The following is a 57,671-nucleotide window of genomic DNA, read 5'->3' as shown; positions in this document are numbered from 1 at the left end:
TCTCGCGACGGGGGTTCAGCCGCGACAACGGTGGCTACGCGGGCTTTGACGCGCAGCCGCAGCAGGCCGGGACCAACCCGTACGCGACGAACCCGTACGCGGCCGACCCGACCACCGGCATGCCCCAGGCCCCGGCCCGCGCCAACGTGATGACCATGGACGACGTCGTGAGCCGTTCGGCCATGACGCTCGGCACGCTCATCGTGACGGCGACCCTCGCCTGGGTGGCGCTTCCGGTCGACCCGGACAACCTCGGCATGTCCTACGGCATCGCCATCGGCGCGGGCCTCATCGCCTTCGTCTTCGCGATGATCCAGTCCTTCAAGAGCAAGCCCGTCCCGGGCCTGGTCCTGGCCTACGCGGCGTTCGAGGGTGTCTTCCTCGGCGTCATCAGCGCGGCCGTCAGCACGTACCTCGGCCCCGGCGTGGTCATGCAGGCCGTGATGGGCACGATGTGCGTCTTCGCCGCCGTGCTCTTCGCGTACAAGATGCGCTGGATCCGCGTCACCCGCCGCTTCTACGGCTTCGTGATGGCGGCGACGCTGGGCTTCATCCTGCTGATGGTCGTGAACTCGCTGTTCGCGGTCTTCGGCGGCGGTGACGGCCTCGGCTTCCGCAGCGGCGGCCTCGGTCTGCTGTTCGGCGCCATCGGCGTCATCCTCGGCGCCTGCTTCCTCGCCCTCGACTTCAAGCAGGTCGAGGACGGCATCGCCTACGGTGCCCCGCGCGAGGAGGCCTGGCTGGCGGCCTTCGCCCTCACCATGACCCTGGTATGGATCTACGTCGAGATGCTGCGCATCTTCTCGATCCTCTCGGGCGACGACTAGCAGGACCCGCGGGCCGGCCACCGGCCCGCGCACGGCACAGGGAAGGCCCCGCGAGCACACCGCTCGCGGGGCCTTCCCGCATCCAGGGTGCGGGAACGGTCGGATATCGGGGGAGAGGGGGGGGGCTCAGCCGAACCGGCGTGCGGCTCTGCGCAGGTCGTACTCGTGGATGATCGCCTTGGCCTGGCCGTACGACAGCTCGTGCGCGCCGCGCAGCCAGCTGACCTTCTCCTCGAACCGGACGAGTGAGGGGCCTTCGTCCACGGTGCGGAGCCAGTCGGAGACTTCACGACCGGTGGTCTGGGGGATTCTGTCGATCATGTTGCGGTGTGTCTGCTCGGAGAACTCTACGGACATGGGCGCCTCCGGAGGTATCGCCGTGCTGTTCTCTTCACGCCACCGTGCCGGAGAGTTCGCCCGTTGGCAATGGTGCCCGGGCGGCGCGTAAGGTCGGCCGGGTGCTTGATACTTCGCCCCTGACCGCCGTCGTGGAACGTTTCGCCGACCGGCTGCGGGCCGCGCCGCAGAGCCGGCTGCAGCAGGGCGCCGCCGCCGCGGCGCTGGACCTGGCCCGCGAACTCTCCGTACGGGCCCAGCGGATCGAGACGCCCGGGCAGGAGCCGCAGGAGGTGCCGGACGCCGGCATCTTCGTGGTCGGCGATCAGGTGGCGGTGACCGGCCTGGACCTCGCCGAAGCACTGCGCGCCGCGGCCCCGGACAGCGCGAAGGCCCCGTCCGAGATGCTGGACGAGGCCGTGCGGCTGGTGGAGCAGGCGGAGATCAGAGCGATGCGATGACGCGGTCCGCGAGGATGTAGACGTTGCTGTCGGGGTCCTCGGCGTCACCGCAGGAGAAGGTCAGCGCGTAGGCGCCGGAGATGCCCGAGCCGCCCAGCAGGACCGGCGCGGTGCCCGAGCGCAGGGCCTCGGCGAGGCGCTCCGCGGTCTCCCGGTGTCCCGGGGTCATGCACAGCGTCGTGCCGTCGGTGAAGACGTACACGTCGAGCGTGCCGAGCGGGCCCGGGCGGACGTCCGCGAGGGCCGTACGGGCCTCCGCGAGCTCCTCCAGGCGGTTCACCGTGCGCTCGTGGTCGGCGCCGGGGTGCGAGGCCTGGACCGGTACGAAGTCGGGGTGCGAGGGGTGGCGCCGGCGCGCGGCGGCCAGCTCGGCCGAATCCTCGGGGTAGCCGGGGAGCTCGTCGAGGATCTCCTCGCCGAGTACGGGCTCCAGCCCCACCAGGTCGGCCTGCCGGGGCAGGAAGACCGGGCTGTCCTCGCCGAGCCCCGGCAGACCGCCCAGCAGCGAAGGGGCGTCGGCGGCGTCACGGGCCTCCTGCGCGGCCCAGAAGGCCCGCGCCTCGGCGAGCTCGCGCTCGCGCTCCTCGGCGAGGGCTTCGGCCACGGCGGCTCGTATCTCCGCGGCGGGGGACTCCACGGCGCTGCGGGCGTGCGGGACGGTCGCACCGCGGGGGTGGACCGGCACCGCCAGCTCGGTGCGCAGGGCGGTGACCTGCTTGCGCAGACCGTGGACGGCGTGCAGCGCAGCAGCGCCCACGGCGGTGGCAGCGGCCGTGGTCAGCAGCAGGGCAAGAGACATGGCGCTCACTGACTAACTCCTGAGGTGATTCGATCCCCCGACTTCCTACATCAGAGTGTCCCGACCTGGGAATGGCGTGCAGTGCATTACGTCACGAAATGGACAGGGCTTTGGTCACACGCGCCGCACCCGTATCAGCCCTGACCTGCGCAGACACCGATCCCCCAGGAGATAGGTCACATCCTGGGGGAAATTTGGTCACAGGTCGGCCGCGACCGGGTTGGATCCGGCGTCAGTACGCCGCAAGGGATCCGGCCGGATCCCTTGCGGCGTCTGGGGCCCGCTCTTGATCCAATTAGCTCAGACGCTCGATCTCCCGGTCGCGCTGATCTTCGCCACCGCTGCGGGCAGGTGCCGCCCCTCGCCACGCGGCGGAGCCGCACGTCGACACGGTCGGGGCAGCCCCTACCCTCCGCTACGGCTCAGCTCAGCCGCTCGATCACCATGGCCATGCCCTGGCCGCCGCCCACACACATGGTCTCGAGACCGAACTGCTTGTCGTGGAACTGCAGGCTGTTGATCAGAGTGCCGGTGATGCGCGCACCGGTCATCCCGAAGGGGTGACCGACGGCGATGGCTCCGCCGTTGACGTTCAGCTTCTCCAGCGGGATCTCCAGGTCCCGGTACGACGGGATGACCTGCGCCGCGAAGGCCTCGTTGATCTCGAAGAGGTCGATGTCGCCGACCGTGAGGCCGGCCCGCTTCAGGGCCTGCTTCGACGCCTCGACCGGGCCCAGGCCCATGATCTCGGGGGAGAGGCCGGTGACACCGGTGGAGACGATCCGGGCCAGCGGGGTCAGGCCCAGCTCGCGGGCCTTGGTGTCGCTCATGATGACCAGCGCCGCGGCGCCGTCGTTCAGCGGGCAGCAGTTGGCGGCCGTGACCAGGCCGTCGGGGCGGAAGACGGGCTTGAGGCCCTGCACGCCCTCCAGGGTCACGCCGGCGCGCGGGCCGTCGTCCCCGGAGACGACCGTGCCGTCCGGGGTGGTGACCGGCGTGATCTCACGGGCCCAGAAGCCGTTCTTGACGGCCTCTTCCGCGAGGTTCTGCGAGCGGACGCCGAACTCGTCCATGTCCTGGCGGGTCACGCCCTTGATGCGGGCCAGGTTCTCGGCGGTCTGGCCCATCGCGATGTACGCGTCCGGGACCAGGCCGTCCTCGCGCGGGTCGTGCCAGCCGGAGCCGGTCGACTCGGCGACGGCCGCCGTACGGGCCTCGGCCTCGGCGAAGAGCGGGTTGTGGGTGTCGGGCCAGGAGTCCGAGTTGCCCTTGGCGAACCGCGACACCATCTCGACGCCGGCCGAGATGAAGACGTCGCCCTCGCCCGCCTTGATGGCGTGCAGGGCCATGCGGGAGGTCTGCAGCGAGGAGGAGCAGTAGCGGGTGATGGTGGTGCCGGGCAGGAAGTCCATGCCCATCTGCACGGCCACGATGCGGGCCAGGTTGTTGCCCTGCTCGCCGCCCGGCAGGCCGCAGCCCAGCATCAGGTCGTCGATCTCGCGCGGGTCCAGGCCGGGGACCTTGGCCAGGGCCGCCTGGATGATCGTCGCGGTCAGGTCGTCCGGCCGCACGTCCTTGAGGGACCCCTTGAAGGCGCGCCCGATGGGGGAGCGGGCGGTGGAAACGATGACGGCTTCGGGCATCGGGACTCCAAGGGTGTGTTGCGGCTCTGAGCGGGACCGCAAGCGAAGTTACCGCCCCGTACGGTCCAGGTCACCGGCCGGGGCGTGTGACACGGGCCGCACTCGGCCCGCGGGGCGCCGTCCGCAGGGGCTCTCAGGGCACCACGGGCTCGGCCGGGTCCGTGGCAGGCACCCGCCGCCGGCGGCGGTGCTTGAGCAGCACCCAGGGGCCGCGGGCGGCCGTGACCTCCGTGCCCGCCTGGCCCGCCGCGGCCGACGCGGCCTTCGCCACCGGCAGCATGTCCTCGTCCCGGGACACGTCCAGCCGGTCCGACTCCGGCCACAGGCCCAGTGTCGCGCACAGGGTCGGCAGCACGGCCATGGCGGCGGTCGCGTACCCCTCGGCCGACGGGTGGTAGGAGTCCGGGCCGAACATCTCGCGCGGGTTCGCGGCGAACTCCGGGCCCAGCAGGTCCCCCATGGAGACCGTACGGGCACCCAGCGCGACCACTCCTATGGTCTGCGCGGCGGCCAGCTGGCGCGAGACCCGGCGCGCCAGCCAGCGCAGCGGCTGGTAGACCGGCTCGATCGTGCCCAGGTCCGGGCAGGTGCCCACGACGACCTCCGAGCCGGCCAGGCGCAGCCTGCGCACGGCCGCGGTGAGCAGCCGCACCGACTGGGTCGGCGGCATCCGGCGGGTCACGTCGTTCGCGCCGATCATGATCACGCACACGTCCGGGGTCGGCCGGTCCCCGTCCAGCAGCAGGCCCACCTGCCGGTCCAGGTCGTCCGACATGGCCCCCGAAAGAGCCACGTTGCGCAGCTCCACCGGCCGCTCGGCGACCGCCGCCAGCCCGGAGGCCATCAGGGCCGCCGGGGTCTGCCGGGCCCGCCGTACGCCCAGTCCCGCGGCCGTGGAATCACCCAGCATGCCCAGGCGCAGCGGACCCGGGCTCTGCTCCGGCCCGCCGAATTCGCTCCCGTACAGCCCGTCGGCCCGCGGTGGCTCCGGCAGCCCGGATCCCACAGCTCGCCTGGCGAACTGCATCTCGGCCACCACCAGCCCGACCGCGGCGGCCCCGACCAGTCCGAGTCCGCCTCCGCCGTACGCTGCCCCCGCCGCGATCCGGCGGGCTGTTCTCGCCCTGGACATCCTTCAGGCCACCTCCTCGGTCCTCATTGACCCCTACCTGCCCCGTACGGACGGTCGGCCAATCCCTTTCCGCATACTCTGGCCGGACCTCCCGGAGAACCCGTGGAGTCCCCTCCTTGGAGAACATGGTGCAATTCCACGACTCGATGATCAGCCTCGTCGGCAACACCCCGCTGGTGAAGCTCAACCGTGTGACCGAAGGCCTGCAGGCCACCGTCCTTGCGAAGGTCGAGTACTTCAATCCCGGTGGATCCGTGAAGGACCGGATCGCCGTACGGATGATCGAGGCCGCCGAGCAGAGCGGAGCCCTCAAGCCCGGCGGCACCATCGTGGAGCCGACCAGCGGCAACACGGGTGTAGGACTCGCCATCGTGGCCCAGCAGAAGGGCTACAAGTGCATCTTCGTCTGCCCTGACAAGGTGTCGATGGACAAGATCAACGTGATGCGCGCGTACGGCGCCGAGGTCGTGGTCTGCCCGACCGCCGTCGACCCCGAGCACCCGGACTCGTACTACAACGTGTCCGACCGCCTCGCGCGCGAGCCCGGCGCTTGGAAGCCCGACCAGTACAGCAACCCGAACAACCCCCGTTCGCACTACGAGACCACCGGCCCCGAGCTGTGGGACCAGACGGACGGGAAGATCACCCACTTCGTTGCGGGCGTGGGCACGGGCGGCACGATCTCCGGTACCGGCAACTACCTCAAGGAGGTCAGCGGCGGGAAGGTCAAGGTCATCGGCGCCGACCCCGAGGGCTCGGTCTACTCCGGCGGCTCGGGCCGTCCGTACCTCGTCGAGGGCGTCGGTGAGGACTTCTGGCCGACCGCCTACGACCCGAACGTCACCGACGAGATCATCGCGGTGTCCGACAAGGACTCCTTCCAGATGACCCGCCGCCTCGCCAAGGAGGAGGGCCTCCTCGTCGGCGGCTCCTGCGGCATGGCGGTCGTCGCCGCGCTGAAGGCGGCCGAGGGCCTGGGCCCGGACGACGTGGTCGTCGTCCTGCTGCCGGACAGCGGCCGCGGCTACCTCAGCAAGATCTTCAGCGACGAGTGGATGGCGGGACACGGCTTCCTGGAGGAGGCCGGCCCCGCCGCGCGCATCGGCGACGTGCTGAACGACAAGGAGGGCGGTATCCCCTCCCTCGTCCACATGCACCCCGAGGAGACCGTCGGCGAGGCCATCGAGGTCCTGCGCGAGTACGGCGTCTCGCAGATGCCGATCGTCAAGCCCGGCGCCGGTCACCCGGACGTGATGGCCGCCGAGGTCATCGGCTCCGTGGTCGAGAAGGAGCTCCTGGCGGCGCTGTTCGCCCAGCGGGCCTCCCTGACCGACCCGCTGGAGAAGCACATGAGCTCCCCGCTGCCGCAGGTCGGCTCCGGCGAGCCGGTGTCCGAGCTGATGGCGGTGCTCGGCGAGGCGGACGCGGCGATCGTGCTGGTCGAGGGCAAGCCCACCGGTGTGGTGAGCCGTCAGGACCTGCTGGCCTTCCTGGCCAAGTCCGCGAAGTAGCCTGCGGCCCGCCCGGGGGACGGGGCGCGGGCCCACGGCCCGCCTCCCGCCCCGGGCACCCGGCTCGTGGCACGGCCTTCGCGCAATCGGTACGGGCATGACACGTGACGGCAGCACCCGCTTAACACGGCTCCGGCACAGTGGTGGTTGTCGGCAGGGGACACCGGGAGACCGGAACCCGGCCGGCACCACGGAACGGCGTGTGCGTACCTCCGGAGCGGCTCCCGGACCGCGCGTACGCCACGGACGCGGACGGCCCTGACCCGGCCGTGTCCTTCGCGGGGACCGCCGTCGTCCCGCCCCTCGGGCGACCGAGGGTGCGGCGGTCCCCGCGCAATCCCTTTTCCGGGCTCGGTTCGCCTCCGGGGCGCCTTGTGCGGCTCGTGACGGCGTACGTGCTCGAAAACCGCTCGTGCCTCACGGTTTCCTCCGCGCGTTCGCCCTCACTCCCCGGCGCGCCCCTTCGGCTCACTCGCCCGTGCGGCGGGGCGGTGGCTGCGGGCCCGGGGTCAGCCCCGGGGATCCTGCGTACCGCGCCGGAGGCGACGGGCGTGGATGAAGTTCACGCCCACGATCCCCGCCCAGGCGACGATCAGCCCCGGCAGCCGCGCCTGCGCGACGGCGATCGCCGACAGCGGGATCGCCAGGACCAGGGTGACGATCGCGAAGCCGAAGCGTTCGCCGAAGTTCCCGTCCCCCGGGGCGGCGGAAGGGGCCCGGCCGTCACCGCGGGCCGCGGACAGGCGCTCCTCCGCGAGCCGGCGCCGGACCTGTGTGTCGACCTTCTCGACGAACGAGTCCACGAGCGCGGCCTCGTACTCCGGACCCAGCTCGCGCCGGGCGTCCATCGTCGCGTCGAATTCCTTCTTCAGCTCTTGGGCATGCGCGTCCATGCCCCCACCGTAGGAACCCCGGCGGGCCCCGGCACTGGGGTTAGCCCCCCTATCCGGATCGCGGGCACGGCTTGCCCCGCTGCATAACCGCATGCAGAGTGCTCCGTGACTGAATATTTCACCGGGACGGAGGGGACGGGATGAGTGACAGCCCGGCCGCGCGGCTGCAGAAGCTGTTCGAGGGGCACCGGCTGACGCCGACCCAGCGGCGGATCGCGCACTGCATGGTGCGCGGGGCGGCGGAGGTGCCCTTCCTGTCGAGCGTCGAGCTCGCCGAACTGGCCGGGGTGAGCCAGCCCTCGGTGACCCGGTTCGCCGTGGCGCTGGGCTTCGACGGATATCCGGCGCTCCGCCGCCACCTGCGCGAGGTGGCCCCCGCCGAGCGGCCCGAGGCCGCGCACGAGGACTCGTACAACGAGTACCAGCAGGCCGTCCTGGGCGAGATCGAGAACCTGCGGCAGCTGGCGGCGATGCTCGCCGATCCCGCGCCCGTCCAGGAGGCGGGGCGGCTGCTCGCGGCCTCGACCCCGCTGCTGGTGCTCGGGCTGCGGGCGGCTTCCTCCCAGGCGCGCGGGTTCGCGTACTTCGCGTCGAAGGTCCACCCGGACGTACGGCTCCTCGACGAGGGCGGCTCGATGATGGAGGACCGCATCGACGCGGCGCGCTACGAGGGGGCCTCGGCGCTGCTCTGCTTCGCGCTGCCCCGCCACCCGCGGGAGGTCGTGGACACGCTGGAACGCTCCCGGCGGGCCGGCCTCACCGTGGTCACGGTCGCCGACTCGGCCTTCGCCCCCGTGGCCCGCCACTCGGACCTGCTGATTCCGGCGCAGGTCGGCACCGGGCTGGCCTTCGACACGGCGTGTGCGCCGATGCTGCTGGGCCGGGTGCTGCTGGAGTCGATGGCGGACGCCCTCCCGGACGCACAGGCCCGCCTGGAGGCCTTCGACGCGCGGGCCGCGGCGCGCGGCCTCTTCGTGGAATAGCCGGCGCGGCCGAAGGAGCCGGGGCTCCGCCCCAGGTGTTGGGCCGGGCCGGGCGAATTCAGCCTCGCCGGCGATTGAGGCGCGGGTCTCGGCGGAGCCCAGGAGGCCCCGCGCAGCGGCTACAGCAGGGCGTCGCCGTGGGCGGCGCCCGCCTCGGCCACGATCTCGGCGAGGCGCTGCGCCGGCCTGGCAAGGCGGAAGCGGACCTGGCCCTCCGGGCCCACCGTGAAGCCGTGCACCGCCGGGCGGGGCAGGCTGTTGTAGCCGTAGTGGGCCGTGAAGAAGTACGCGCCGGTGTCCGGTACGCCGATCAGGTCGCCGGGGGCGAGCCGGGGCAGCTCGCGGGCGGCCGCGAGCAGGTCCCCGGCGAAGCAGGCCGGGCCCGCGATGTCCTGGGCCACCGGGTCGCCGGTCTTCGGGGCGCCCTTGGCGTCGTAGGGCAGGATCCGCACCGGCCAGGCCGCCGGGGCGTACGCGGTGCGGGTCGCCACCTGGACCCCGGCGTGGGTGAGCGCGATCGGCCGGGACCCGCTGGTCTTGGTGTACTCGACCCGCGCCAGGACCAAGCCGTGCTTGGCCAGCAGGGACCGGCCGAACTCCGTGACCAGGCCGTACGAGCCGTCGAACAGGGCGGGGACCGCCTCGCGCAGGGCGGCCACGTACTCCGCGTGGGTGGGCGTCTCCTCGTCCGAGGCGAAGTTCACCGGCAGGCCGCCGCCGATGTCGAGGGTGTCGACCTGGCGCCGCCCGGCCGCCTCGTTGATCTCCTCGGCGAGGGCGTGGAGGTCCCGTACGCCTTCCGCGATCAGGGTCAGGGGAACGCCCTGCGAGCCCGAGTGGATGTGCAGCCGGGTGAGCCACGGCCGGTCCAGGTAGGCCCGTACGAGCCAGGCGCGGGCGCCGGGGTCGCGCAGGGCGATGCCGAACTTCGAGGTCGCGGTGGCCGTGGACAGGGCGTCGATGGCCCCGGCGCCGGTCTGCGGGTTGATCCGCAGGCCGATCGGGGCCGTCGTGGGCGTGGCCGCCCGGCCGACGAGCGCGTCGAGGCGTTCCAGCTCCTGGGGGTTGTCGGCGTTGACGGCGATGCCCAGGGCCAGGGCCTCGCGCAGCTCGGCCGCCGTCTTGGCGGGGGAGTCCAGGACGGTCCGGCCGGCGGGGACGCCCGCCGCCCGGGCCAGCGCCAGCTCCCCGGGGCTGGCCACCTCGCAGCCGAGCCCGGCGTCGGCGAGCAGCCGCAGGACCGGGACGAGCGGGGCGGCCTTGACGGCGAAGGCGTGCAGGACGGGCGTGCCGGGCGCGAGGGCGGCCGCGAAGGCGCCGGTCAGGGCGGCGGCGGAGGCCCGGATCCCGGCGACGTCCAGCAGGCAGGCCAGGGGCTCCGCGCCGTCGCCCCCGCCCACGAGGCCCTGCTCGACGGCGGCCCGTACGGCCAGGTCCCGGCGCTCGGCGGCGCTCTTGGCGCCGCCCCCGCCCTCCGCGTGTACAGCCATGCCGGCCATCCCATCATCCGACAGGGCCGACCGCAGCTGTTGACTGAATCTATTCAGGGCGCGAGGATGTGAATAGATTGACCAACATCGGAGGAGGCACCGCCATGTCAGGACCCCGCCCCGTACGTGCCGCGCGAGGCACCGACCTCAGCACCCTGGGATGGCAGCAGGAGGCCGCCCTGCGGATGCTGCAGAACAACCTCGACCCCGAGGTTGCCGAGCACCCCGACAAGCTCGTCGTCTACGGCGGCACCGGCAAGGCCGCCCGCGACTGGCGCTCGTACGACGCGATGGTCCGCACCCTGCAGACCCTCAAGCAGGACGAGACGATGCTCGTCCAGTCCGGCCGCCCGGTCGGCGTGATGCAGACCCACGAGTGGGCGCCGCGCGTCCTGCTCGCCAACTCCAACCTCGTCGGCGACTGGGCCAACTGGGAGGAGTTCCGCCGCCTGGAGCACCTGGGCCTGACCATGTACGGCCAGATGACCGCCGGGTCCTGGATCTACATCGGCACCCAGGGCATCCTCCAGGGCACCTACGAGACCTTCGCCGCCGTCGCCGCCAAGAAGTTCGGCGGCACCCTGGCCGGCACCATCACCCTGACCGCCGGCCTCGGCGGCATGGGCGGCGCCCAGCCGCTGGCCGTGACGATGAACGACGGCGTCGCGATCTGTATCGACGTCGACCCGCGCGCCATCGACCGCCGCATCGAGCACCGCTACCTGGACGTCAAGGCCGACAACCTGCGCCACGCCCTCCAGCTGGCCGTCGAGGCCCGCGACGCCCGCAAGCCCCTCTCCATCGGCCTCCTCGGCAACGCCGCCGAGCTGCTCCCGCAGATGCTGGCCGAGGGCGCGCCCATCGACATCGTGACCGACCAGACCTCGGCCCACGACCCGCTCGCGTACCTGCCCGTCGGTGTCGACTTCGACGACATGGCCGACTACGCCGCCAAGGACCCGGCCGGCTTCACCACCCGCGCCCGCGAGTCCATGGCCAAGCACGTCGAGGCCATGGTCGGCTTCATGGACGCCGGCGCCGAGGTCTTCGACTACGGCAACTCCATCCGCGGCGAGGCCCAGCTGGCCGGCTACGACCGCGCCTTCGCCTTCCCCGGCTTCGTCCCCGCCTACATCCGCCCGCTCTTCTGCGAGGGCAAGGGCCCCTTCCGCTGGGCCGCCCTGTCCGGCGAGGCCTCGGACATCCACAAGACCGACAAGGCCATGCTGGAGCTCTTCCCGGAGAACGAGTCCCTGCACCGCTGGATCAAGATGGCCGGCGAGCGCGTCCACTTCCAGGGCCTGCCCGCGCGCATCTGCTGGCTCGGCTACGGCGAGCGCGACAAGGCCGGCGAGCGCTTCAACGAGATGGTCGCCGACGGCACCCTCGCCGCGCCGCTGGTCATCGGCCGCGACCACCTCGACTGCGGCTCGGTGGCCTCCCCGTACCGCGAGACCGAGGCCATGCTCGACGGCTCCGACGCGATCGCCGACTGGCCGCTGCTCAACGCCATGGTCAACGTGGCCTCCGGCGCCTCCTGGGTCTCCATCCACCACGGCGGCGGTGTCGGCATGGGCCGCTCCATCCACGCGGGCCAGGTCACGGTCGCCGACGGCACCCCGCTCGCCGGCGAGAAGATCCGCCGCGTCCTCACCAACGACCCGGGCATGGGCGTCATCCGTCACGTCGACGCCGGCTACGACATCGCCGAGTCGGTCGCCGACGAGCGCGGCGTGCGCGTCCCCATGCGTGAGGGCGACGACGCGTGACCTTCCACGACATGTGGGCCGAGCTCGCGCCCGTCGGCCGCGACGCCGGCACCGGCGGATACCGCCGGTACGCCTGGAGCGGGGCCGACGCCGACTGCCGGACCTGGTTCCAGGAGCAGGCCGAGGCGCGCGGGCTGACGTACGAGACCGACCGCAACGGCAACCAGTGGGCCTGGCTCGGCGACCCCCTCGCGGGGGACGCCGTGGTCACCGGCTCGCACCTGGACTCCGTCCCCGACGGCGGGGCCTTCGACGGCCCCCTCGGGGTGGTGTCCTCCTTCGCGGCCCTGGACGAGCTCCGCAGCAGGGGCGCGGAGTTCTCCAGGCCGCTCGCCATCACCAACTTCGGCGACGAGGAGGGCGCCCGCTTCGGGCTGGCCTGCGTCGGCTCCCGGCTCGCGGCCGGGCAGCTGACCAAGGAGAAGGCGTACGAGCTGCGGGACGCCGAGGGCATCTCCCTGCCCCAGGCCATGGAGGCCGCCGGATACGACCCCGAGGCCATCGGGGCCGACCCCGAACGCCTCGGCCGCATCGGCGCCTTCGTCGAGCTGCACGTGGAACAGGGCCGCGCCCTGGACCTGTCCGGGGACCGGGTCGGCATCGCCTCCGCGATCTGGCCGCACGGCCGCTGGCGGTTCGACTTCCGCGGCGAGGCCAACCACGCCGGCACCACCCGGCTGGTCGACCGCCGCGACCCGATGCTCACCTACGCGGCGACCGTGCTCGCGGCCCGTACGGAGGCGGCCCTCGCCGGCGCCGTCGCCACCTTCGGGAAGATCTCGGTCGAGCCGAACGGGGTCAACGCCATCCCCTCGCTCGTGCGCGGCTGGCTCGACTCCCGGGCCGCCGACCAGGCCACCCTCGACACGGTCGTCACGGGCATCGAGAAGGCCGCGCGCGAGCGCGCCGACCAGGACGGCATCGACCTCGGCATCGTCCGGGAGTCCTTCACCCCGGTCGTCGAGTTCGAGCACGCCCTGCGCGACGAGATGAACCGGATCCTGGGCGGTTCGGTCCCCGTCCTCGGGACCGGGGCGGGACACGACGCCGGAATCCTCTCCGCAGCCGTCCCGACCGCCATGCTGTTCGTGCGGAACCCGACCGGCGTCTCCCACTCCCCGCGGGAGTTCGCCGCCGAGGACGACTGCGTGGCCGGTGTCCTCGCCCTCGCCGACGTACTGGAAGGCCTGGCATGTCGTTGACGACGTACTGGCTGGAGCACGCCTGGCTCGGCACCCATGTCGAGCCGGGCGTCGCCCTGGAGGTGGACGCCGACGGGCGGATCGCCGCTCTGCGCACCGGGGTCGAGACCCCGCCGCCCGGCGCCGAGGTGCTGCGCGGCCTCACCCTCCCCGGGCTGGCCAACGCGCACAGCCACGCCTTCCACCGGGCCCTGCGCGGGACGGTCCAGGTCGGCTCCGGCACCTTCTGGACCTGGCGCGACCTGATGTACAAGGTCGCCCAGAACCTCACCCCCGACAGCTACTTCGCGCTCGCCCGCGCCGTCTACGCCGAGATGGCGCTGGCCGGCATCACCAACGTCGGCGAGTTCCACTACGTCCACCACGCGCCCGGCGGCGCCGCGTACGCCGACCCGAACGCGATGGGCGAGGCCCTGATCGAGGCCGCCGCCGCGGCCGGCATCCGGATCACGCTCCTGGACACCGCGTACCTGTCCTCGGGCTTCGGCGAGGCCCCCAACAGCCACCAGCTGCGCTTCTCCGACGGCACCGCCGAGGCCTGGGCCGAGCGCGCGAGTGCCCTCAAACCCCGTGAGCACGCCCTGATCGGCGCCGCGATCCACTCGGTCCGCGCGGTCCCCGCAGCCGAACTGGCCACCGTGGCCGGCTGGGCCGAGGAGCGCCGGGCGCCCCTGCACGTCCACCTCTCGGAGCAGACCGCGGAGAACGACGCCTGCCAGGCCGCCCACGGACGCACGCCGACCCAGCTGCTGGCCGACCACGGCGTGCTCGGCCCGCGCACCACCGGCGTCCACAACACGCACCTCACCGACACGGACATCGCCCTCCTCGGCGGGACCACCACCGGCACCTGCATGTGCCCCACCACCGAACGCGACCTCGCGGACGGCATCGGCCCGGCGACCCGCCTCCAGCACGCGGGCAGCCCGCTGTCCCTGGGCAGCGACAGCCACGCCGTGATCGACCTGCTCGAAGAGGCCCGCGCGATGGAGCTCGACGAGCGCCTGCGCAGCCGGACCCGGGGCCACTGGACGGCGAACGCCCTCCTCGCCGCCGCCACCGAGGACGGCCACGCCGCCCTCGGGCGCCCCGACGCGGGCCGCCTGGAGCCGGGCGCGCTCGCGGACTTCACCACGATCGCGCTGGACTCGGTCCGCACGGCGGGCCCGCCGGCGCGGCTGGGTGCCGAGACGGCGGTGTTCGCCGCCACCGCCTCGGACGTCCGCCACACGGTGGTCGGCGGCCGCCACGTGGTCCGCGACGGCCACCACACCCTGGTCGGGGACGTCCCGACGGCCCTGTCCGAGTCCATCGCAGCCCTGCGCGCCTGACCGCGGCGCCTGCGGCGGGCCTGTCCCCCACCCCGCCCCTTCCCGAAACCGGGCTCTGCCCGGACCCGGTCCTCAAACGCCGGACGGGCTGAAATCAGCCCCGCCGGCGTTTGTGGCGCGGGGTCTGGGGCGGAGCCCCAGGAAACGGCGAAAGGGCGGGGTGGGGGAACGAACCCTCTGAGAGGAACCCCCATGACCACCACCGCCATCACCAACATCGGCAGCCTCGTCACCAACGACCCGTCCGTCGGAGACGGCTCGCCCCTCGGCCTCCTCCAGGACGCGACGGTCGTCATCGAGGCCGACAAGATCGCCTGGGTCGGCCCCGCCGCCAACGCGCCGGCCGCGGACGAGAGCTTCGACGCGCAGGGCGGGGCCGTCATCCCCGGCTTCGTCGACTCCCACTCCCACCTCGTCTTCGCCGGCGACCGCACCCAGGAGTTCAACGCCCGGATGTCCGGCCGCGCCTACTCCGCCGGCGGCATCCGCACCACCGTCGCCGCCACCCGCGCCGCCACCGACGCGGAGCTGGAGGCGGGCCTGGTGCGCCACCTCGACGAGGCCCGCCGCCAGGGCACCACCACCTTCGAGACCAAGTCCGGCTACGGCCTCACCGTCGCCGACGAGGCCCGCGCCCTGCGCATCGCCGCCGCGCACACCGAGGAGGTCACCTACCTCGGCGCGCACATCGTCTCCCCCGACTACGCCGAGGACCCGGCCGCCTACGTCGACCTCGTCACCGGCGAGATGCTGGCGGCCTGCGCCCCGTACGCCCGCTGGGTGGACGTCTTCTGCGAGAAGGGCGCCTTCGACGGCGACCAGGCCCGCGCGATCCTCACCGCCGGGGCCGCCGCCGGGCTGATCCCCCGCGTGCACGCCAACCAGCTCTCCTACGGGCCCGGCGTCCAGCTCGCCGTCGAGCTCGAAGCCGCCTCCGCCGACCACTGCACCCACCTCACCGACGCCGACGTGGACGCCCTCGTACAGGCCGCCGGCACCACCGTCGCCACCCTGCTGCCCGGCGCCGAGTTCTCCACGCGCGCCCAGTGGCCCGACGCCCGGCGCCTGATCGACGCGGGCGCCACCGTCGCCCTGTCCACGGACTGCAACCCCGGCTCCTCCTACACGAGTTCGATGCCGTTCTGCATCGCGCTCGCCGTCCGTGACATGCGGATGACCCCCGACGAGGCCCTCTGGTCGGCCACCGCCGGCGGTGCCCGCGCCCTGCGCCGCGACGACATCGGCCTCGTGGCCCCGGGGGCCCGCGCCGACCTGGCCCTGCTGGACGCCCCGAGCCATGTCCACCTCGCCTACCGGCCGGGCGTACCGCTCGTTTCCGGGGTCTGGCAGCGGGGCCGCCGCGTGCACTGACGAACGGTCAATCCCGGGTTGTCCTTTGTCTTCCCTCCGTAAGCCCCCGGGCTTACCTTGAGCCACCGATCTGATGTGTCGTCAGTTTTCTGTGGCCCGAGGGGAAGACGAAGGTGTCCGACCGCAAACGCTCCACCGCGCTCGCGCTGGCCTCCGCGCTGGCCGGATCGGCGGTGCTGTTCACCGCCCCCGCGGCCCATGCCGCCGTCGTCGACGTCGCCTACGACTGCAAGACCCCGATCGGGGACAAGTCGGCGGTGTCGCCCATCGACATCAAGGCCGTCAAGGAGGGCGACGGGTACAAGCTGACGATGTCCTTCCAGAAGGGCGTCTCGTCCAGCCCCATCGAACTCGGCAAGGGTGCGATGAACCCCAGCGCCGTCATCCTCGTCGACGGCGCCGAGAAGGTGTCCGTACCGGTCTCGGGTCCGCCCAACCCCGAGGCCGTGCCCCCGGACACACCCATCAAGATCACCGACCTCTCGGGCACGTACACGCCCAAGAAGAGCGGCAAGGTCACCTTCACCGCCGGGGTGCTCACCATCATGGCGATGAGCACCACGACGACCTGCACCCCCGGCAACAGCCCGAAGCCCTCGCTGGAGCTGGACGTCACGGCGCCCGGCGGCGGCGGGAACACGCAGTCCGGCGCCGACACCACCGGCGACACCCTCCCGCAGACCGGGCCCGCCGATTCCGCCCTGGCCCTCGGCACCCTCGGCGGCACCGTGCTGCTCTCCGGCGCCGTCGGCGTGCTCTGGCTGACCCGGCGCGGCCGGCGGGCCGGGTCCTGAACGGAGCACCCCGGTCATGCCCGTGCTCCCCGCCCTGAGGCGCGCCGCCGCCGTCCTCCTGCTCGCCGCCGCCACGCTGTACACGGCCCCCGCGCGCCCCGCGGCCGCCGAGGAGCCGGGCTGGACCGCCGAGCCCGCCGCCGGAGCGGCGGCCACCGCCCGCCCGTACTTCTACCTGGCCGGTGCCCCCGGCACCGTGCTGGAGGACCGCCTCGCCCTGGCCAACACCACCGACCAGGAGCGCACCATCACGCTGCGCGGCGCCGACGCCTACAACACGGCCGACGGCGCCTTCGCGGTCCGCCCGGCGGCACCCGGCACCGGGGCCACCGGGGCCACCGGGGCCGGTTCCTGGATCAGCTTCGGGGCCGCCACCACCGTGACGGTCCCGCCCCGCACCCGCGCCGTGGTCCCCTTCACCCTCACCGTGCCGCCCGCGTCCCCGCCCGGCGACCACCCCGCCGCCGTGATCGCCGCCGAGGGCGGCCACGAGGTCGGCGTACGGGTCCACCTGCGGGTCGGCGGCCCCACCCTGGCCGCCCTCACGGTCGAGGACGTCGCCGTACGGGGCCGGGGCCCGGCCACCGTCATCGCCTACACCCTCGTCAACCGCGGCAACGTGGCCCTCGCCCCCGAGCTCCGGATCCGCGCCGAGGCCCTCGTCGGCGAGGTGTCCGACCCGACCCGCGGCCGCACCCTGCCCGTGGAACTGCTGCCCGGCCAGCGGGTGGAGCTCACCGAGCCCTGGCCCGGCGCCCCGGCCTTCGACCGGGTCCGCGTCACCCTCACCGTGACCGCCCCCGGCGGGGCCCGCGCGGTGGCCACCGGCTCGCGCTGGCTCGTCCCCTGGGGTCTGGCCGGCTGGACCGGGGCCGGCCTGCTGGGCCTCGGCGCGGCCACCGCCGCCGCGCTGTACCTCGTACGCGGCCGACGGCCCGTACCGGGACCGGGCCCGGCGCCGGACGCGCCGTCCGCGGCCGGACCGACGACCCCTGCACCGCACCACGAACTGACGGGAGCCGCCAGGTGAGAAGAGTCGGAGCCCTGCTGGCCGCGGGGCTGGCGGTGTGCGCCCTCGCCCTGTTCCCCACGGGCCCGGCCGCCGCCGAGGGCAAGCCGGCCGTGGCGCTCTCGCTCCAGGAGGCCGCCAAGGGCACCGGAATCACCGTCACCGGTACCGGCTGGCCGGCGAAGACGCTGGTGATGCTGCTGGTCTGCGGCCAGAACATGATCGGCGGCACCAACAGCTGTGCCAACGCCGACGGCGCCGCCGTCTCGGTCGCCGCCGACGGGAGCTTCACGGCCCGGCTGCCCGTGGTGGCACCGCCCAAGCCCTGCCCCTGCATCGTCAACGTCACCTCCGTCAACGGTGACCAGTCCACCGTCGCGACCCCCCTGAAGATCACCGGCCACCCGGTCGCCGAGCTGCCCGCCGAATCCGGCACGGCCCGCCTCGCGATGCTCACCGGGGTCCGGCTGGAGGGCGAGGACGGGGTGCTGACCTGGTTCGGCGCCCCGCCCTCCCGGAAGTTCAAGGTCACCGTCGGCAATCTCGGCCCGGTCCCGGTCAAGGACCCGGTCTTCCAGCTCGGCACCGCGCACGGGGTGTTCGCCCCGCTGTGGGAGGAAGCCCGCTGGAAGGGCACCATCCCGCCCGGCGGCAAGGCGGAGATCGCGCTCGACGCGGGGCTCGCCGCCGGCGCCCACGGCGACTACACGATCTCCCTCAAGTACGGAGAGACCGTGCTGGCCGCGCAGCCCTGGGGCGTGGACCGCCCGTACGGGGTGCTGCTCTTCCGGGGCCTGCTCCTGCTGGTGATCCCGGCCGCGGTCTTCCGTACCGGCATGGCGGTCGTCGACCGGGTCCGGCCGCGCGCCGCGCCCGCCGCCGGCCGCCACCGCGGTACGGGTCCCCTCGATACGACCGCTGCCGCGGCCGCGGCGGCGGCCTCCGCCGTGACGGCCCGGCTGCCGCGGATCGGGGCCCTGCGGCCCCCTGAGCCGGCCCCGGGACCCGACCGCCCGGAGCAGTCCCCCCAGACCACCACGGCGGTCCTGCCGTGGTTCACCCCGGACAGCGCGCCGGGCCCAGCACCACAGGCGTCCGCACCGTCTGAGAACCGTTCGACGACGAAGGGACATTCGTGAAAACCCAACGGAGGGTGAGCGCGGCCGTGATCGCGCTGCTGCTCGGCGGCGCCGGTATCGCCATCGGAGCCACTCCCGCCCAGGCCGCGGAGACCAAGTTCGACGTCAAGTGCGTCCCCCCGGCCGGGGGCGGCAGTCCGGTGGAGGGGGAGACCACCGCCAAGGTCACCGCACCCGCCTCGGCGAAGGTCGGCGACGAGGTCGACGTGTCCTGGGAGACGGTGAAGCCGGCCTCGAACAACACGGACCTGATGGACATCCCGCAGGACGCGGTCCAGCCCACCGGCTGGATCACCGTGGGCGGTGGTGGCGGTGAGCTGAAGGTCGTCGGGGAGAAGAAGAACCCGCCGATCCCGAAGAAGGCGCCCATGGTGATGTCCGTGATGAAGGGCAAGCTGAAGCTCACCAAGGCCGGGAAGATCACGCTGACCCCCGGCAAGTACGACGTGGCCGTCACCTTCTCCTTCGGCACGTTCGTCACCAAGTGCGCCCCGACCGGCAGCGTGGGCGTCGGGGCCACCATCGACGTGGCGGCCGGCTCCAGCGGCGGTACGACGACAGGCGGTACGACGACCGGTGGCACCACCACGGGCGGCTCCTCCACGACCACGGGCGGCTCGGCGACCACCTCGGGCGGCTCCACCTCCGGCGGCGGGGGCGGCCAGACCGACTTCCCGGGCAAGGCGGTCGAGGTGGCCTTCGACTGCGGGCCGGTCGTCCCGGGGGGCATCAAGACCCCGGTCACGATCAACGCGAAGAAGAACGGCGGCAGCTACGACCTGACGGTCAAGACCGCCAAGGGTGCGATGGCGGCGCCCATGGCCCTGCCCGCGGGGGCGCTCAAGCCCTCGATGGACGTGAAGCTCGGCGGGGCGGACAGCGGGACGGTCAAGGTCTCCGGCCCGGCCAACGCGGAGCCGATCCCGGACAAGGCCCCGGTCAGCCTCAGCGACATGACCGGCACCTACAAGCCCGGGAAGAGCGGCAAGGTGACGCTCAGCCCGGACCAGCTGACGATCGACGTCACGATGGCCCCCGGCGCCACCCCGATCAACGTCCCCTGCAAGGCGACGAGCAGCGGGGTCTCGCTGGAACTGGACACCACCGCCCAGCCGGGCGGCTCCGGCTCCTCGACCAGCACCACCGGCAGCACCACCTCGGGCGGCCTCGCCGAGACCGGCGCGGAGGACGAGGGCGGCATCAAGGCCCTGGCCCTGGTCGCCGGCACGGTGATCCTGCTCGGCGGCGCGGTGTTCACCTTCACCCCGTGGCGCCGCCTGCGCGGCACCCGCTGACACGCGAAGCGGCCCGGCACACCTTCCGGTGTGCCGGGCCGCTTCGTCGTACAGGGGCGCGAACGCGTCAGCCCATGCCGCCCATCAGGGCGTTGACCTTCTTGCGGTACATGAAGATCGCGAGGCCGGCGAGCGTCGCGGCGACCGCCTGGAAGAGGATGACCCCGACGCCGTTCAGCTGCACGTCGGCCAGACCCATCAGACCGGTGATGCAGTCACCGGCGGTGACGGCCAGGAACCAGACACCCATCATCTGGGAGCCGTACTTCTGCGGCGCCATCTTCGTGGTGACCGACAGGCCGACCGGGGAGAGGCACAGCTCGGCGAGGGTGTGCATCAGGAAGATGAGCACCAGCCACCACATGGTGACCTTGGTGTCGTTGCCCGCGGTCTGGCTCAGCGGCAGGGCGAAGACGAAGAACGAGGCGCCGACGATGACCAGGGCCACCGAGAACTTCACGATGGTGCTCGGCTCGCGGTTGCGGCGGGCCAGGGCCACCCAGGCGGCGGCGAAGACCGGGGCCAGAGCCACCACGAAGAGCGGGTTCAGCGACTGGAAGATGGTGGTCGGGACTTCCCAGCCGAACAGGGCGCGCTCGGAGTTCTTGTCACCGAAGAGCGAGAGCGTCGAACCGCCCTGGTCGTAGATCATCCAGAACACGGCGGCGGCCACGAAGAACCAGATGTAGGCGCTCATCCGGGTCTGCTCGACGGTGGACAGGTCCTTGTCCCGCTTGATGCGGACGAGGACGGCGACCGGGATGAGCAGACCGGCGATGGTGATCGGGTACAGCGCCCACTTGATGGTGAACATGTCCGCGGCGACCACGGCGCCGTAGAAGACGGCGACGGCGGCCAGGACGGCCAGGGCCTTGACGATCACGGCCTTGCGCTCGACCGGGCTCAGCGGGTTCGGGACGATGCTGCTCTGCGGGCTCAGGGTGCGGCCGGCGAGCAGGTAGACCACCAGGCCGACGGCCATGCCGACGGCGGCCAGCGCGAAGCCGAGGTGCCAGTTCACGGTCTCGCCGACGATGCCGATGCCGACCGGTGCGAGGAGGGCACCCACGTTGATGCCGATGTAGAAGATCGTGAAGCCGCTGTCACGGCGCGGGTCGTCCACACCGCGGTACAGGTGGCCGACCATCGTGGAGATGTTGGCCTTCAGCAGACCGGAGCCGACCGCGACCAGCAGCAGACCGACGAAGAACGCGATCTGGCCGGGCAGCGCGAGCGACACGTGGCCCGCCATGATCACGCCACCGGCGATGGCTACCGTCTTGCGGGCGCCCCAGACACGGTCACCGAACCAGCCGCCGGGCATGGCCATGAGGTAGACCATGGCCACGTAGACGGAGTAGATCGCCGTGGCCGTCGCCGCAGTGAAGCCGAGGCCACCACCCTGGCTGCCGGTCGCGGCGTCGACACCGCCGGAGACCAAGTACAGGACGAGAAGCGCACGCATGCCGTAGTAGGAGAAGCGCTCCCACATCTCGGTCATGAACAGCGTGGCCAGGCCGATCGGGTGGCCGAGGAGGGTCTTCTCGTGAGCGGGGCTCGGAGAAGCCGTCGTCAGGCTGGAAGCCATGGTCGATCCTTGCTTGCTCGGGACGCATCGGCTTCGTGAGCTCATCCGCGCCCGGTGGGGGGTGGCCGGCACCGGCGGACGGATCTCCCACCCCACGCCTCGGGGTCCGCCCCACGGGGGTGGGGGCGGCAGGACATCCGTAACCGGGATCCACGCCCTCCCGCGCATCATCACGCGAGGGGCCCGGCCAACAGGTCATTCACTGTCGTCAAGACGGGCCGGGCCGGCCCCCGAGAGGACCGTCCGTCCGGTTCAGGACAGAAATTAGAGACCTTGCGCTGCTTTTCGGCACAAAGGTCCCTGAGGTATTGCATCAGGCGTCTCGCCACCATACGACACGACACTGCGGCATATGAAAGGACTTGAGAGATGGATCACAAGGCGCGCCGGGAACCGTTCGGCCATATTCGAAGGCGCTTAGTAGTTCATAAGCCCAGATAGAGAGGGGTCTTCCCGCAGGCCTCTGCTTTCAGCCGCCGCGGACTACCATCACCCACATGACGCGTGTACTGCTCGCCGAGGACGACGCATCCATCTCGGAGCCCCTGGCCCGCGCCCTGCGCCGGGAGGGGTACGAGGTCGAGGTCCGGGAGGACGGCCCCACCGCCCTGGACGCGGGACTGCAGGGCGGCGTCGATCTCGTCGTCCTCGACCTGGGACTGCCGGGTATGGACGGCCTGGAGGTCGCCCGCCGGCTGCGCGCCGAGGGCCACGGCTTCCCGATCCTGGTCCTCACCGCCCGGGCGGACGAGGTCGACACGGTCGTCGGCCTGGACGCCGGCGCCGACGACTACGTGACCAAGCCCTTCCGCCTGGCCGAACTGCTCGCCCGGGTCCGGGCCCTCCTGCGGCGCGGTGCCACCGAGGCCCTCCAGCCCCCCGCCACCCACGGCGTGCGGATCGACGTCGAATCGCACCGGGCCTGGATGGGGGAGGAGGAGCTCCAGCTCACGGCCAAGGAATTCGACCTGCTGCGGGTCCTGGTCCGCGACGCGGGCCGGGTCGTCACCCGCGACCAGCTCATGCGCGAGGTCTGGGACACCACCTGGTGGTCCTCCACCAAGACCCTCGACATGCACATCTCCTGGCTGCGCAAGAAGCTGGGCGACGACGCCGCCAACCCCCGCTACATCGCCACCGTGCGCGGCGTCGGCTTCCGCTTCGAGAAGAGCTGACCGCCTCCTCTGCCCCACCTGGGGCATGCTCTAGGGCATGCGCCGCCGCCTCATCAACTCCACGCTCGCCGTGGTGCTCGTCGTGATCGCCGTCTTCGGGGTCTCCCTCGTCATCGTGGAGACCCGGACCATCACCAGCAGCGCCCAGGACCGCATCGAGTCCGAGGCGCTGCGGCTCGTGGGCATCGTCGAGGCGAACGTCCTGGAGAAGAAGCCGATCGACCCCGTGGCCCTCGGCGAGCAGCTGGACGCCGGCCACCACGCGCGGATCACCGTCCCCGGCCAGCCGGCCGTCGACGTGGGCCCCCCGATCCCCGACAGTGTGATCCGCGGCACCGCCCGCGGGGAGCAGGGCGAGGTCGTGGTCGTCGAGGAGTCCCGCTCCACCGTGACCCGCGAGGTCGGGCGGACCCTGGCCGTGGTCGGCGCGGTGGCCCTGCTGGCCGTCGTGGCGGCCGTCCTGCTCGCCGTACGGCAGGCCAACCGGCTGGCCTCCCCGCTCACCGACCTGGCCGAGACGGCGGAGCGGCTCGGATCGGGCGACCCGCGGCCCCGGCACAAGCGGTACGGGGTCCCCGAGCTGGACCGGGTCGCGGACGTGCTGGACTCCAGCGCCGAGCGGATCGGCCGGATGCTGACGGCCGAGCGGCGGCTGGCCGCGGACGCCTCCCACCAGCTGCGCACCCCGCTCACCGCGCTCTCCATGCGGCTGGAGGAGATCACCGTCACCGACGACCTGGCGACCGTCCGGGAGGAGGCGACGATCGCCCTGACCCAGGTGGAGCGGCTCACGGACGTGGTGGAGCGGCTGCTCACGAACTCGCGGGACCCGCGGACGGGCTCCGCGGTCCCCTTCGACCTGGACGAGGTCGTCAAGCAGCAGGTCGAGGAGTGGCGGCCGGCCTACCGCAGCGCGGGCCGGGCCATCGTGCGCTCCGGACGGCAGGGCGTACGGGCCGTCGGCACCCCGGGCGCGGTCTCGCAGGTGCTGGCCACCCTGGTGGAGAACGCCCTGATGCACGGCGGCGGCACGGTCGCGCTGCGCACCCGGGTGATCGGCAACCAGGCGGTGCTGGAGGTCACGGACGAGGGACCGGGCGTCCCGCCGGACCTCGGCAACCGGATCTTCGAGCGGGCCATCAGCGGCCGCAACTCCACCGGGATCGGCCTCGCGGTGGCCCGGGACCTCGCGGAGGCGGACGGCGGCCGCCTGGAGCTGCTCCAGACGCAGCCCCCGGTGTTCGCGCTGTTCCTCAGTCGGACGGCCCCGGAGCGGGCCGAACCGCAGGCCACCGTCCGCTAGGTCCTGTCGTCAAAGTGGCGTCGGGCCCGACGGGACTTTGACGACAGGGCCTAGGAGCCCCGGCGGTACTAGTTGTTCGCGGGCGCCGGCTCGGGCACCGGATCCGGCCTGCGGTCCGGCTTCGGCAGGGGCGCCGGCTCCGGCATCGGCTCGGCCGGCTCCGCCGGCGCGGGCAGGGCCTTGAAGACCCAGGTCCGGTACGACCAGAAGCGGAACACGGTGGCGGTCCCGATGCCGATGAACTTGAACACGTTGCTGGCGACCGGGCCGTCCCAGCCGAACCCGTAGGTGGCGGTGTAGAGCACACCGCTCTCGATGACCAGCCCGATGCCGCTGAAGGCGGCGAACAGGACGAGCTCGCGGGTGCGGCCGCTCTTGGCGCGGTCCCGGTAGGTGAAGTAGCGGAAGCCGATGTAGTTCGTGGCGATGGCCACGACCGTGGCTATCACGCTCGCGCGCACCACCTGCAGGTCGGTGGTGTTGCGGATCAGGTTGAAGACGCCCAGGTTGACCAGGACACCCAGACCGCCGACCGCCCCGAACTTGGCCACCTCTCGTACGAGGCCGCGTACACGTTCGACGACCGATCCGCCAGGCGTGCTCATCAGTAGGTCAGTCCTGTCGGTCACCGCCCGCTTACGGGGCGTCCGGTGTTCTCCGTCAACCCACCCATGCTAAGTCTCCCCCCTGCGCTCCGTCTGTGCCTTCCGGCACCCTGCGACACACGGCACACGGGCAGATCGGGCCAGGGGCACGTCCGGATGGCGGAATACCGGCGGATACCCTGGAGGAGTGACGTTCCCGGTAGTCGGTATGGTCGGCGGCGGCCAGCTCGCCCGCATGACCCACGAGGCGGGCATCCCCCTCGGCATCAGATTCAAGCTCCTCAGTGACACCCCGCAGGACTCGGCGGCCCAGGTCGTGAGCGATGTCGTCATCGGCGACTATCGCGACCTGGAGACGTTGCGTGCCTTCGCGCGCGGCTGTGACGTGATCACCTTCGACCACGAGCATGTACCCATGGAGCACCTTCGGGCCCTGGAAGCGGACGGCATCCCCGTCCGCCCGGGGCCCGACGCTTTGGTGCACGCCCAGGACAAGGGGGTGATGCGCGCCAAGCTCGACGAGATCGGCGCGCCCAGCCCCCGCCACCGGATCGTGAGCGATCCGGACGACGTGACCGCCTTCGCGCAAGAGGTGGGCGGCTTCCCCGTCATCCTCAAGACCGTGCGGGGCGGGTACGACGGCAAGGGGGTGTGGTTCGTCCGCACCCCCGAGGACGCGGCGGCCCCGTTCAAGGCGGGCGTCCCGGTCCTCGCGGAGGAGAAGGTCGACTTCGTCCGCGAGCTCGCGGCGAACATCGTCCGCTCCCCGCACGGCCAGGCGGTGGCCTACCCCGTCGTCGAGTCCCGTCAGGTGGACGGCGTCTGCGACACGGTGATCGCCCCGGCCCCGGACCTCTCGGAGGCCCTCGCGGGCGAGGCCCAGGCCCTCGCCCTGCGCATCGCCAAGGAACTCGGCGTGACCGGCCACCTGGCCGTGGAGCTGTTCGAGACCACCGACGGCCGGATCCTGGTCAACGAGCTGGCGATGCGCCCGCACAACAGCGGCCACTGGACCCAGGACGGGGCCGTCACCTCACAGTTCGCCAACCACGTACGGGCGGTCCTGGACCTCCCGCTGGGCGACCCGCGCGCCCGCGCCAGGTGGACGGTCATGGCGAACGTGCTGGGCGGGGACTACCCCGACATGTACGCGGCGTACCTGCACTGCATGGCGCACGACCCCCAGCTGAAGATCCACATGTACGGCAAGGACGTGAAACACGGTCGCAAGGTCGGCCACGTCAACACCTACGGCGACGACCTGGACGATGTGCTGGAGCGCGCACGCCACGCTGCCGACTACCTCAGAGGAACGGTCACCGCATGAGCACCACCTCCGCAGCCCCCGTCATCGGCATCGTCATGGGCTCCGACTCGGACTGGCCCGTCATGGAGGCGGCCGCCCAGGCCCTGGACGAGTTCGAGATCCCCTACGAGGTCGACGTCGTGTCCGCCCACCGGATGCCGCGCGAGATGATCGCGTACGGGGAGCGGGCCGCCGAACGAGGGCTGAAGGCGATCATCGCGGGCGCGGGCGGCGCCGCCCACCTGCCCGGCATGCTCGCCTCGGTCACCCCGCTGCCGGTCATCGGTGTGCCCGTGCCGCTGAAGTACCTGGACGGCATGGACTCCCTCATGTCGATCGTCCAGATGCCGGCCGGGATCCCCGTCGCCACCGTCTCGATCGCCGGGGCGCGCAACGCGGGCCTGCTGGCCGTACGGATGCTGGCCGCCCACGACACGGAGCTGCTGGCCCGCATGAACGACTTCCTGCAGGAGCTCAACGACCAGGCCACCGAGAAGGGCAAGCGGCTGCGTACGAAGGTCGCGAGCGCGGAGTCCTTCGGGTTCGGCAAGTGAGCGCGGCGCAGCGTCTGGACGAGGCGCGCGAGCTGTTGGCCGAACACCCCGTCGTGGACGGCCACAACGACCTGCCCTGGGCGCTGCGCGAGCAGGTGCGCTACGACCTGGCGCGCCGGGACATCGGGGGCGACCAGTCCGCCCACCTGCACACCGACATCCCCCGGCTGCGCGCCGGCGGCGTCGGCGCCCAGTTCTGGTCCGTCTACGTGCGTTCCGACTACGCCGGTGACGAGGCGGTCAGCGCCACCCTGGAGCAGATCGACGTCGTCGCCCAGCTGATCGACCGTTACCCCGGCGACCTCGTGCGGGCGCTGACGGCGGACGACATGGAGGCGGCCCGCGCCGACGGCCGGATCGCCTCGCTGATGGGAGCCGAGGGCGGCCACTCCATCAACAACTCGCTGGCCACCCTGCGCGCCCTGCACCAGCTGGGCGTGCGGTACATGACGCTCACGCACAACGACACGATCGACTGGGCGGACTCGGCCACCGACGAGCCCCGGCACGGCGGTCTGACCGACTTCGGCCGTGAGGTCGTCCGCGAGATGAACCGCGTCGGCATGCTGGTGGACCTCTCGCACGTCGCGGCGACCACGATGCGGGACGCGATCGAGGTGTCGGCCGCGCCGGTGGTCTTCTCGCACTCCTCGGCCCGGGCGGTCTGCGACCACCCGCGCAACATCCCCGACGACGTGCTGGCGATGCTGCCGGCCAACGGCGGGGTGGCGATGGCCACCTTCGTACCGAAGTTCATCCTCCCGGCGGCCGTCGAGTGGACCCTGGCCGCCGACGAGAACCTGCGGGCGCACGGTCTCCACCACCTGGACACCACCCCCGAGGCGATGGCCCTGCACCGGGCCTTCGAGGAAGCGCGCCCGCGCCCGGTGGCCACGGCCGCGACGGTGGCGGACCACCTGGACCACATGCGCGAGGTGGCCGGCATCGACCACATCGGCATCGGCGGGGACTACGACGGCACGGCCTTCACCCCGTCCGGCCTGGACGACGTGGCGGGCTACCCGAACCTCGTCGCCGAGCTGCTCACGCGCGGCTGGTCCAAGGCCGACCTGGCGAAGCTGACCTGGACCAACGCGGTACGCGTGCTGCGCGACGCGGAGTCGGTGGCCCGCGACCTGTCGGCATCGCGGGGGCCGTCGAACGCGGTACTCCGGTAGCGGACGCGGTGCCCGGCGGGCGCGGTGACAGGGTGTGACCTGCGGGTTCACTCGAACGCTGCGTCCGCCGGGCGGCCCTGCGCTCCCGCGTGTCACGGTGGCACCATCTCTCCCTGCTGCCGCCGAGACCGGAGCCAATGCCATGGCCGACCTGCAGGATGAACCCCACTCCGTGGGCATCGGAGCCGAAGACCACCCCGCACCCCCGGTTGCGGTGGCGGCGGGCGCCCTCGACCGGGCTGTCGCGCTGCTGGCCGTCCATCCCGTGGCCGACGGGTGCAACACCCTGGTCTGGACCCTGCACCAGAGTCCGTACCACGACATCGAAACCTCGGACACGGGCGTGGACACCGACATCCCGCGGCTGCGCGCCGGGGGAGTGGGGGCCCAGTTCTGGTCCCTGCTCGTGCCGTCGGCGCGGGCGCGCGCGGACGCCCCCGGTGACCAGGTGCTCTCCGACACGCTGGACCAGATCGACACGGCGCTGACCCTGATGCGCCGCTACCCCGACAGCCTCTGCCTGGCCCTCAGCGCCGACGACCTGGCGGACGCCCGCAACCGGGGCCGCATCGCCTCGTTCCTGGGCCCGGTGCCCGGCCGCACGCTGACCGACTCCCTGGGCGCGCTGCGCGCCTTCCACGCGCTGGGCGTACGGATCCTCGCGCCCGCGGGAGCGCCCTGGGCGCAGGAGGAACTGACGGCCTTCGGCCACGAGGTGGTCCGCGAGGCGAACCGGCTGGCGATCCTGCTCGACCTCACCGGCTGCCCGCCGACGGTCGCCTGCAGGCTCGCGGGGGCCTCCAAGGCCCCGGTGATCATCTCGAACACGGCGGCGGCCTCGCTGAACCCGCATCCGGGCAACGTGACCGACGAGGTCCTGGCCGCGCTACGGGAGGCCAACGGCCTGGCGATGGTCACCTTCGACACCGCGCGCACCGGGGACTCCCTGCACGCGGTGGCGGACCACCTGGACCACGTACGGGCGATCGCGGGCCCGCACGGCGTCGGACTCGGCGCCGCCTTCGGCACCGGACCGGACCACCCCCGCCCGACGGGCCTGGCCGACCCCTCGGGCTATCCGCGGCTGATCGCGGAGCTCCTGGAGCGCGGCTGGCCGGAGTCCGAGGTGGCCCTGCTGACCTGGGGCAACGCCCAGCGCGTCCTGCGCGACGCGGAGTTCACCTCCCGCGCCGCCCACCACAGGCAGAGCGCCTAGTACCCCCACGGCGCCCGAACGCACCGCGCCCCGTCCCGGATCACCGGGACGGGGCGCGGCTCCTGATGTTCCCAGGGCTTCGGCACGTCCAGCCCCGCCGGCGTTCGAGGCGCGGCGGTCCGGGGGCGGAGCCCCTGGCAATGGAGCCGCACCGGCACCCCGCCTCCGCACCCACCCCTAGGCGCGCGGGCGGCCCATCGCCCGGTAGGTCCAGCCCGCTGCCCGCCACTTCACCGGGTCCAGCGCGTTGCGGCCGTCCAGGACGAGCCGGTCGGTCACCACACCGGCCAGCTCCGCCGGGTCGAGGTCACGGAACTCGCGCCACTCGGTGAGGTGCAGGACGACCTCCGCGCCCCGGGCCGCCGCCAGCGCGGAGTCCGCGTAGCCGAGGGTCGGGAAGACGCGGCGGGCGTTGTCCATGCCCTTGGGGTCGTAGACGGTGACCTGGCCGCCCTGGAGGTGGATCTGCCCGGCGACGTTCAGCGCGGGGGAGTCCCGTACGTCGTCGGAGTCCGGCTTGAAGGTGGCTCCGAGCACGGCGACCCGCTTGCCGAGGAACGAGCCGCCCACGGCCTCCCGGGCCAGCTCGACCATGTGCCCGCGCCGGCGCATGTTGATGGAGTCGACCTCGCGCAGGAAGGTCAGCGCCTGGTCGGCGCCCAGCTCACCGGCGCGCGCCATGAACGCCCGGATGTCCTTGGGCAGGCAGCCGCCGCCGAAGCCGATCCCGGCGCGCAGGAACTTCGCGCCGATCCGCTCGTCGTAGCCGATCGCCTCCGCCAGCTTGACCACGTCGCCGCCGGCGGCCTCGCAGACCTCCGCCATCGCGTTGATGAAGGAGATCTTGGTGGCGAGGAAGGAGTTCGCGGCGGTCTTCACCAGCTCCGCGGTCGGGAAGTCGGTGACCACCAGCGGGGTCCCCTCCGACATCGGCGTCTCATACACCTCGCGCAGCAGCTTCTCGGCGCGCTCGCCCTGGACGCCGATCACGATCCGGTCCGGGTGCAGGGTGTCGTCCACCGCGAAGCCCTCCCGCAGGAACTCCGGGTTCCACGCCAGCTCCACGTCCGCGCCCGCCGGGGCCAGCTCCGCGAGCTTCACCGCGAGCCGCTCCGCCGAGCCCACCGGCACCGTGGACTTGCCGACCACCAGGACCGGCCGCGTCAGGTGCGGGGCGAGCGAGGCCATCGCGGAGTCCACGTAGGACATGTCGCAGGCGTACTCGCCGTGCTTCTGCGGGGTGTTCACGCACACGAAGTGGACGTCGCCGAAGGCGCCGACCTCCTCGAAGGAGGTGGTGAACCGCAGCCGCCCGGTCGAGCCCGGCAGCCCGGCCACGTGCTTGGCCAGCAGTTCCTCCAGCCCGGGCTCGTACATCGGGACCCGGCCCGAGGCCAGCATCTCGATCTTCTCGGGCACCACGTCCAGCCCCAGCACCTCGAAGCCCAGCTCCGCCATCGCGGCGGCGTGGGTCGCACCGAGGTATCCGGTGCCGATCACAGTGATCCTGAGGGGGGCCATGGGTGCTCCAGAGGTGCGGGGCCGTTTGCGGCCACTGAGCATAGTCGGGCCCACCAGCGGGGACGTTCCCCAGGAGACCGCCGCTGTCACCCATCTCACGTGGCCCGTCCATATCGCCATCCGTGACCGGACCACTAGGCTTGGGTTACTTAACGGTAGTTAGCATCACGCATCACCCTGGGGAGTGAGAGATCTTGGCGGGTTCTGCCGACTTCGACCTGTACCGCCCGGCCGAGGAGCACGACATGCTCCGCGAGTCGGTCCGCTCGCTCGCCGAGGCGAAGATCCTGCCGTTCGCCGCCGCGGTCGACGAGGAATCCCGCTTCCCGCAGGAGGCCCTGGACGCCCTGGTCTCCAGCGACCTGCACGCGGTCCACGTGCCCGAGACCTACGGCGGCGCGGGCGCCGACGCCCTGGCCACCGTGATCGTGATCGAGGAGGTGGCCCGTGTCTGCGCCTCCTCCTCCCTCATCCCGGCCGTGAACAAGCTCGGCTCGCTCCCGGTGATCCTCTCCGGTTCCGAGGAGCTCAAGGCCAAGTACCTCGGCCCGCTGGCCAAGGGCGACGCGATGTTCTCGTACGCGCTCTCCGAGCCGGACGCGGGCTCCGACGCCGCCGGCATGAAGACCCGCGCCGTGCGCGACGGGGACTTCTGGGTGCTCAACGGCGTCAAGCGCTGGATCACCAACGCGGGCGTCTCCGAGTACTACACGGTCATGGCCGTCACCGACCCCGAGAAGCGCTCCAAGGGCATCAGCGCCTTCGTCGTGGAGAAGAGCGACGAGGGCGTGTCCTTCGGCGCCCCGGAGAAGAAGCTCGGCATCAAGGGCTCCCCGACGCGCGAGGTCTACCTCGACAACGTCCGGATCCCGGCCGACCGCATGATCGGCGCCGAGGGCACCGGCTTCGCCACCGCGATGAAGACCCTGGACCACACCCGCATCACCATCGCGGCCCAGGCGCTCGGCATCGCCCAGGGCGCCCTGGACTACGCCAAGGGCTACGTCCAGGAGCGCAAGCAGTTCGGCAAGCCGATCGGCGACTTCCAGGGCGTGCAGTTCATGCTCGCGGACATGGCCATGAAGATCGAGGCCGCCCGCCAGCTGACCTACTCGGCCGCCGCGAAGTCCGAGCGCGTCGACGGCGACCTGACCTTCTTCGGCGCCGCGGCCAAGTGCTTCGCCTCCGATGTGGCCATGGAGGTCACCACGGACGCCGTCCAGCTCCTCGGCGGTTACGGCTACACCCGTGACTACCCGGTGGAGCGCATGATGCGCGACGCCAAGATCACGCAGATTTATGAAGGCACGAATCAGGTTCAGCGCATCGTCATGGCCCGCAACCTGCCGTAGCGGGTACCTGACCTGCAGCGACGCGAACTCCCCCGGCATGGAGCCGGGGGACGTTCGCGCATGGGGCGGCGGGCTAGGCTGTGCGGCTGTCAGCCGTAGGCGCGCAGGTGGGGCGGAAGCAAGCATGTTCACGGAACGCCAGATATCGGCGATGCTCGGCCAGATCGCCCGCCAGGACGTCGTCGAGATCGGCCCGGAGCAGGCCGCCGGCCGGGTGGCCGCTCTGGCCCACGTCGCGGAGCAGTACGGATACGCGTACGACCGGGCGCACCGGACGGGGCACAACGACATGCAGATCCTGGTGCGGATGTACCGGGACCCGCACCCCGACGCGCGAGCCCGCGAAGCGGCGACCATCGCCGCCCATCCGCAGGCCGGCAACGGCGGGACGGTGCCGGGCCTGCGGCCGGGGACGGTCAAGCCGCTCCCCGAAGCGCAGGAGGCCGTGGCGCGGCTGAAGGACCGGATCATGCTCGACGTCCTGGCCCAGGCCGCGGACAAGCGGCAGAAGACGATCGCCTGGGGATCCGTCGCAGTCCTGGTCCTCATGCTGCTCGTCCTCGGAATGCCGGTCGCCGCGCTGGCCGGCGGGGCCGCGCTCGCGGCCTTCCTGGCAGGCGCCTTCAAGACGGGCGCGGTCCGCCGACAGCGGATCGCCCAGCGGCTGACGGACGCCGGGTTCGTCCCGGTAAGGGACGAGACCGGCAGGCAGCGCTTCCTGGAACCGGGCCGGCAACTGCCCGGCCACGTCAACCCGTTCGCCTCCTGACAGGGCGAACAACACCGTCATTTCGTGACACATCGAGTGCGCGGACCCACGGGTGCGCGCGCCGGTGGACACATCCGGCTCCGGCCTTGGGACGCCCCCCGGATGGGCTAAATTTGGACCTTCGTACGCCGGAATCGGTTGGGGAGAACGCAATGACGGAAGCGATCCTGCTGGTCGGCGGACAAGGGACGCGCCTGCGCCCCGTGACGGTGAACACGCCCAAGCCGATGGTGCCCACGGCCGGTGTCCCGTTCCTCGCCCACCAGATAGCCAGGGCCGCCGCCGCCGGTGTCACGCACATCGTGATGGCCACCTGCTACCTCGCCGAGGTCTTCGAGCCCTACTTCGGCGACGGATCCGAATTCGGCCTCAGCCTCGAATACGTCGTCGAGGACGAGCCCCTCGGGACCGGCGGCGCCATCCGCAACGCCGGGGCGCGCCTGACCGGCGGCCCGGACTCCTCCGTCCTCGTCTTCAACGGCGACATCCTCACCGGCCTGGACATCGCCGGGCTGGTCGAGTCCCACAAGGCGGCCGACGCCGACGTCTCCCTGCACCTGGTCCGGGTCGAGGACCCGCGCGCCTTCGGCCTGGTCCCCACCGACTCCGAGGGGCGGGTGCTGGCCTTCACCGAGAAGCCGCAGACCCCCGAGGAGATCATCACCGACCAGATCAACGCCGGCTGCTACGTCTTCCGCCGCAGCGTGATCGACTCCATCCCGGCCGGCCGCCCGGTCTCCGTCGAGCGCGAGACCTTCCCCGGCCTGCTCGCCACCGGGGCCACGCTGCACGGCGTCACCGAGAACACCTACTGGATGGACCTCGGCAAGCCCGAGTCGATCATCCAGGCCTCCGCCGACCTCGTACGCGGCGTGGTCTCCTCCCCGGCCGTCCCCGGACGCCGCGGCGAGTCCCTGGTCCTGCCGGGCGCCGAGGTGGCGGCCGGGGCCAAGCTGTCCGGGGGTACCGTCGTGGGCGCGGGCGCCCGGATCGAGGCCGGAGCGGTCGTCCAGGGCTCCATCGTCCTCGACGGCGCCGTCATCGGCCCGGACGCCCAGGTGAACGCCAGCCTGATCGGCGCCCGCGCCTCGGTCGGCGCGCGGACCGTCCTCGACGCCGCCGTCATCGGCGACGGCGCGTCCGTGGGGGCCGACAACGAACTGCGCGGCGGCGCCCGCGTGTGGTGCGAGGCGCAGCTGCCCGCCGCCGCCATCCGCTTCTCCCCGGACGCCTGACCGGACGTCCGGTCCCGGACCGGGGAGGGGAGTACGGCCGGCCGGCCGCACTCCCTCACCGCCGTCAGTTGCCGCGGACGGTGACCTTCTCGTCGTTCTGGATCTGCTTCACCAGCTGCTGCACCTTCGCCTTGTCCCAGACGAGGTTGCCGCCGCGCTGGCCGGAGATCGGCATGTTCATCGACACCCCGTCACCGCCGTTGACGCCCTTCATCGCGAAGAACATCTGGCCCATGTCGTACAGGCCCATGTCCTTGTCCACGATGAGGGTGTCCAGGCCCGCGCCCAGCATCGGGTAGAGCGCGAACGGGTTGAGGATCGTCGACGGCGTCGCGGCCTGGCTCGCCAGCGCCGACAGGAACTTCTGCTGGTTCTTCGTCCGCTGCAGGTCGGACTCGGCGAAGGCGTACCGGGTCCGTACGAAGGCCAGGGACTGCTCGCCGTTCAGGGTCTGCTTGCCGGCCTTGAAGTCGGCGCCCGACTTCTCGTCCTTGAAGCCCTCCTCGATGTTCAGCTCCACACCACCCAGCGCGTCCACGATGTTCGCGAAGCCGGCGAAGCCGATCTCCGCGTAGTGGTCGATGCGCAGGCCCGTGTTGTGCTCCACCGTCCGCACCAGCAGCTCGGGGCCGTCCTCCGCGTACGCGGCGTTGAGCTTGACCCGGCGCCCCTGGGCGGGGAACGTCTTGCCGGACTGCGAGCCCACGAAGGACGGGATCTCCACGTCCGAGTCGCGGGGCAGCGAGATCATGGTGTTCCCGCTGGAGCACTTCGCCAGGATCATCATCGAGTCGGTCCGCTTGCCCTCGGCCGAGCCGGTGTGCAGCTTCTTCTTCTCCTCGGCGGTCATCCCCTCGCGGCTGTCGGAGCCCACGATCAGGTACGTCGTGCAGTCGCCCTCCTTCGGGCGCTCGATGACCTTGGAGAGGTCCACCTCGCGGCGCACCTTGGAGTCGGCCCAGAAATAGGTGGCGACCGAGGTCACCAGCAGCGCGGAGACCAGCACGATCGAGCCGACCTTGATCCGCTTGCGCCAGTCCGGGGCGGGGCCGGGCGCCCGCCCGGGGCGGCCGGGTCCGGACGGCCCGCCGGGGCCTCCCGGTCCGCCGGGGCCGCCGCCCTGCGGCGCCCCGTAGACCTGGCCGGTGTTGTAGCCGCTGTCGTAACCGCCGTAGGTGTCGTGGCTGCCCGCCTGCTGCGGGGGCACGCCGTACGCCGGCGGCGGGCCCGCCGGGCGCTGCGGGGGCCGCGGAGGCTGCTGCGGCTGCGGCTGCCGCTGGATGTGCCGCATCCGCTGCACACCCTCGGGCTGCGGCTGCGCGCTGCCGCGCCCGTACGCGTCGTCACGACCTTCTGGCCAGTCATTCATGCGCCAAGAATGCCTGCCCGGGTGCCTGCTCCGACAGCCCGGTCCGTATTCCGTACCGCTGCTGTTGCAGAGCTGATGCCTCCCTGACCCAACTAAGGTGTGCGTATGACACAGATACCGGGCGAGCTGCCCGGGAAGCCCACCGCAGCCTCCCGGACGACCCTCAGCCACATCATGACCGCCAACGACACCAACCTCCTCGGAACGGTGCACGGCGGCGTGATCATGAAGCTGGTGGACGACGCGGCGGGCGCCGTGGCCGGCCGCCACTCCGGCGGCCCGGCGGTCACCGCCTCCATGGACGAGATGGCCTTCCTCGCGCCCGTGCGCGTGGGCGACCTCGTCCACGTGAAGGCCCAGTGCAACTGGACCGGCCGCTCCTCCATGGAGATCGGCGTACGCGTCCTCGCGGAGCGGTGGAACGAGTCCACCCCCGCCACCCAGGTCGGCACCGCCTACCTCGTCTTCGCCGCGGTCGACGCCGACGGCAAGCCCCGCGAGGTCCCGCCCGTCCTCCCGGAGACCGAACAGGACGAGCGGCGCTACCAGGAGGCCCAGATCCGCCGCACCCACCGGCTCGCCCGCCGCCAGGCGATCATGGCGCTGCGCGAGGAGCGGTCGGCCCAGGGCTTCGACGACTGACCCTGACGCTCCCGACCTAGTCCCCGCAGACCACCTGGTCGCCGGTGACCACCCCGAAGGTGCCCTGGTACGGGTCCTCGGCGCGCACCGGCACCACCTTGCGGTAGTCCGCGCCCGCGACCACCAGCACCGTCCGGCCCTGGCCCGCCACCGCCCGCAGCTCGCTCCCCGGCAGCGCGGTCGCCACCGACCGGGCGGAGCGGTCCCAGCGGGGGTCGTACGTGATCACCGTGCGCTTGACCTCGCGGCTGGCGCCGTTGCCCGGGGCCTGGGTGGTGTCGAAGCCGGTGGCGCGCAGCGCGGCGTCGACCCGCCCGCCCAGGCCGTCGATCCGGGTGCCGTTCTCCACCTGGACCCGGACCTGGCGCGGGGCCACGTCCACGGGCACCGCCGCGGGCGGGCCACCGCCGGCCTTCCCGGGCCGGGCGGGGGCCAGCGGCCGGTCCTCGCGCAACGCCTCGAACAGCCTGGCCGCCTTCGGCTCGTCCCACTTCACGGTGGACCCGATGCCCTTGACGGGGAAGGAGGGGCTGCCGATGGGCACCGAGGCGAACTCCGAGGAGGACGGGGTGAAGTCCCGCATCGCCTGCCCGAGGGCCAGCATCTGCTCCGAGCCGAAGTCCTTGTCGGCCCGCACGGAGCCGAGGAGGGTGGAGCTGACCTCCTTGAACTTCACCGGGTTCAGCAGCACCCCGCCCCCGGTCGCCTGCTTGATCAGGGCGGCGATGAACCGCTGCTGGCGCTGCATCCGGCCGAGGTCGGAGGCCCCGTCGACGTGGCGCGAGCGCACGTACTGCAGGGCCTGTCCGCCGCTGAGGCGGTGGCTGCCCGGCAGCAGGTCGAGACCGGTGTTGCGGTCCCGCATGGTCTTGGCCGTGCAGATCTCCACGCCGCCCATCGCGTCGACCGTCTTCATGAAGCTGGTGAAGTCGACCTCCAGGTAGTGGTCGATCTTCACCCGGGTCATGTTCTCGACGGTCCGCACGGTCAGGCTGGGCCCGCCCTCCGCGTACGCCGCGTTCAGCCGTACGGGATGGGCCTGGTGCGCCTTGCCGGTGACGAGGTCCCGGTGCGCGGGCACCTCGGCGTAGCTGTCGCGGGGCAGGCTGATCACACTGGCCCGCTCCTTGTCGGCCGACAGGTGCACCAGCATGATCGTGTCCGTGCAGTGGCAGGGCGCGCCGCCCAGGCGGTACTCGCGCTTCTCCTCCGGGGAGATCTTCTCGCGCCCGTCGGTGCCCACCAGCAGGAAGTTGAGGCCGTGTCCGGCCTGCGGGCGGTTCTTCATGTCCTTGAACGGGTCCACCCGCTCGATCCCGGTGTCCAGGCCGGTCATCACGGCGTGCCCGACGGCTCCGGAGCCCAGCACCGCCACCGACAGGCCGGCCGCGATCCGTACGCCCCACCGGGGCCGCCCGTCCCGGTGCCGGGCAGGGCCGCCTCCGCCCCGTCGGGCGCGCTGCGGCCGTGGCGGCCCTTCGGGACGGGCGGGACGGTGCGGCTGGGGCACGGTGGACACCTCCGCGGGGGCAGCAGGGAGACCGGTCGGGGCTGGCCGGCCGGATCAGCTGATTCGGCAGAACAGTAGGCCCATACGATCAGCTGCTGTCCTTACCGGTCGCTCGGCGCGCACCCGGTTCCCCCGTACGCGGTAACGTGACACCGATACCCGACCTTGAAGGACCACATGCCCGCCCAGCAGCCCGCAGTCTCGGTGATCATGCCGGTGCTCGACGAGGAGCACTACCTCCGCGATTCCGTCCGCCACATCCTGGAACAGGAGTACGCGGGCGAGATGGAGGTGGTGATCGCACTCGGGCCGTCCACGGACCGCACCGACGAGATCGCCGCCGAACTCGTCGCCGAGGATCCCCGAGTCCACACCGTCCCGAATCCCACCGGCCGGACCCCGGCGGCGCTCAACGCCGCCATCAAGGCCTCGCGTCACCCGATCGTGGTACGCGTCGACGGCCACGGCATGCTGTCGCCGAACTACATCGCCACGGCCGTCCGCCTCCTGGAGGAGACCGGCGCCCAGAACGTCGGCGGCATCATGCACGCCGAGGGCCAGAACGCCTGGGAAGAGGCCGTCGCCGCCGCGATGACCTCGAAGATCGGTGTCGGCAACGCTCCGTTCCACACCGGCGGCCAGGCGGGACCGGCCGAAACCGTCTACCTCGGCGTCTTCCGCCGCGAGGCGCTGGAACAGCAGGGCGGCTACAACGAGGAGTTCATCCGCGCCCAGGACTGGGAGCTGAACTTCCGCATCCGCGAAGCCGGCGGTCTGATCTGGTTCTCGCCGGAGCTGATGGTCCAGTACCGCCCGCGCCGCTCCGTCAGGGCGCTGGCCAAGCAGTACAAGGACTACGGGCGCTGGCGGCACGTGGTGGCCCGCTACCACTCGGGCTCCATCAACCTGCGCTACCTGGCCCCGCCGACCCTCGTCTGCGCGATCGCCGCGAGCGTGGTCGTGGGCGTGACCGTCTCCCCCCTGGGCTTCCTCCTCCCGGCCGGCTATCTCGCGGCGATCACCGCGGGCTCCGTACCGGCGGGCAAGGGACTCGGGATCAAGGCCCGGGCACAGATCCCCGTGGCCCTGGCGACCATGCACCTGAGCTGGGGCTTCGGCTTCCTGACCAGCCCGAAGGCGCTGGCGGACAAGGTCATCGCGAGCCGCCGTCCGGCCGTGCACCGGGACTCCTCGCAGGTCTGAGACGTACGAAGGGGCCCGGCCCGGAGGCTGCGTACCGTCGCAGCCGCCGTGCCGGGCCCCTTGCGTGTGCGTGCTACCAGGTGAAGCCGGGCTGGACCGCCATGCAGGCGCCCTCGTTGTCGCCGTTGAGCGCGTGGGCCGAGGTCGGGGCCACGGTCGGGGCGGGCGGCGGCGGGGTCGGCGCGGCGCCGGTCCGCCAGTCCTTGCCGACGAACAGGGTGATCCCGGACACCTCCTCGGACTTCTGCACCGAGGTGGCGGGCAGACCCAGGGCGGTGGCCACGGCGCCCGCGTCGGCCGCCTGGGCGTCCGTGGCGTAACGGACGACCGTGGTGTCCTCGGCGCCGGTCTGGGTGTCGGCGGCGGCCTTGGTGAAGCCCTTGCCGGTCAGCTCCGCGGCCACGTCGTTCGCCCGGTTCTTGACCCGGGTCTGGGCGCCGTCCTTGCCGCCCGTGGCGTTGCGGACGCTGACCACGATCTTCGCGGGTGCCGCGGCCGGAGCCGTGCTCGGGGCCGTGCTCGGAGCCGTGGCCGGGGTGCCGGGTGTGCCCGGGGCCGCGGAGGCGCCCGGCGAGGGGGACGCGCCGCCCTCCGGGGTCCCGGAGCCCTTGCCGTCGAGCGCGATGTCCTCGCGGATCATCCGGAACACGGCCTCGGCCTCGTTCGCCATGGGCTCGACCCGGCCGTCCATGCCGGGCCTGGTGCTGTACACCCACGGCATGGTGGTCATGGTGATGCGGCCCGGGGGCACCTTCTTGAGCTCCATGCTCAGGTCGTACAGCTTGTCGATCTTGTTCAGGCCGTTGTCCACGACCATGGCCTCGATCGCCGCCTGCGCCAGGCTGTTGAGCTTCACCGGGTTGGTGAGCTTGGCGTTCTTGCGGAACTCGCGGGCCATCGACGTCATGTACTGGTGCTGGGCGTGGGTGCGGCCGATGTCCGTGCCGTCCTCGAAGCCGTAGCGGGTGCGCAGCCACTGCAGGGCCTGCTCGCCCTGGATGACGCTGGTGCCCTTCGGCAGCTTCAGGCCGGAGCCCTTGCCCTCACGGGTGCGGGAGTGGATGTTCTCCTCGACGCAGACCGGGACGCCGCCGATGGCGTCCGCCATCGAGACCACACCCTTGAAGTCGATCATCATGAAGTGATCGATGGGGATCTTGGTCAGCTCCTGCCAGGTGGCGACCGTGCAGCCCGGACCGCCGCGCTGCAGGGACTCGTTGGTCTGCACGAGGCCCTTGCTGGCGGGGTGCACCTTGCCGCCCGGCTCGGTGCACTTGGGCATCATCAGGATCGTGTCGCGCGGCATCGAGACCACCGACATGTTGCTGCGGTCCGCGGACAGGTGCAGCAGCATCTGCACGTCCGCCAGCGGCGGGCCGCCGAAGGTGTCCGTGGCCCCACCGAGGGACTGGTTGGCCTCGTCGTCGCGCGCGTCGGACCCGATCAGCAGGATGTTCAGCGGGGTCTGCCCGAAGGCGTTGGGCTTGGAACCGCCCAGCTTGGTCTCACCGAGGTTCAGCTCGTCCGTGTGGATGCTGCCGTTCAGATGGCGGTAGTACAGGTATCCGGCGGCCGCCGTCCCGAGTATCAGAAAGGACAGTACGGAGGCCGTCCAGCGCAGCACGCGCCGCCGGCCCTGTCTGCGGGTAGGTCCGCCGCCCGCCCCGCGAGCCGCACCGGAACCGCCCCGCTGTGGGGGCACCGTGCCGGACGCGCCCGCCCCGCCGCCGGATATCTCCCCGGCGGCCTGGGCGTTCGCCCCCTCTCCTCGCACGCTGCTGCGCCTCACACGTCCCCCTCAAGATCCTTCTTGGTCAACGGAGTGCCGGTGTCACCGGCAGATTCCTGCTACTTGGCGCAGACGGCCTTGTCGGCCTGCGCCTGCTGCACGTCCTCGGGCAGCTGCTGGGGCACCGGGGCCGCCAGCGGGGCGCCCGGCTTGTCGAAGTCCGGACCCAGCGTCAGCTTCATCGGGGTCTTCGCCGGGGCGTCCGCCGTCCCCACCTTCAGCGCGGTCGCGGGCAGGCCCATGATGTCCGCCAACGCCCGGGCCTGGTCGGCCTGGTTGGGGGCGTACTCCAGCTGCGTGGCGCCGACCTTCGCGGGCGCGTTGCCGACGTTGCTGGACTTGGTCACGCCCTTGCTGTTCTGCAGCCAGTTCAGCGTGGTGGAGGCGGCACCCTTGGGGCCGCCGCCGTTGTAGACGCTCACCCGTACGTCCGCCGCGGCCGCGCGGTTGCCCTGGAGCAGCGCGTCCTGCTTGGCCTTCGTGTCCGCGTCGGCCGCCTCCTTGGCGGCCTGTTCCTTCTTCTCGACCTCCGTGAGCGAGACGTCCCCCCGGATCATCTGCAGCAGCGGATCGGCCAAGGCGTGATCGACGACGACGGTCGCCTTCTTGCCCTCCGGTTCGGCCGGGTTGTCGAGCACCGGGAGGGTGGTGAAGGTGATGTTCTTCGTGTCGATGCCCTTCAACTCGCCGGCCAGATCGGTGAGTTTGCCGATGGACCCGATCCCCGAGTCCACACCCAGCGACTTGGTGGCGGCCTCCGCGAGGGAGAGGAACTTCTTGGGGCTGGTCAGCGTCTCCTTCGACTTCATCTCGCGCATCATCGAACCCAGGAACTGCTGCTGGATCCTGATCCGGTCGAGGTCGCTGTTGTTGCCGAAGCCGTGCCGGGTGCGGACGAAGGCGAGGGCCTGTTCGCCCTCCAGGCGGTGTTCGCCGGCGTCCAGCTTGAGGTGCGAACCCTCCTCGTCGTTGACGGGCTTGGCCAGGCACACCGGCACTCCGCCGACCGCCGTGCTCAGCGTCTTGACGGCGTTGAAGTCGGCCATCATGAAGTGGTCGACCTCGATGCCGGTGAGTTCCTTGACCGTGCGCATGGTGCAGCCCGCGTCGCGGCCCTCCTGGCCCAGGCTGGTGTTGAAGCGGGTGCCCTTGGAGGGTGCGATCGTCTTCGTCGACCCGTCCGGCTGTTTCGTCGGGCAGGCCGGGATGTTGGTGATCAGGTCGCGGGGGATGGACAGCGCGGTCGCGTTGGTCCGGTCCTTCGAGACGTGGAACAGGATCGTGGTGTCGGCGTGGCCGACGCTGTCCTTGTCCCCGTAGTCCTCGTTGCCCGCGCCGGTGCGCTTGTCGGTTCCGATGACCAGGATGTTGATCGGCTGGTCCTTCTTGAAACCGCCGGTGCCCGCGCCCGCCACGTCGGTGACGCTGAGGTTGCCGTTCAGGTGGTTGTAGTAGAGGTACGCCGCCACGGAACCGCCGACCAGCAGGAACGCCAGCGTGCCCCCGGTGATGACCAGCGCCTTCTTACGGCCTCCGCCGCCGAGCTTGCGGGAGCGTCCGCCGCGCCGGCCGCCGGGCGGCGGGTCGCCGCGCCGCGGTTTCGGCACGCCGGGGGCGGGGGCGGTAGGGGTCGAAGGGGCAGACGGCGATCTGCGGGGTGCGCTGACCTTGGGCCGCGCTTGCGCTGCGGAGTCGGCCAGTCGCAGTTCGTAGTTGCCGGTGCGGGGATTGAGTACCCACTGGTCTGCGGGGTCGATCTCGTCCGCCCGCCCACGGCTTTGCGCATCCACGGTTGCTCGAATCCTCCGTCGGTGCCTCGCGACGCGCCTCCCCCAGGCGCACGGTCAACGATCCGGCTGCTGGTGCCCGCCTCTGGTCCGGCCGGGCACCGGATCGCTCACCCTATCCGCCCTGTTCGGCGGCAAACCATGCTGGTGACAAATTCCACTCCCCTTATAGCGGGGTGAATCGCCCATCTCGCCCAATTCGGGCACCGGCTTTTGGGATTGCTTTACCGGCAGTCGGCGTTACCTGCGGTGGTTCCGGTGAAAGTGGGGACGGGTACCTGAGGTGTGACGGTTCCCTCGTCGGTGGAGTCCGTGTCCGGAACGGCCTCCGTACCCGCCTCCCGGCCCTCGGCCGCAGCCGCGCTCGGCGTGGGCTCCGGCGGGGCGACCGTGACCGGCTTGTCCGTCCTCAGCTGCTGGAACAGCCGCTCCGCGGCGGGCTCGACCAGCTCGTCCCGGTTAGGGTCGGGCGCGTACGGCTTGCGAGGCACCGTCAGGAACTTGACCTGATCGGTCGGGATGTCCCGCATGCCCCGTACGAGTTCGTACAGGCCGCGCAGCGAGGCCAGCCCCGGGTCCGTGGTCACCGAGGAGGTCGCCGCGTCCAGCAGCGGGTACAGCCGCGCCGGATTCAGCAGCACCCCGTTGCTCTGCACCTTCTTGACGAGCGAACCGAGGAACTGCTGCTGCCGCTCCATCCGTTCGGTGTCGCTGCCGTTGCCCAGGCTGTGGCGGGCGCGGACGTAGCCCAGTGCCTGCTCGCCCCGCAGGGTCTGGCGCCCGGCGGCGAGCCGCACCTTCGCCTCGGCGTCGTTCACCGGCTCCTTGAGGCAGACCTCCACCCCGCCGATGGCGTTGACCATCTTCTTGAACCCGCCGAAGTCGATCACCATGTGGTGGTCGACGCGGATCCCGGTCAGCTTCTCCACCGTACGGATCGTGCAGGCGGCCCCGCCCCACTGGAACGCCCAGTTGAACTGCGCGAACCGCTCGGCGGTGCGGCTCCCGTCCACCTGCCGGCAGGAGGGGATGTCCGTCATCAGGTCCCGGGGTATCGACACCGCGGTCGCGCTCCTGCGGTCCTGCGGCAGGTGCAGCAAGATCGTGGTGTCCGAGCGCTGGGTGCCCCCGTCCTGACCGTACTTGGCGTTGTCCTTGCCGGAGCGCGAGTCCGAGCCGATCAGCAGGATGTTCTCGGCCCCGGTGGTCAGGTGCGCCGGGCGCTCGCGATCGTAGCGCCGCAGCTCGGCCGCGGCCGAGGTGTCCTCGGTGATGTTCCCGTCGAGCTTGTTGTAGAGCCACCAGCCGGTGGCCGTGCCCGCCAGGACCAGGAAGGCCGCCCCGAGGCCGATCCAGCGCAGCAGCCGGCGCCGGCGCCCGCGGGTGCGCGGGGGCCGCCCCGCGCCCCCGGACACGCCGGTGCCGCCCGGTATGCCTGCGCTGTCCGTCACTGGCGTCCGTCCCCTCGCCGCTACGACTGCGGGCCGTCGGCCGTACGGGGGTGAGCACGGCCACTGCCGATGCTGCCCCCAGGACGCCGGAGCAGCCCGGGGGCGGGGGCCTGTCTAGGGCCGTGCGGGTGACAAATCGCCCGTACCTGCCTTTCACCAGTGTGAGTGAAAGGCCTCCGGGCGGCGATCAGACGGTGTGGGTGACGCGCTCGCTCTCGCTGCGCTGGGCCAGCCCGTCCGCCGGGAGCCGGTCCAGGTTCCGGCACAGCACCACGGACCCGCCCGCGGCCAGCGCGGCGTAGAGCCCGGCCGAGAGCCCGCCCCAGGTGTCGTAGCCGAGCCCGGTCAGCACCCGCGAGCCCTCGCCGAGGCCGAGCTTCGCCGCGTCCTCCCGGGCGCGGGCCACCAGCGCCGTGTGCGTGAGCTCCTCGCCCCCGACGACCAGCGCCGGGCCCTCGGGATCCACCGGCACGAAGGGCGCGAAGCGGTCGCCCTGCCCGGGGACCTCCACCGCGTAGTCCGCGAACCCGGCCGGCGGCTGCGGGAACCGTCCGCCCAGCGGCCGCAGCGCGAGCGCCACCCGCTCACCGCCGCACGCCAGGGCCCGCTCCAGGGTGTCCGGCCCGCTGACGACGAGATCCGCGTCCGCCGGATCCCCGCCGACCTCGGCGACGACCCCGACGGAGGCGCAGGCGAGCAGCCACACCGCGCTCTGCCAGTGCGCCGGGAGCATCAGAGCGAGCCGGTCCCCGGGCTCGGCCCCCAGGTCGCCCTGGAGCAGATTGGCGGTCTTGGCCACCCAATTGGCGAAGGTCGCGACGGACAATTCGACGCGCTCGCCGGTGGCGTCGTCGTAGAAGGTGACGAGCGGGCGGCCCGGATCGGCGGCGAGCGCGGATCGCAGCAGGTCGGCAGGGGTGCGGTCAGTGGCGTTCACCCGGCACAGCGTACGCGGGCCCGTCCCCCGTACGGGGGCCGTCGGCTCCTCCGTACGGGGGAGGGGTACGCCCGGCGGGCCGGACGGAGCGTCAGCTCTCGGATGGCGCCCGGCGATCCGCGTGCTCACCATCCTTTTCATGCGTGGATTCCTTGCTTCCTCGATCGGCGTCGCGACGGCCGCCGTACTGGCCCTGCCCCTCGCGCTCCCCACCCCCGCCCTGGCCGAGACCGCCCCCGTAACCCCCGCCGGCTCCACCCAGTCACTGCCGCTCGTCCCGCTGGGACCCTCGGCGACGCGGGCGCCCGGAGTCCCCGGAATGAGCGCCTCCCCCGGCCGCCCCGAGACGCAGGGCCTGACCGCACAAGAGGTCAAGACGTTCTCGCTGGTCGGCGTGGTCTGGGACGACGCAGCCACCGAACTGCACGGCCGGGTCCAGGTGCGGACCCGCTCCACCCGGACCGCCACCTGGTCGGACTGGCAGGACGTCGAGACCCACAACGGCGAGCACGCCGCCGACCCCGACGCGGCGGAACGCGGCGCCCGCCGGATCCGCGGCGCCACCGCCCCGCTGTGGGTGGGCGAGTCCGACGCCGTGGAGGTCCGTGTCCAGGCCGAATCCGGTGCCCCGGCCACCCGCGCCCCCTCCCGCCTGCCCACGGGCATGCGGATCGAGCTCGTCGACCCGGGCGCGGAGACCCCCGCCGCGGGCTCCGACGGCAAGAACACCGGCCCCGACGGCGACGGCAAGGGCGAGGTGGCGGTGCCCGCCATGACGATGGAGACGGCGGAGTCCTCCGCCGCGAACGTCCCGCACGCCTCGCTCGGCGCGAACGAGATCACCGCACTCGACAAGGCCGACTCCACCGCCGACGCGATCTTCGCGAGCGACGGCGAGCTGACCGCCGCGGCCGCCCCGTACATCGGTCCGCGCCCGCGGATCGTCACCCGCAAGGGCTGGGGCGCGGACGAGAGCCTGCGCGAGTCGGGCTTCGTCTACACGAGCACGGTCAAGGCGGCCTTCGTCCACCACACCGCCTCCGGCAACAACTACGCCTGCAAGGACGCCCCCGCGGTCCTGCGCAGCCTGTACCGCTACCACGTGATCAGCAGCGGCTGGCGGGACTTCGGCTACAACTTCGCCGTCGACAAGTGCGGCACGGTCTACGAGGGCCGCGCGGGCGGCGTCTCCAAGGCGGTCCTCGGCGCGCACACGATGGGCTTCAACACCAACAGCATGGGCGTCGCGGTGCTGGGCACCTTCACCTCCGCGGCCCCGCCCGCGGTGGCGGTCGACGCGGTCGCCCGCCTCACGGCCTGGAAGCTCGGCCTCTTCGGCCGGGACCCGCGCGTGAAGACCACCCTGACGTCGGGCGGCGGCAACCGCTACCCCAAGGGCAAGAAAGTGTCGATGAACGTCATCTCGGGCCACCGCGACGGCTTCGCCACCCAGTGCCCGGGCACGAAGCTCTACGGCAAGCTGGGCGCCACCCGCAAGGCCTCGGCCAAACTCCAGGGCCGCCCTTAGCCTCCGGCGGACCGCAGGCTGGATGCGCGGCCCCGTCCCCAGGCCCGATCCTTCAGCCCCGCCGGCGACTGAGGCGCGGGGTCCGGGGCGGAGCCCCGGAGGAGACGGGGCCGGGCAGGGCTACGCTCGGGGCATGGCCGGCCGCTTCGATCCCCTCACCCGCGCCGCGGTCCGCGGCGGCCGCACCGGCGTCCCCACGGGCCCGGGCAGCACCGCCGGCTCCGGCGCCGAGGAACGCCGCTGGACACCCGACGGCCCGGTCGACCTCGGGCTCGTCCTCGGCCCGCTCCGCCGCGGCCCCGCCGACCCCACCTTCCGCACCACCCCCGACGGCTCTGTCTGGCGCACCGGCCGCACCCCGCAGGGCCCCGCCACCCTCCGCGTGTCCCGCGCGGGCGAGCAGGTGCACGCAGAGGCCTGGGGCCCCGGCGCAGGCTGGTTCCTCGAACAGCTGCCCGCGCTCCTCGGCGCGGGCGACGATCCGGCCGCCTTCGTACCCCGCCACCGCCTCGTGCACGCCAGCCACCGCCGCCGTCCCGGCCTGCGCCTGATCCGGACCGGCCTGGTCCTCGAATCCCTGATCCCCACGGTCCTGGAGCAGAAGGTCACCGCCGACGAGGCCTACCGCTCCTGGCGCCGCCTGGTCCGGCAGTACGGCGAGCCCGCCCCGGGCCCGGCCGGCCCGGACCTGTACGTCATGCCCGCGGCGCGCACCTGGGCCATGATCCCGTCCTGGGACTGGCACAAGGCCGGGGTCGACGCCAAGCGCTCCGCCACGATCGTGCGGGCTGCCCGCGTGGCGGACCGCCTGGAGGAGGCGGCCGCGATGGACCTGCCCGAGGCCGTGCGAAGGCTGGAGGCCGTGCCCGGCATCGGCCCGTGGACCTCCGCCGAAACCCTCCAGCGCAGCAACGGCCACCCCGACGCGATCACCACCGGCGACCTCCACCTGCCCGGCATCGTCGGCTACGCCCTCGCGGGCGACCGCGACGCCGACGACGCCGCCATGCTGGAGCTCCTCGCCCCGTACGCCGGCCAGCGCCACCGCGCGGCCCGCCTCATCCTCCTCGCGGGCCACACCCCGCCCCGCCGCGCGCCCCGCATGCCGCGCAGCGACATCGGCCGCCTCTAAGTCCTGTCGTCGGGCGCCCCGGCCCCGCCGGACCAGGGCCCGCCCGGCAGGGCAGGGGTGGCCCGCCGATCCGCCGGGCTCGCCGCAGGCGTCATCGCACTTCGATGAAGTCCGCCGCGGAGCGCCCCGGCCGGTCCGCCGGGGCCGCCGCCGGGTGTCCCACCGCCACCGTTCCCATCGGGTCCCAGCCCTGCGGCAGCTCCAGCACCTCCCGCACCACGTCCCGGCAGAACATCGTCGAGGACACCCACGCCGATCCCAGCCGCTCCCCGGCGAGCGCGACCAGCAGGTTCTGCACCCCCGCGCCCATCGCGACCACGAACATCTCCCGCTCCGCGGTGTCCCGCCGGGCGTGCCCGTAGTGGTGCGCGCCGTCCGTCACCAGACAGGGCACCACCAGGTACGGGGCGGCCCGCAGCACGTCCCCGCGCCGCACCCGCTTGGCCACGGACTCCTCGGACTTGCCGTCCGCCCGCAGGTCCGCGATCCACGCGTCCCGCATCGCGTCCAGCAGCCGGACCCGGGAGGCCTCGGACTCCAGCAGCACGAACCGCCACGGCGTCGTGTGGTGCGGAGCCGGGGCCGTCACGGCCGCCGCCACCGCCCGCCGCACCGCGCCCGGGTCCACCGGCTCGGCGGTGAAGGCCCGTACCGTACGGCGCTGCGTCACGGCTTCCCGTACCGCTTCCGAGGTGCCCAGCCGGAACATGTCGTCGGCCGGTGGGCGCACCAGGTCCCGGGCCGAGGAGCCCTCGCCCAGGACGTGGGCCAGCCCGCGTACGACGGCCACCGGCAGCCCGGCCGCCTTGCCCTTGACCAGGTCACCGGCGGCGGCCAGCTCGTCCGCGGTAGCCACCACCGTCGAGCTCAGCGGATTGCCGTGCGCGTCCGTGCCGCCGCGCAGGTCGTCCAGGACCCGCACACCGGCCGAGCCGATCGCCACGTCCGTCAGTCCGGTGCGCCACGGCCGCCCGAAGGTGTCCGTCACGACCACGCCCACGTCCACGGACAGGGTGTCGCGCACCCCGGCGCGGATCGCGGCGGCCGAGCCGTCCGGGTCCTCGGGCAGCAGCAGCACGGTGCCGTGGGCGGTGTTGGAGGCGTCCACGCCGGCCGCGGCCATCACCAGGCCCTGCCGGTTCTCCACGATCCGCAGCGGACCCCGGCGCGCGACGACCCGTACGGTCTCGGCGTCGATCGCGGCCTCGCGCGAGCCGGCCTCCACGATCCGGCCCTCGGCCTTGGAGACGATCTTCGAGGTGACCAGCAGGACGTCCCCGTCGCGCAGGTCGGGGGCGGCCGTCGTGATCAGCTTCGCCAGGTCGTCGCCCGGCCTGACCTCCGGGATCCCGTCGAGCGCCCGCACCTCGTAGGCGGGCACCTGCGTCACCGGGAGGCCTCCGCCAGCTCCAGCGCGGCGCGGGCCATCTCAGCCGTGGCCTTCACGTCGGTCATCATCAGCGGCACCGCGCGGCAGGTGATCCCGGCGGCCTCGACCTCCGCGACGGCGTCCGCGTCCGAGGTGTCCACGAGCCAGCCGTCCAGCAGCCCGGTCCCGTAGTGCAGGGCGACCGCGGCGGCGGTGGACTCGACGCCCACCGCGGCCAGCACCTTGTCGGCCATCCCGCGCACGGGCGCGCCCCCGACGATGGGGGAGAGCCCGACGACGGGCGCCGCGGCGGAGGCCACGGCGTCCCGGATGCCGGGGACGGCGAGGATCGTGCCGATCGAGACCACGGGGTTGGACGGCGGGAAGACGATCACGTCGGCGGCGGCGATGGCCTCCAGCACACCGGGGGCGGGCTTGGCCTGCTCGGCTCCCACGGGTACGACCGCCTCCGCGTCCACCGAGGCGCGCAGCCGGACCCAGTACTCCTGGAAGTGGATGACGCGGCGTTCCCCGGTGCCGGCCTCGGTGATCGCGACGTGGGTCTCGACCCGGTCGTCGGACATGGGCAGGAGCCGTACGCCGGGCTGCCAGCGGTCGCAGAGGGCCTCGGTGACGGCGCTCAGCGGGTAGCCCGCTCCGAGCATCTGCGTACGCACGATGTGAGTGGCGAAGTCGCGGTCGCCGAGGCCGAACCAGGTGGGCCCGACCCCGTACGCCGCGAGTTCCTCCTTGACGGTGAAGGACTCGTCGGAGCGGCCCCAGCCCTGGTCCTCGTTGATGCCACCGCCGAGGGTGTACATCACCGTGTCCAGGTCGGGGCAGACCTTGAGCCCGAAGAGGTGAATGTCGTCACCGGTGTTGCCGATGACCGTGATGTCCGCGTCGGGCACCGCCGACTTGAGTCCGGACAGGAACCGGGCGCCGCCTATACCGCCGGCCAGAACAACAATGCGCATGCAGACAGTCTGTCAGCCGGAGGCTGTCATTGAGGGGTGGTGGTCGGGCGACGGGCGGGACTGTCAGCCGGAGGCTGTCGTCGAGGGGTGGTGGTCGGGCGACGGGTGGGACTGTCAGTCGATCAGGGCCCGGCCGATCGAGGTCAGGCCGGTACGGACGCGGTCTCGGCCGGGGAGCAGCTGTGCATCGGCATCTCGGTCAGGCCGGGGAAGTAGACGTGCAGGCTGACCGCGCCGTCGAGGGTGTCGTTGACGACCTCGTGGGCGTAGCCGGGGGCGAAGACGCGCTGGGTGCCGGGGCGGTGGGTGTTGCGGCCGCGGGGGGTGTGCTCGGTGAGCTCGCCCTCCAGGACGGTCATGACGCCGGAGGAGGCGCCGTGGTCGTGGAGGCCGCTGCCCTGGCCGGGGACCCAGCTGAGCAGCCAGACCTCGTAACCGGGGCCGGTGCGCAGCCGGTGGTACCAGCGGGTGGTGGCGTCGTACTCGACGAGGTGCTCCCAGGAGGCGCGGTCCTCGGCGATGGAGCGGGCGAGCCCGGCGTACTCGGCGACGGTGGCCGGGTGTTCACGGGCGGGCTGGAGGAGGTGCTGGACGGCGAGGATGTCGCCGGCGATCTGGAGGTCGCTCTCGACCGTCGCGGGAGCGGCGGAGGTGGCGGAGGCGGTGGGGGTGGCGCTGTTCGTGCTGTTCATCGTGGGGGTACCTCGACGGATGTCAGTCGTGCTGGCGGTTGCTGCGGGGGCGGGCCGGAGCTCTGAGGAGCCGGGGCTCCGCGGGCATCAACAGCTGCAACAGCAACAGCGAACCTGGGCAGCGCACAGGAACCCACGAATGGGGGTCCGGGTGGTGGCTGCGGGCGCTGACATGCAAACAAGGAGAACGGCTCGGGGGCCTGACTGTCAACCCAATGTCCGGTTTGGGGTAAAAGTTTCACCTCATCCGGTTACTGCGCCCGGAGAAAGGTTTGTGCACTGCGCGGCAGGGGATGTGGCGCTGTGTCGGCGCTCAAACCTGATCCCGACTTCCGTGACCTGAATGTGATCTGCGCCGCTTCTCCGGCCGGACCGCAACCCCACCCGGAGGTGGCACGTGGAATACGGGTAAAGGCGGGCATCCTGTGGCGCCGGTGGCATGTGTCACGATTTTTGGCGATATGAACACTTTCTGCATAGGCTTGGTTCCGCAGAGTGAATAAGGGGCCCAATAGCAGATCTCGGCTTGACTGCCCCGGAGCCACGCACTTGTAATTTCACTCGTGTCGTTACGTAGCAATCAGTGACGACATCGTCACGGGGACGCACAGACAGAGCGAGGGGCGCACATGACCGAGCTGTTTCAGGAACTGCTGGTCGAGGAGGCGGACGAAGAGCTCGGGTGGCAGGAGCGCGCTCTGTGCGCCCAGACCGACCCCGAGTCCTTCTTTCCCGAGAAGGGCGGCTCCACCCGCGAGGCCAAGAAGGTCTGCCTCGCCTGCGAAGTCCGCTCCGAATGCCTTGAGTACGCCCTCGCCAACGACGAGCGATTCGGCATCTGGGGCGGTCTGTCCGAGCGGGAACGCCGCCGCCTGAAAAAGGCAGCGGTCTGAAACGGCCGACGCACCACCGGTCAGGCACCTACCGCACATCGCACGACATATCGAACGCACCACGGAACGCACCGCCGCACGCACCACGGAACGCACCACAGAGCACACTTCGCCCCATGACGGACAGTGCGCCGAACGGGACGACGAGCGCGACACACAGCACGGCACACGGTCCGCCTCCTGCACCTTCCCCGCAGGAGGCGGACCGCTGTCGTGGCAGCCGTTAGGGTGGGGCGCTGTCCAGCAGCCTCCGAGGGCACACCACCCCCGGACCCCCGGCCGGAGGGCCCGTACCGCGATGTCCCTGCACAGCCAGTCGACGGCCTCCTACCAGGCCCCAGCCACACCCGAGTTCCCCCGGCACGTCGTCACCGCGGTCCTCGTCGCCCATGACGGCGCCCGCTGGCTGCCCCGGACACTCGCCGGCCTCCTCGGCCAGGAACGCCCCGCGCAGAACCACATCGCCGCCGACACCGGCAGCGCCGACGACTCCGCGCGCCTGCTCACCGAAGCCCTCGGCGACGACCACGTCCTGCACCTCGCCCGCCGCACCGGCTTCGGCACCGCGGTCGACGAAGCCGCACGCTCCGCGGGCACCCTGACCCCCGAGGACCTCCCGTACCTCAAGCGCCCCAGCGGCTGGGACCCCGTCAGCCGCACCTGGCGCGACGACACGTACGACCTGCCCGACCTCCCCCACGGCGAACCCGTCCAGTGGCTCTGGCTCCTGCACGATGACAGCGCCCCCGAACCCGACGCCCTCACCGAACTGCTCCGCGTCGCCGAGGAGAACCCCGACGCCGCCGTCATCGGCCCCAAACTGCGCGGCTGGTACGACAAGAAGCAGCTCCTCGAAGCCGGCGTCACCATCGCCCGCAGCGGCCGCCGCTGGACCGGCCTCGACCGCCGGGAACAGGACCAGGGCCAGCACGACCAGGTCCGCCCCGTCCTGTCCGTCTCCACCGCCGGCATGCTGGTCCGCCGCGACGTCTACGACGAGCTCGGCGGCTTCGACCGGCGCCTTCCCCTCATGCGCGACGACGTCGACCTGTGCTGGCGCGCCCAGAGCGCCGGCCACGGCGTCCTCGTCGCCCCCGACGCCGTCCTGCGGCACGCCGAGGCCGCCGCCCGCGAACGCCGCACCGTCGACTGCGCCGGACGCACCACGGCCGGCCCGCACCGCGTCGACAAGGCCGGCGCCGTCTACACGATCCTCGCCAACAGCTCCGGCCGCGCCCTGCCGTACGTCCTGCTGCGCGTCCTGCTCGGCACCGTGCTGCGCACCCTCGCCTACCTCATCGGCAAGGCCCCCGGCCAGGCCGTCGACGAACTCACCGGCCTGCTCGCCACCCTGCTGCGCCCCGGCCGGCTCCTCGCCGCCCGCAAGGCCCGCCGCCGCCCCGCCGTCCCCGCCGCCGAACTGCGCCCGCTCTTCCCCCCGCCGGGAGCCTCCCTGCGGGCCAACGCGGAACAGCTCGCCGGCTACTTCGGCAGCGACCGCGACACCGCCGCCGCCCCCGCGGGCCGGCACGGCGGAGGCAGTGTCCTCGACGCCCCCGGCGAAGACGGCGACTACCTGGTGGAGACCGAGCGCTTCGCCCGCCTCAAGCGGCTCGCCCGCAACCCCGCGCCCCTCCTCCTCGCCCTCCTGGCCGTCGTCTCCCTCGCCGCCTGCCGCGCCCTGATCGGCGGCGGCTCCCTCATGGGCGGCGCCCTGCTGCCCGCCCCCGGCAGCGGCTCCGAACTCTGGGCCGCCTACACCGACGGCTGGCACGCCGTCGGCACCGGCTCCACCGCCTCCGCACCGCCCTACCTGGCCGTCCTCGGCACCCTCGCCACCCTTCTCTTCGGCTCCACCCAGGCCGCCCTGACCCTGCTGCTCGTCGGATCCGTCCCGCTCGCCGGCCTCACCGCCTACTTCGCCTCCCGGCCGCTCGTCGAATCCCGGCTGCTGCGCGCCTGGGCGGCCACCGCCTACGCCTTCCTCCCGGCCGTGACCGGAGCCCTGGCCGGCGGCCGCCTCGGCACCGCCGTCCTCGCCGTCGTGCTCCCCCTCCTCGCCCGCTCCGCCGTCGCCGCCTTCGACCTCGCCGACGGCGCGGAAGCCACCGACCGGCGGGGCGGCCGGCGCGCGGTGTGGACGTACACGCTGCTGCTCACCCTCACCACCGCCTTCACCCCCGTCGTATGGCCGCTGGCCGCCGTCCTCGGGACCGGCGCGCTGGTCCTGCGCCGCGCGCACTGGAAGGCGTACGGCCTGCGGCTGCTCGCCACCCTCGCCGTCCCGCTCGCCGTGCTCGCCCCCTGGTCACTGGGCCTGCTCACCCACCCCGGCCGCCTCCTGAACGAGGCCGGACTGCCCTACGGAGCCGGCTCCGCCGACGCCCTCGGCCTGCTCGCCATCAGCCCCGGCGGCCCCGGCACCGGCGCCGGACCGGTCTTCGCCGGCATCGTCCTCGCCGCCCTGGCCGCCCTGCTGCGCACCGACCGCGCCTTCGCCGTCCGCACCGCATGGGCCGCAGCCCTGGCCGGACTGCTCCTCGCCGTCGTCCTCAACCGCACCGCCTGGGCCGGACCCGCCACCCTCGTCCAGGGCCTCGCCCTGCTCACGGCCGCCGCGCTCGGCGCCGACGGAGCCAAGGAACGCGTCGCCGCCCGCAGCTTCGGCTGGCGCCAGCCGCTGGCCGCCCTCATCGCCCTGGCCGCCGCCGTGGGCCCCGTGGTCGCAGCCGCCACCTGGATGTTCGCCGGCGCCGACGGCCCGCTGCAGCGCCGCGACCCCGTACAGGTCCCGGCCTTCGTCGCGGACGCGGGCGGCGACGACAACCAGACCCGCACCCTGATCCTCGACCTGGACCCGCCCGCCACCGTCTCCTACAGCCTCGTCCGGGGCTCCGGCGGCCGCATCGGCGACGCGGAGGTCGCCGCCCGCACCGGCGGCGACGCCCGCCTCGACAAGGTCGTCTCCAACCTCGTCGCCGGCTCCGGCGCCGACCAGTCCAGCCAGCTCAGCGCCTTCGCCATCCGCTTCGTGATGTTCCGCCCCGGCGGCCCCGAGGAGATCCGCCGCGTCCTCGACGCCACCCCGGGCCTCAGCCGCCGCCACCAGCAGGACGGCACCGCCCTGTGGGGTGTCGAACCCTGGCTGCCGCGCGCGGTCATCGTCTCCGGCAAGCAGGGCGAGGCCCCGATCCCGGTCGCCGCCGGACCCGTCGAGGCCCACAGCAAGATCCCCGCCGGTGACGCGGGCCGCGTCCTGCGCCTCGCAGACCGGGCCGACGAAGGCTGGCAGGCCACCCTCGACGGCAAGCCCCTCAAGCCCAAGACCCTCGACGGCTGGGCCCAGGGCTTCGAACTGCCCGCCGACGGCGGCCGCCTCGACCTCGTCCACGAGGACTCCCTGCCGCAGACCGCCTGGTACTGGGTCCAGGGCCTCCTCGCCCTGGTCCTGCTGGTGATGGCCCTGCCCGGCCGCCGCGCGGAACTCGACGACGACCTGCCCGACGAGGAGACCGCGCTCCCGGACCGGACCGGCCCGGGCGAGGCCGGCGAGGGCCGCCGCGCCCGCCGGCTGCGCGCCGAGGCCGAACCGGCCCCCGTACCGGTGGAGACCGCGGCGGTCGCCGACCCGTACACGCAGATCCCGGCACAGCCGGTGTACGGCGACGACAGCTACGCGTACCAGGCCTACGGCGACCAGGGCGGCTACGCGTACGAGGCGCAGCAGCAGGCCCCGTACGAGCAGTACCCGCAGTACGACCAGCAGGGCGGCCAGGGCGGGCAGAACGGTCAGTCCTACCAGGACCCCTACCCGCAGCAGCCCCGGCACCAGCCGGTCCAGGACCCGGACCAGCAGCAGTACGCCTACCCGTACGAGCCGTACCAGCCGTACGACCCCCACCACCCCCACGCACCGCACGACCCGCGTCCGGACGGGAGCCCCCAGCAGTGAAGCAGCGCGCACCCCTGACGCTGGCGGCGGTGACCGCGGCCCTGGCCGCCCTCACCGGCGTCGCCGCCCTCACCGCCCCCGCCGCAGACGGGAAGGCGGCCGACGGCAAGGCGGCGGCCGCCCGGATGCCCGTGGAGCGGTCCCTGCTGGTGTGCCCGGGGCCCAGCTCCTCGGACATCGCCGAGACCACGTACACGGCCTTCACCCCCGGCGCGCCCGCCGGCGGGGGCAAGGGATCGGCCCGGCTGCTCGGCGCGACCAAGGACGCCAAGCCGGTGCTGGAACCCAAGGAGCCGGGCAAGCCCCTCGGGGCCACCGCCAGCGGCGCCGACGCACCCGCCCTCACCGGCAGCGCCGACGGGATCCTCGCCCCCGGCTGGACCGCGCAGCTGACCACCAAGGTCTCGGTCGGCCGGACCCGCGGCGTGCTCGGCGTCGGCTGCACCGCACCTGGAACCGACTTCTGGTTCCCCGCGGTGAGCACGGCCAAGGGACGCGAGGACTACGTCCACCTCACCAACCCCGACGACGCCGCGGCCATCGTCGACATCAAGCTCTTCGGCCCCGACGGTCCGGCCAAGCCCGACGCCGGCACCAGCGAGAGCATCCGGGTCGATCCCAAGTCGACCAAGACCGTCCTGCTGTCCACCCTGGTCCCGGGCGCCCAGCTTGCGGACGCCACCGCCCACGTGACCACCCGCGCGGGCCGGGTGGGCGCGTCCGTGCAGGTCGGCGAGGAGGCCGCGGGCGCCGACTGGCTGCCGGCCTCCGCCGACCCGGCTGGCTCGCTCGTCCTGCCGGGCATCCCGGCGGACGCCGCCTCCGTACGGCTGGTCGTCTTCGTACCGGGCGAGGAGGACGCGGACCTCAAGGTGCGCCTGGCCGCACCCGGCGGCTCGATCAGCCCCGCGGGCAACGAGCAGCTGCACGTCAAGGCCGGCATGACGGCGGCCGTCGACCTCAAGGACCTGACCCGCGGCGAGCCCGGCTCGCTCCTGCTGACCCCCTCCGACCCCAAGAAGTCCGCCCCGGTCGTCGCGGCGGTACGGGTGGTCCGCGGCAGCGGCGCCAAGCAGGAGATCGGCTTCCTTCCCGCCACCGGGCCGGTCGGAGCACGGGCGACCGTGGCCGACAACCGGCCCGAGGAGAACACCACCCTGCTCGCCCTGACGGCCCCGGCAGCCGACGCGAAGGTCAAGGTCACCGCCTCGCCGGGCACCGGCGGCGGCGAGGCGGCCTCCCAGGAGGTCACCGTGAAGGCGGGCACCACGCAGACGCTCTCCCTGGCCCCCGCGGGCGGCAAGGGCTCCTACGCCCTCACCGTCGAGACCCTCTCGGGCGGCCCGGTCCACGCGGCCCGCACCCTCTCCCTCCCGCACGAGGGCATCGCGATGTTCACCGTCCAGGGCTTCTCCGACGACCACTCCACGGTCTCGGTCCCCAAGGCCGCCCAGGACCTCTCCGTCCTGACCCGATGACGACCGGATGACGGAGCGCCCCCGGTACGCGGCAGCAGGACGGACTCAGTCCTGGCCGTACCGGGGGTCCACCGTCTCCGGCGAGAGCCCCAACAGCTCCGCCACCTGCTCCACCACGATCTCGTGGACCAGCATCGCCTTCTCGTCCCGCGTCTTCGTACGGATCTCCACCGGCCGCCGGAAGACCACGATCCGGGCGGGCCGCCCCTCGCGCGGCTCCGACACCGCGCCCAGCGGCACCGCCTCGTCGTTCCAGCCGCCGTCCGGACCGCCCGGCGGCCCGGGCACGTCACCGATCAGGAACTCCACCTCGGACAGCTGCGGCCAGCGCCGCTCCAGCCGCTCCACGGAATCCCGCACGAGGTCCCCGAACAGCTCCGACCGGCTCGCCGCCAGTGGTACCTGAGGAGGGGCCACCGGACCGCGCATCCCCCGCCCGTGCCGGTCCCGCCGACGCGGGCGCGGCTCGGCTCGGGTGCCCGCGGGGGGCTCGGCGGGGCAGGGAGGAAGAGGGGTGTCGGTCACCCCCGCAGGGTAGCTCCGAGCACGACACGGGGGAGTGAGCGGCGGTGGAGTCGTCGCGGCCCGGTCAAGAGTGCGGTACCGTCCAACGTCGTGAGCCTTGTACGTCGCTGTTCGCGCACCGCGTGCGGCCGCCCTGCCGTCGCGACACTGACGTACGTCTACGCCGATTCGACCGCAGTTCTCGGCCCGCTCGCCACCTACGCCGAACCCCACTGCTACGACCTGTGCGCCGAGCACTCGGAGCGCCTGACCGCCCCACGGGGCTGGGACGTCGTGCGCCTCTCCGACGGCTCCGGGCCGTCCCGCCCCAGCGGCGACGACCTCGAAGCCCTCGCCAACGCCGTCCGCGAAGCCGCCCGCCCGCCGGGTCGCACGGCCGAGGCCGGCGGACCCGGCCAGGGCGGCCCGTCCACCGGCGAGACCCGTCGTGGACACCTGCGCGTCCTGAGATCGCCCGATTCCTGACGCTCCGGTGGCCTGAAGAGCTGCTCCTGGTTCAGGGTAGGTTTGCTGAACCGCACAGGACCTTCAGGAGGGCAGGCAGTGGCCGCAGATCTTTCGAACATCGTCAAGGCGTATGACGTGCGTGGCGTCGTGCCGGACGAGTGGGACGAGTCCCTGGCCGGGTTGTTCGGTGCCGCGTTCGTGGA

At 72.6% G+C, this 57,671-nt stretch carries 48 protein-coding genes (1 of these 48 running past the window's edge); 29 read left to right on the top strand and 19 right to left on the bottom strand.

The window, feature by feature from the left end:
- Nucleotides 1-827 carry the 3' portion of a Bax inhibitor-1/YccA family protein gene (locus ACZ573_RS33470; protein ID WP_471311726.1) on the top strand. Its footprint begins 22 nt before the window's first position, so only the last 827 of its 849 coding nucleotides appear in the window; the start codon falls outside the window, past its left edge; its stop codon occupies nt 825-827.
- Nucleotides 828-953: 126 nt separating this feature from the next.
- On the opposite strand, the gene ACZ573_RS33465 is transcribed toward ACZ573_RS33470, so the two are convergent.
- Nucleotides 954-1,184: a DUF4287 domain-containing protein gene (locus ACZ573_RS33465; protein ID WP_030716449.1), complete on the bottom strand. Its 231-nt coding sequence runs from the start codon at nt 1,182-1,184 to the stop codon at nt 954-956.
- A gap of 101 nt (nt 1,185-1,285) precedes the next feature.
- Between ACZ573_RS33465 and ACZ573_RS33460 the strand changes: the two genes are divergently transcribed.
- Nucleotides 1,286-1,624, top strand: a complete 339-nt coding sequence (locus ACZ573_RS33460; protein WP_471311723.1) for a hypothetical protein — start codon at nt 1,286-1,288, stop codon at nt 1,622-1,624.
- Here ACZ573_RS33460 and ACZ573_RS33455 read toward each other — a convergent pair.
- From ACZ573_RS33455 to ACZ573_RS33445, 3 genes are all read right to left on the bottom strand, one after another.
- Nucleotides 1,608-2,423, bottom strand: coding sequence for a hypothetical protein (locus ACZ573_RS33455; RefSeq protein ID WP_351158759.1), 816 nt, complete (start codon nt 2,421-2,423; stop codon nt 1,608-1,610). The genes ACZ573_RS33460 and ACZ573_RS33455 overlap by 17 nt on opposite strands.
- Nucleotides 2,424-2,845: 422 nt before the next feature.
- Nucleotides 2,846-4,066 (bottom strand): acetyl-CoA C-acetyltransferase, encoded by a 1,221-nt coding sequence (locus ACZ573_RS33450; protein WP_471311720.1) that lies wholly within the window; start codon nt 4,064-4,066, stop codon nt 2,846-2,848.
- Between the two features lie 133 nt (nt 4,067-4,199).
- Entirely contained in the window at nt 4,200-5,198 is a 999-nt protein-coding gene (locus tag ACZ573_RS33445; RefSeq protein WP_471311718.1) for an SGNH/GDSL hydrolase family protein, read from the bottom strand.
- Between the two features lie 128 nt (nt 5,199-5,326).
- Here ACZ573_RS33445 and ACZ573_RS33440 point away from each other — a divergent pair, with 128 nt between their 5' ends.
- Nucleotides 5,327-6,709, top strand: a complete 1,383-nt coding sequence (locus ACZ573_RS33440) for a cystathionine beta-synthase (RefSeq protein ID WP_030016498.1) — start codon at nt 5,327-5,329, stop codon at nt 6,707-6,709.
- Nucleotides 6,710-7,218: 509 nt separating this feature from the next.
- Here ACZ573_RS33440 and ACZ573_RS33435 read toward each other — a convergent pair.
- Nucleotides 7,219-7,602, bottom strand: a complete 384-nt coding sequence (locus tag ACZ573_RS33435; protein WP_471311715.1) for a hypothetical protein — start codon at nt 7,600-7,602, stop codon at nt 7,219-7,221.
- Between the two features lie 140 nt (nt 7,603-7,742).
- On the opposite strand from ACZ573_RS33435, the gene ACZ573_RS33430 reads away from it, so the two are divergent.
- On the top strand, nt 7,743-8,585 hold the full coding sequence (locus ACZ573_RS33430; protein WP_471311712.1) for a MurR/RpiR family transcriptional regulator: 843 nt from the start codon (nt 7,743-7,745) through the stop codon (nt 8,583-8,585).
- 119 nt (nt 8,586-8,704) lie between these two features.
- Here ACZ573_RS33430 and ACZ573_RS33425 read toward each other — a convergent pair whose 3' ends face one another.
- Nucleotides 8,705-10,075, bottom strand: a complete 1,371-nt coding sequence (locus ACZ573_RS33425; protein WP_471311709.1) for a type III PLP-dependent enzyme domain-containing protein — start codon at nt 10,073-10,075, stop codon at nt 8,705-8,707.
- Nucleotides 10,076-10,179: 104 nt separating this feature from the next.
- Here ACZ573_RS33425 and hutU point away from each other — a divergent pair, with 104 nt between their 5' ends.
- The 8 genes from hutU to ACZ573_RS33385 all read left to right on the top strand — a co-directional run bounded on the left by hutU (nt 10,180) and on the right by ACZ573_RS33385 (nt 19,985).
- Nucleotides 10,180-11,844: a urocanate hydratase gene (gene hutU / locus ACZ573_RS33420; protein ID WP_471311706.1), complete on the top strand. Its 1,665-nt coding sequence runs from the start codon at nt 10,180-10,182 to the stop codon at nt 11,842-11,844.
- Between the two features lie 11 nt (nt 11,845-11,855).
- Nucleotides 11,856-13,046: an allantoate amidohydrolase gene (locus tag ACZ573_RS33415; RefSeq protein WP_471311822.1), complete on the top strand. Its 1,191-nt coding sequence runs from the start codon at nt 11,856-11,858 to the stop codon at nt 13,044-13,046.
- On the top strand, nt 13,037-14,377 hold the full coding sequence (locus ACZ573_RS33410) for a formimidoylglutamate deiminase (protein WP_471311703.1): 1,341 nt from the start codon (nt 13,037-13,039) through the stop codon (nt 14,375-14,377). The genes ACZ573_RS33415 and ACZ573_RS33410 overlap by 10 nt, the downstream gene beginning before the upstream one ends.
- 192 nt (nt 14,378-14,569) lie before the next feature.
- Nucleotides 14,570-15,748, top strand: a complete 1,179-nt coding sequence (hutI, locus tag ACZ573_RS33405) for an imidazolonepropionase (protein ID WP_471311700.1) — start codon at nt 14,570-14,572, stop codon at nt 15,746-15,748.
- 113 nt (nt 15,749-15,861) lie between these two features.
- Nucleotides 15,862-16,542 (top strand): LPXTG cell wall anchor domain-containing protein, encoded by a 681-nt coding sequence (locus tag ACZ573_RS33400; RefSeq protein ID WP_471311697.1) that lies wholly within the window; start codon nt 15,862-15,864, stop codon nt 16,540-16,542.
- A gap of 16 nt (nt 16,543-16,558) precedes the next feature.
- Nucleotides 16,559-17,572, top strand: a complete 1,014-nt coding sequence (locus ACZ573_RS33395) for a hypothetical protein (protein ID WP_471311695.1) — start codon at nt 16,559-16,561, stop codon at nt 17,570-17,572.
- On the top strand, nt 17,569-18,690 hold the full coding sequence (locus ACZ573_RS33390) for a hypothetical protein (RefSeq protein ID WP_471311692.1): 1,122 nt from the start codon (nt 17,569-17,571) through the stop codon (nt 18,688-18,690). Before ACZ573_RS33395 ends, ACZ573_RS33390 begins: the two co-directional genes overlap by 4 nt.
- A gap of 14 nt (nt 18,691-18,704) precedes the next feature.
- Nucleotides 18,705-19,985, top strand: a complete 1,281-nt coding sequence (locus ACZ573_RS33385) for a hypothetical protein (protein ID WP_471311689.1) — start codon at nt 18,705-18,707, stop codon at nt 19,983-19,985.
- Nucleotides 19,986-20,052: 67 nt separating this feature from the next.
- Here the strand turns inward: ACZ573_RS33385 and ACZ573_RS33380 are convergent, their stop codons facing one another.
- Entirely contained in the window at nt 20,053-21,573 is a 1,521-nt protein-coding gene (locus ACZ573_RS33380; protein WP_471311687.1) for a peptide MFS transporter, read from the bottom strand.
- Nucleotides 21,574-22,070: 497 nt separating this feature from the next.
- On the opposite strand from ACZ573_RS33380, the gene ACZ573_RS33375 reads away from it, so the two are divergent.
- Both ACZ573_RS33375 and ACZ573_RS33370 read left to right on the top strand, forming a co-directional pair.
- Nucleotides 22,071-22,748, top strand: coding sequence for a response regulator transcription factor (locus tag ACZ573_RS33375; protein ID WP_030724697.1), 678 nt, complete (start codon nt 22,071-22,073; stop codon nt 22,746-22,748).
- Nucleotides 22,749-22,785: 37 nt separating this feature from the next.
- Nucleotides 22,786-24,051: an ATP-binding protein gene (locus ACZ573_RS33370; protein ID WP_471311683.1), complete on the top strand. Its 1,266-nt coding sequence runs from the start codon at nt 22,786-22,788 to the stop codon at nt 24,049-24,051.
- 68 nt (nt 24,052-24,119) lie between these two features.
- On the opposite strand, the gene ACZ573_RS33365 is transcribed toward ACZ573_RS33370, so the two are convergent.
- On the bottom strand, nt 24,120-24,656 hold the full coding sequence (locus ACZ573_RS33365; protein ID WP_471311680.1) for a GtrA family protein: 537 nt from the start codon (nt 24,654-24,656) through the stop codon (nt 24,120-24,122).
- A gap of 187 nt (nt 24,657-24,843) precedes the next feature.
- Between ACZ573_RS33365 and ACZ573_RS33360 the strand changes: the two genes are divergently transcribed.
- From ACZ573_RS33360 to ACZ573_RS33345, 4 genes are all read left to right on the top strand, one after another.
- Entirely contained in the window at nt 24,844-25,983 is a 1,140-nt protein-coding gene (locus ACZ573_RS33360) for a 5-(carboxyamino)imidazole ribonucleotide synthase (protein ID WP_471311677.1), read from the top strand.
- Nucleotides 25,980-26,516 carry a 5-(carboxyamino)imidazole ribonucleotide mutase gene (purE, locus tag ACZ573_RS33355; RefSeq protein WP_471311674.1) on the top strand — a complete coding sequence of 179 codons (537 nt, stop codon included), beginning with the start codon at nt 25,980-25,982 and terminating at the stop codon, nt 26,514-26,516. The genes ACZ573_RS33360 and purE overlap by 4 nt, the downstream gene beginning before the upstream one ends.
- Entirely contained in the window at nt 26,513-27,694 is a 1,182-nt protein-coding gene (locus ACZ573_RS33350; protein WP_471311670.1) for a dipeptidase, read from the top strand. Before purE ends, ACZ573_RS33350 begins: the two co-directional genes overlap by 4 nt.
- 142 nt (nt 27,695-27,836) lie before the next feature.
- Nucleotides 27,837-28,910 (top strand): membrane dipeptidase, encoded by a 1,074-nt coding sequence (locus ACZ573_RS33345; protein ID WP_471311668.1) that lies wholly within the window; start codon nt 27,837-27,839, stop codon nt 28,908-28,910.
- A 177-nt stretch (nt 28,911-29,087) separates the two neighbouring features.
- On the opposite strand, the gene ACZ573_RS33340 is transcribed toward ACZ573_RS33345, so the two are convergent.
- Nucleotides 29,088-30,431: a UDP-glucose dehydrogenase family protein gene (locus ACZ573_RS33340; protein WP_471311665.1), complete on the bottom strand. Its 1,344-nt coding sequence runs from the start codon at nt 30,429-30,431 to the stop codon at nt 29,088-29,090.
- 194 nt (nt 30,432-30,625) lie between these two features.
- Here ACZ573_RS33340 and ACZ573_RS33335 point away from each other — a divergent pair, with 194 nt between their 5' ends.
- The 3 genes from ACZ573_RS33335 (at nt 30,626) to manB (ending at nt 33,787) form a co-directional block, all read left to right on the top strand.
- The gene (locus tag ACZ573_RS33335; protein WP_327735737.1) at nt 30,626-31,783 is read left to right on the top strand and encodes an acyl-CoA dehydrogenase family protein; all 1,158 of its coding nucleotides are present in this window, start codon (nt 30,626-30,628) and stop codon (nt 31,781-31,783) included.
- A gap of 124 nt (nt 31,784-31,907) precedes the next feature.
- Nucleotides 31,908-32,552: a hypothetical protein gene (locus ACZ573_RS33330; protein WP_471311662.1), complete on the top strand. Its 645-nt coding sequence runs from the start codon at nt 31,908-31,910 to the stop codon at nt 32,550-32,552.
- 152 nt (nt 32,553-32,704) lie between these two features.
- Nucleotides 32,705-33,787, top strand: coding sequence for a mannose-1-phosphate guanylyltransferase (gene manB / locus ACZ573_RS33325; protein WP_471311659.1), 1,083 nt, complete (start codon nt 32,705-32,707; stop codon nt 33,785-33,787).
- A gap of 64 nt (nt 33,788-33,851) precedes the next feature.
- Here the strand turns inward: manB and ACZ573_RS33320 are convergent, their stop codons facing one another.
- Nucleotides 33,852-35,156 carry an LCP family protein gene (locus ACZ573_RS33320; protein ID WP_471311656.1) on the bottom strand — a complete coding sequence of 435 codons (1,305 nt, stop codon included), beginning with the start codon at nt 35,154-35,156 and terminating at the stop codon, nt 33,852-33,854.
- A 105-nt stretch (nt 35,157-35,261) separates the two neighbouring features.
- Here ACZ573_RS33320 and ACZ573_RS33315 point away from each other — a divergent pair, with 105 nt between their 5' ends.
- Nucleotides 35,262-35,798: an acyl-CoA thioesterase gene (locus ACZ573_RS33315; RefSeq protein WP_301370575.1), complete on the top strand. Its 537-nt coding sequence runs from the start codon at nt 35,262-35,264 to the stop codon at nt 35,796-35,798.
- Between the two features lie 16 nt (nt 35,799-35,814).
- Here the strand turns inward: ACZ573_RS33315 and ACZ573_RS33310 are convergent, their stop codons facing one another.
- Nucleotides 35,815-37,317 carry an LCP family protein gene (locus tag ACZ573_RS33310; RefSeq protein ID WP_471311652.1) on the bottom strand — a complete coding sequence of 501 codons (1,503 nt, stop codon included), beginning with the start codon at nt 37,315-37,317 and terminating at the stop codon, nt 35,815-35,817.
- Nucleotides 37,318-37,485: 168 nt separating this feature from the next.
- Between ACZ573_RS33310 and ACZ573_RS33305 the strand changes: the two genes are divergently transcribed.
- Complete coding sequence (locus tag ACZ573_RS33305; RefSeq protein WP_471311649.1) at nt 37,486-38,511, top strand: glycosyltransferase family 2 protein; 1,026 nt, start codon at nt 37,486-37,488, stop codon at nt 38,509-38,511.
- Between the two features lie 73 nt (nt 38,512-38,584).
- On the opposite strand, the gene ACZ573_RS33300 is transcribed toward ACZ573_RS33305, so the two are convergent.
- The 4 genes from ACZ573_RS33300 to ACZ573_RS33285 all read right to left on the bottom strand — a co-directional run bounded on the left by ACZ573_RS33300 (nt 38,585) and on the right by ACZ573_RS33285 (nt 44,475).
- Entirely contained in the window at nt 38,585-40,285 is a 1,701-nt protein-coding gene (locus ACZ573_RS33300) for an LCP family protein (RefSeq protein WP_471311647.1), read from the bottom strand.
- A gap of 74 nt (nt 40,286-40,359) precedes the next feature.
- Entirely contained in the window at nt 40,360-42,090 is a 1,731-nt protein-coding gene (locus ACZ573_RS33295; RefSeq protein WP_471311644.1) for an LCP family protein, read from the bottom strand.
- Nucleotides 42,091-42,311: 221 nt separating this feature from the next.
- Nucleotides 42,312-43,538: an LCP family protein gene (locus ACZ573_RS33290; protein ID WP_471311640.1), complete on the bottom strand. Its 1,227-nt coding sequence runs from the start codon at nt 43,536-43,538 to the stop codon at nt 42,312-42,314.
- A 187-nt stretch (nt 43,539-43,725) separates the two neighbouring features.
- On the bottom strand, nt 43,726-44,475 hold the full coding sequence (locus tag ACZ573_RS33285) for a TIGR03089 family protein (protein ID WP_471311637.1): 750 nt from the start codon (nt 44,473-44,475) through the stop codon (nt 43,726-43,728).
- A gap of 139 nt (nt 44,476-44,614) precedes the next feature.
- Between ACZ573_RS33285 and ACZ573_RS33280 the strand changes: the two genes are divergently transcribed.
- Both ACZ573_RS33280 and ACZ573_RS33275 read left to right on the top strand, forming a co-directional pair.
- Nucleotides 44,615-46,003 (top strand): peptidoglycan recognition protein family protein, encoded by a 1,389-nt coding sequence (locus ACZ573_RS33280; protein ID WP_471311634.1) that lies wholly within the window; start codon nt 44,615-44,617, stop codon nt 46,001-46,003.
- 133 nt (nt 46,004-46,136) lie between these two features.
- The gene (locus ACZ573_RS33275) at nt 46,137-47,135 is read left to right on the top strand and encodes a DNA-3-methyladenine glycosylase family protein (RefSeq protein ID WP_471311631.1); all 999 of its coding nucleotides are present in this window, start codon (nt 46,137-46,139) and stop codon (nt 47,133-47,135) included.
- 91 nt (nt 47,136-47,226) lie between these two features.
- Here ACZ573_RS33275 and ACZ573_RS33270 read toward each other — a convergent pair whose 3' ends face one another.
- From ACZ573_RS33270 to ACZ573_RS33260, 3 genes are all read right to left on the bottom strand, one after another.
- Complete coding sequence (locus ACZ573_RS33270) at nt 47,227-48,525, bottom strand: coenzyme F420-0:L-glutamate ligase (protein WP_471311628.1); 1,299 nt, start codon at nt 48,523-48,525, stop codon at nt 47,227-47,229.
- On the bottom strand, nt 48,522-49,481 hold the full coding sequence (gene cofD, locus ACZ573_RS33265) for a 2-phospho-L-lactate transferase (RefSeq protein WP_471311626.1): 960 nt from the start codon (nt 49,479-49,481) through the stop codon (nt 48,522-48,524). Before cofD ends, ACZ573_RS33270 begins: the two co-directional genes overlap by 4 nt.
- A gap of 143 nt (nt 49,482-49,624) precedes the next feature.
- A complete protein-coding gene (locus tag ACZ573_RS33260; protein ID WP_471311624.1) occupies nt 49,625-50,173 on the bottom strand; it encodes a cysteine dioxygenase in 549 nt (182 codons plus the stop codon).
- 629 nt (nt 50,174-50,802) lie between these two features.
- On the opposite strand from ACZ573_RS33260, the gene ACZ573_RS33255 reads away from it, so the two are divergent.
- The 3 genes from ACZ573_RS33255 to ACZ573_RS33245 all read left to right on the top strand — a co-directional run bounded on the left by ACZ573_RS33255 (nt 50,803) and on the right by ACZ573_RS33245 (nt 56,496).
- On the top strand, nt 50,803-51,066 hold the full coding sequence (locus ACZ573_RS33255) for a WhiB family transcriptional regulator (protein ID WP_003983763.1): 264 nt from the start codon (nt 50,803-50,805) through the stop codon (nt 51,064-51,066).
- Between the two features lie 298 nt (nt 51,067-51,364).
- The gene (locus tag ACZ573_RS33250) at nt 51,365-55,018 is read left to right on the top strand and encodes a glycosyltransferase family 2 protein (RefSeq protein WP_471311621.1); all 3,654 of its coding nucleotides are present in this window, start codon (nt 51,365-51,367) and stop codon (nt 55,016-55,018) included.
- Nucleotides 55,015-56,496 (top strand): DUF5719 family protein, encoded by a 1,482-nt coding sequence (locus ACZ573_RS33245; RefSeq protein ID WP_471311618.1) that lies wholly within the window; start codon nt 55,015-55,017, stop codon nt 56,494-56,496. Before ACZ573_RS33250 ends, ACZ573_RS33245 begins: the two co-directional genes overlap by 4 nt.
- A gap of 45 nt (nt 56,497-56,541) precedes the next feature.
- Here ACZ573_RS33245 and ACZ573_RS33240 read toward each other — a convergent pair whose 3' ends face one another.
- A complete protein-coding gene (locus ACZ573_RS33240) occupies nt 56,542-57,021 on the bottom strand; it encodes a metallopeptidase family protein (RefSeq protein WP_471311616.1) in 480 nt (159 codons plus the stop codon).
- 90 nt (nt 57,022-57,111) lie between these two features.
- Here ACZ573_RS33240 and ACZ573_RS33235 point away from each other — a divergent pair, with 90 nt between their 5' ends.
- Nucleotides 57,112-57,486, top strand: coding sequence for a DUF3499 domain-containing protein (locus ACZ573_RS33235; RefSeq protein ID WP_266595834.1), 375 nt, complete (start codon nt 57,112-57,114; stop codon nt 57,484-57,486).
- The last annotated feature ends 185 nt before the right edge of the window (nt 57,487-57,671 follow it).

Source organism: Streptomyces sp. NPDC040545, assembly GCF_055595065.1.
The sequence above is the reverse complement of the archived record's forward strand: the minus strand, read 5'-3'. Positions and strand labels throughout refer to the sequence as shown.

Coding starts and splice junctions, on each gene's coding strand:
- ACZ573_RS33465 (WP_030716449.1), bottom strand. CDS start 1,184: ATGTCCGTAGAGTTCTCCGAGCAGACACACCGCAACATGATCGACAGA.
- ACZ573_RS33455 (WP_351158759.1), bottom strand. CDS start 2,423: ATGTCTCTTGCCCTGCTGCTGACCACGGCCGCTGCCACCGCCGTGGGC.
- ACZ573_RS33450 (WP_471311720.1), bottom strand. CDS start 4,066: ATGCCCGAAGCCGTCATCGTTTCCACCGCCCGCTCCCCCATCGGGCGC.
- ACZ573_RS33445 (WP_471311718.1), bottom strand. CDS start 5,198: ATGTCCAGGGCGAGAACAGCCCGCCGGATCGCGGCGGGGGCAGCGTAC.
- ACZ573_RS33435 (WP_471311715.1), bottom strand. CDS start 7,602: ATGGACGCGCATGCCCAAGAGCTGAAGAAGGAATTCGACGCGACGATG.
- ACZ573_RS33430 (WP_471311712.1), top strand. CDS start 7,743: ATGAGTGACAGCCCGGCCGCGCGGCTGCAGAAGCTGTTCGAGGGGCAC.
- ACZ573_RS33425 (WP_471311709.1), bottom strand. CDS start 10,075: ATGGCTGTACACGCGGAGGGCGGGGGCGGCGCCAAGAGCGCCGCCGAG.
- hutU (WP_471311706.1), top strand. CDS start 10,180: ATGTCAGGACCCCGCCCCGTACGTGCCGCGCGAGGCACCGACCTCAGC.
- ACZ573_RS33415 (WP_471311822.1), top strand. CDS start 11,856: ATGTGGGCCGAGCTCGCGCCCGTCGGCCGCGACGCCGGCACCGGCGGA.
- ACZ573_RS33410 (WP_471311703.1), top strand. CDS start 13,037: ATGTCGTTGACGACGTACTGGCTGGAGCACGCCTGGCTCGGCACCCAT.
- hutI (WP_471311700.1), top strand. CDS start 14,570: ATGACCACCACCGCCATCACCAACATCGGCAGCCTCGTCACCAACGAC.
- ACZ573_RS33395 (WP_471311695.1), top strand. CDS start 16,559: ATGCCCGTGCTCCCCGCCCTGAGGCGCGCCGCCGCCGTCCTCCTGCTC.
- ACZ573_RS33380 (WP_471311687.1), bottom strand. CDS start 21,573: ATGGCTTCCAGCCTGACGACGGCTTCTCCGAGCCCCGCTCACGAGAAG.
- ACZ573_RS33375 (WP_030724697.1), top strand. CDS start 22,071: ATGACGCGTGTACTGCTCGCCGAGGACGACGCATCCATCTCGGAGCCC.
- ACZ573_RS33370 (WP_471311683.1), top strand. CDS start 22,786: ATGCGCCGCCGCCTCATCAACTCCACGCTCGCCGTGGTGCTCGTCGTG.
- ACZ573_RS33365 (WP_471311680.1), bottom strand. CDS start 24,656: ATGAGCACGCCTGGCGGATCGGTCGTCGAACGTGTACGCGGCCTCGTA.
- purE (WP_471311674.1), top strand. CDS start 25,980: ATGAGCACCACCTCCGCAGCCCCCGTCATCGGCATCGTCATGGGCTCC.
- ACZ573_RS33345 (WP_471311668.1), top strand. CDS start 27,837: ATGGCCGACCTGCAGGATGAACCCCACTCCGTGGGCATCGGAGCCGAA.
- ACZ573_RS33340 (WP_471311665.1), bottom strand. CDS start 30,431: ATGGCCCCCCTCAGGATCACTGTGATCGGCACCGGATACCTCGGTGCG.
- ACZ573_RS33330 (WP_471311662.1), top strand. CDS start 31,908: ATGTTCACGGAACGCCAGATATCGGCGATGCTCGGCCAGATCGCCCGC.
- manB (WP_471311659.1), top strand. CDS start 32,705: ATGACGGAAGCGATCCTGCTGGTCGGCGGACAAGGGACGCGCCTGCGC.
- ACZ573_RS33320 (WP_471311656.1), bottom strand. CDS start 35,156: ATGAATGACTGGCCAGAAGGTCGTGACGACGCGTACGGGCGCGGCAGC.
- ACZ573_RS33315 (WP_301370575.1), top strand. CDS start 35,262: ATGACACAGATACCGGGCGAGCTGCCCGGGAAGCCCACCGCAGCCTCC.
- ACZ573_RS33305 (WP_471311649.1), top strand. CDS start 37,486: ATGCCCGCCCAGCAGCCCGCAGTCTCGGTGATCATGCCGGTGCTCGAC.
- ACZ573_RS33280 (WP_471311634.1), top strand. CDS start 44,615: ATGCGTGGATTCCTTGCTTCCTCGATCGGCGTCGCGACGGCCGCCGTA.
- ACZ573_RS33275 (WP_471311631.1), top strand. CDS start 46,137: ATGGCCGGCCGCTTCGATCCCCTCACCCGCGCCGCGGTCCGCGGCGGC.
- cofD (WP_471311626.1), bottom strand. CDS start 49,481: ATGCGCATTGTTGTTCTGGCCGGCGGTATAGGCGGCGCCCGGTTCCTG.
- ACZ573_RS33260 (WP_471311624.1), bottom strand. CDS start 50,173: ATGAACAGCACGAACAGCGCCACCCCCACCGCCTCCGCCACCTCCGCC.
- ACZ573_RS33255 (WP_003983763.1), top strand. CDS start 50,803: ATGACCGAGCTGTTTCAGGAACTGCTGGTCGAGGAGGCGGACGAAGAG.
- ACZ573_RS33250 (WP_471311621.1), top strand. CDS start 51,365: ATGTCCCTGCACAGCCAGTCGACGGCCTCCTACCAGGCCCCAGCCACA.